Origin of the sequence: Erwinia persicina (assembly GCF_019844095.1) — a bacterium.
GTDB classification, from domain to species: Bacteria; Pseudomonadota; Gammaproteobacteria; order Enterobacterales; family Enterobacteriaceae; genus Erwinia; species Erwinia persicina.
Map to the genome: position 1 here is coordinate 3,334,113 of NZ_CP082141.1, position 57,671 is coordinate 3,391,783.

The 57,671-nt window shown below is 53.9% G+C and carries 57 protein-coding genes and 6 tRNA genes (2 of these 63 cut by a window edge); 41 read left to right on the forward strand and 22 right to left on the reverse strand.

Annotation, left to right across the window (positions count from 1 at the left end; all coding sequences use genetic code 11):
• Positions 1–473, reverse strand: partial view of a glutamine--tRNA ligase gene (gene glnS, locus K6L24_RS15300; protein WP_222681620.1) — the 5' portion only. The gene continues 1,195 nt to the left of window position 1, outside the view; 473 of the gene's 1,668 nt are visible here — the first part of the coding sequence; its start codon is at positions 471–473; its stop codon lies off the left edge, out of view.
• Positions 474–685: 212 nt separating this feature from the next.
• Positions 686–2,635 (reverse strand): PTS N-acetyl glucosamine transporter subunit IIABC, encoded by a 1,950-nt coding sequence (nagE, locus tag K6L24_RS15305; protein WP_187510067.1) that lies wholly within the window; start codon positions 2,633–2,635, stop codon positions 686–688.
• Positions 2,636–2,969: 334 nt separating this feature from the next.
• On the opposite strand from nagE, the gene nagB reads away from it, so the two are divergent.
• The 11 genes from nagB (at position 2,970) to K6L24_RS15360 (ending at position 9,795) form a co-directional block, all read left to right on the forward strand.
• On the forward strand, positions 2,970–3,770 hold the full coding sequence (gene nagB, locus K6L24_RS15310) for a glucosamine-6-phosphate deaminase (protein WP_062748395.1): 801 nt from the start codon (positions 2,970–2,972) through the stop codon (positions 3,768–3,770).
• Positions 3,771–3,867: 97 nt separating this feature from the next.
• Entirely contained in the window at positions 3,868–5,016 is a 1,149-nt protein-coding gene (nagA, locus tag K6L24_RS15315) for an N-acetylglucosamine-6-phosphate deacetylase (protein WP_062748393.1), read from the forward strand.
• 7 nt (positions 5,017–5,023) lie between these two features.
• The gene (gene nagC, locus K6L24_RS15320; RefSeq protein ID WP_062748391.1) at positions 5,024–6,247 is read left to right on the forward strand and encodes a DNA-binding transcriptional regulator NagC; all 1,224 of its coding nucleotides are present in this window, start codon (positions 5,024–5,026) and stop codon (positions 6,245–6,247) included.
• Between the two features lie 18 nt (positions 6,248–6,265).
• Positions 6,266–7,018, forward strand: a complete 753-nt coding sequence (locus tag K6L24_RS15325) for an HAD-IIA family hydrolase (protein ID WP_062748489.1) — start codon at positions 6,266–6,268, stop codon at positions 7,016–7,018.
• 276 nt (positions 7,019–7,294) lie between these two features.
• Positions 7,295–8,959, forward strand: a complete 1,665-nt coding sequence (gene asnB / locus K6L24_RS15330; RefSeq protein ID WP_118664464.1) for an asparagine synthase B — start codon at positions 7,295–7,297, stop codon at positions 8,957–8,959.
• A 220-nt stretch (positions 8,960–9,179) separates the two neighbouring features.
• Positions 9,180–9,256: transfer RNA gene (locus tag K6L24_RS15335), tRNA-Met, on the forward strand.
• A 10-nt stretch (positions 9,257–9,266) separates the two neighbouring features.
• Positions 9,267–9,351: transfer RNA gene (locus K6L24_RS15340), tRNA-Leu, on the forward strand.
• Positions 9,352–9,373: 22 nt separating this feature from the next.
• Positions 9,374–9,448: transfer RNA gene (locus K6L24_RS15345), tRNA-Gln, on the forward strand.
• A gap of 47 nt (positions 9,449–9,495) precedes the next feature.
• A tRNA-Met gene (locus tag K6L24_RS15350) sits at positions 9,496–9,572 on the forward strand.
• 7 nt (positions 9,573–9,579) lie between these two features.
• Positions 9,580–9,654, forward strand: a tRNA-Gln gene (locus tag K6L24_RS15355).
• Between the two features lie 66 nt (positions 9,655–9,720).
• Positions 9,721–9,795 (forward strand) — tRNA-Gln (locus K6L24_RS15360).
• 110 nt (positions 9,796–9,905) lie between these two features.
• On the opposite strand, the gene ubiF is transcribed toward K6L24_RS15360, so the two are convergent.
• Positions 9,906–11,084, reverse strand: coding sequence for a 3-demethoxyubiquinol 3-hydroxylase (gene ubiF / locus K6L24_RS15365; protein ID WP_062745362.1), 1,179 nt, complete (start codon positions 11,082–11,084; stop codon positions 9,906–9,908).
• A gap of 193 nt (positions 11,085–11,277) precedes the next feature.
• On the opposite strand from ubiF, the gene miaB reads away from it, so the two are divergent.
• From miaB to K6L24_RS15410, 9 genes are all read left to right on the forward strand, one after another.
• On the forward strand, positions 11,278–12,702 hold the full coding sequence (gene miaB / locus K6L24_RS15370; protein WP_062745360.1) for a tRNA (N6-isopentenyl adenosine(37)-C2)-methylthiotransferase MiaB: 1,425 nt from the start codon (positions 11,278–11,280) through the stop codon (positions 12,700–12,702).
• A 202-nt stretch (positions 12,703–12,904) separates the two neighbouring features.
• The gene (locus K6L24_RS15375; RefSeq protein WP_062745358.1) at positions 12,905–13,966 is read left to right on the forward strand and encodes a PhoH family protein; all 1,062 of its coding nucleotides are present in this window, start codon (positions 12,905–12,907) and stop codon (positions 13,964–13,966) included.
• Complete coding sequence (gene ybeY / locus K6L24_RS15380) at positions 13,963–14,430, forward strand: rRNA maturation RNase YbeY (RefSeq protein WP_118664465.1); 468 nt, start codon at positions 13,963–13,965, stop codon at positions 14,428–14,430. The genes K6L24_RS15375 and ybeY overlap by 4 nt, the downstream gene beginning before the upstream one ends.
• Positions 14,431–14,520: 90 nt before the next feature.
• The gene (gene corC / locus K6L24_RS15385) at positions 14,521–15,399 is read left to right on the forward strand and encodes a CNNM family magnesium/cobalt transport protein CorC (RefSeq protein ID WP_062745354.1); all 879 of its coding nucleotides are present in this window, start codon (positions 14,521–14,523) and stop codon (positions 15,397–15,399) included.
• Positions 15,400–15,406: 7 nt separating this feature from the next.
• Positions 15,407–16,942: an apolipoprotein N-acyltransferase gene (gene lnt, locus K6L24_RS15390; RefSeq protein WP_222681621.1), complete on the forward strand. Its 1,536-nt coding sequence runs from the start codon at positions 15,407–15,409 to the stop codon at positions 16,940–16,942.
• Between the two features lie 466 nt (positions 16,943–17,408).
• Positions 17,409–18,320: an amino acid ABC transporter substrate-binding protein gene (locus K6L24_RS15395; protein ID WP_062745350.1), complete on the forward strand. Its 912-nt coding sequence runs from the start codon at positions 17,409–17,411 to the stop codon at positions 18,318–18,320.
• A gap of 194 nt (positions 18,321–18,514) precedes the next feature.
• The gene (locus K6L24_RS15400) at positions 18,515–19,246 is read left to right on the forward strand and encodes an amino acid ABC transporter permease (RefSeq protein WP_062745348.1); all 732 of its coding nucleotides are present in this window, start codon (positions 18,515–18,517) and stop codon (positions 19,244–19,246) included.
• Positions 19,246–19,923, forward strand: coding sequence for a glutamate/aspartate ABC transporter permease GltK (gene gltK, locus K6L24_RS15405; protein ID WP_062745345.1), 678 nt, complete (start codon positions 19,246–19,248; stop codon positions 19,921–19,923). The genes K6L24_RS15400 and gltK overlap by 1 nt, the downstream gene beginning before the upstream one ends.
• Complete coding sequence (locus K6L24_RS15410) at positions 19,924–20,649, forward strand: amino acid ABC transporter ATP-binding protein (RefSeq protein ID WP_222681622.1); 726 nt, start codon at positions 19,924–19,926, stop codon at positions 20,647–20,649.
• A gap of 109 nt (positions 20,650–20,758) precedes the next feature.
• On the opposite strand, the gene K6L24_RS15415 is transcribed toward K6L24_RS15410, so the two are convergent.
• On the reverse strand, positions 20,759–21,241 hold the full coding sequence (locus K6L24_RS15415) for a zinc ribbon-containing protein (RefSeq protein ID WP_062745340.1): 483 nt from the start codon (positions 21,239–21,241) through the stop codon (positions 20,759–20,761).
• Between the two features lie 217 nt (positions 21,242–21,458).
• Here K6L24_RS15415 and leuS point away from each other — a divergent pair, with 217 nt between their 5' ends.
• From leuS to lipA, 13 genes are all read left to right on the forward strand, one after another.
• Positions 21,459–24,041, forward strand: a complete 2,583-nt coding sequence (gene leuS / locus K6L24_RS15420) for a leucine--tRNA ligase (RefSeq protein WP_137268655.1) — start codon at positions 21,459–21,461, stop codon at positions 24,039–24,041.
• Between the two features lie 14 nt (positions 24,042–24,055).
• Positions 24,056–24,655, forward strand: coding sequence for an LPS assembly lipoprotein LptE (gene lptE / locus K6L24_RS15425; protein WP_062745336.1), 600 nt, complete (start codon positions 24,056–24,058; stop codon positions 24,653–24,655).
• Positions 24,652–25,683 (forward strand): DNA polymerase III subunit delta, encoded by a 1,032-nt coding sequence (gene holA, locus K6L24_RS15430; RefSeq protein ID WP_191927237.1) that lies wholly within the window; start codon positions 24,652–24,654, stop codon positions 25,681–25,683. Before lptE ends, holA begins: the two co-directional genes overlap by 4 nt.
• On the forward strand, positions 25,676–26,356 hold the full coding sequence (nadD, locus tag K6L24_RS15435) for a nicotinate-nucleotide adenylyltransferase (protein ID WP_062745331.1): 681 nt from the start codon (positions 25,676–25,678) through the stop codon (positions 26,354–26,356). Before holA ends, nadD begins: the two co-directional genes overlap by 8 nt.
• 105 nt (positions 26,357–26,461) lie before the next feature.
• Positions 26,462–26,779: a ribosome silencing factor gene (gene rsfS / locus K6L24_RS15440; RefSeq protein ID WP_062745328.1), complete on the forward strand. Its 318-nt coding sequence runs from the start codon at positions 26,462–26,464 to the stop codon at positions 26,777–26,779.
• 3 nt (positions 26,780–26,782) lie between these two features.
• A complete protein-coding gene (rlmH, locus tag K6L24_RS15445) occupies positions 26,783–27,253 on the forward strand; it encodes a 23S rRNA (pseudouridine(1915)-N(3))-methyltransferase RlmH (protein WP_062745326.1) in 471 nt (156 codons plus the stop codon).
• A gap of 33 nt (positions 27,254–27,286) precedes the next feature.
• Positions 27,287–29,191: a peptidoglycan DD-transpeptidase MrdA gene (mrdA, locus tag K6L24_RS15450; protein WP_062745324.1), complete on the forward strand. Its 1,905-nt coding sequence runs from the start codon at positions 27,287–27,289 to the stop codon at positions 29,189–29,191.
• Between the two features lie 6 nt (positions 29,192–29,197).
• Positions 29,198–30,310 (forward strand): peptidoglycan glycosyltransferase MrdB, encoded by a 1,113-nt coding sequence (mrdB, locus tag K6L24_RS15455; RefSeq protein ID WP_062745322.1) that lies wholly within the window; start codon positions 29,198–29,200, stop codon positions 30,308–30,310.
• 11 nt (positions 30,311–30,321) lie between these two features.
• Positions 30,322–31,488 carry an endolytic peptidoglycan transglycosylase RlpA gene (rlpA, locus tag K6L24_RS15460; protein ID WP_222681623.1) on the forward strand — a complete coding sequence of 389 codons (1,167 nt, stop codon included), beginning with the start codon at positions 30,322–30,324 and terminating at the stop codon, positions 31,486–31,488.
• A 100-nt stretch (positions 31,489–31,588) separates the two neighbouring features.
• Positions 31,589–32,800, forward strand: a complete 1,212-nt coding sequence (gene dacA / locus K6L24_RS15465; protein ID WP_222681624.1) for a D-alanyl-D-alanine carboxypeptidase DacA — start codon at positions 31,589–31,591, stop codon at positions 32,798–32,800.
• Positions 32,801–32,971: 171 nt separating this feature from the next.
• Complete coding sequence (ybeD, locus tag K6L24_RS15470; protein ID WP_062745316.1) at positions 32,972–33,235, forward strand: DUF493 family protein YbeD; 264 nt, start codon at positions 32,972–32,974, stop codon at positions 33,233–33,235.
• A gap of 83 nt (positions 33,236–33,318) precedes the next feature.
• Positions 33,319–33,978 (forward strand): lipoyl(octanoyl) transferase LipB, encoded by a 660-nt coding sequence (gene lipB, locus K6L24_RS15475; protein ID WP_062745313.1) that lies wholly within the window; start codon positions 33,319–33,321, stop codon positions 33,976–33,978.
• A 187-nt stretch (positions 33,979–34,165) separates the two neighbouring features.
• On the forward strand, positions 34,166–35,131 hold the full coding sequence (gene lipA, locus K6L24_RS15480; protein WP_062745311.1) for a lipoyl synthase: 966 nt from the start codon (positions 34,166–34,168) through the stop codon (positions 35,129–35,131).
• Positions 35,132–35,214: 83 nt separating this feature from the next.
• On the opposite strand, the gene tatE is transcribed toward lipA, so the two are convergent.
• The 11 genes from tatE to ltnD all read right to left on the reverse strand — a co-directional run bounded on the left by tatE (position 35,215) and on the right by ltnD (position 44,123).
• Entirely contained in the window at positions 35,215–35,418 is a 204-nt protein-coding gene (tatE, locus tag K6L24_RS15485; protein ID WP_062745309.1) for a twin-arginine translocase subunit TatE, read from the reverse strand.
• Positions 35,419–35,532: 114 nt separating this feature from the next.
• Positions 35,533–36,321: a deaminated glutathione amidase gene (locus K6L24_RS15490; protein WP_187510066.1), complete on the reverse strand. Its 789-nt coding sequence runs from the start codon at positions 36,319–36,321 to the stop codon at positions 35,533–35,535.
• 3 nt (positions 36,322–36,324) lie between these two features.
• Positions 36,325–36,750: a GNAT family N-acetyltransferase gene (locus tag K6L24_RS15495; RefSeq protein WP_118664470.1), complete on the reverse strand. Its 426-nt coding sequence runs from the start codon at positions 36,748–36,750 to the stop codon at positions 36,325–36,327.
• A gap of 407 nt (positions 36,751–37,157) precedes the next feature.
• Positions 37,158–37,367, reverse strand: a complete 210-nt coding sequence (gene cspE / locus K6L24_RS15500; protein ID WP_004156612.1) for a transcription antiterminator/RNA stability regulator CspE — start codon at positions 37,365–37,367, stop codon at positions 37,158–37,160.
• A gap of 152 nt (positions 37,368–37,519) precedes the next feature.
• Positions 37,520–38,089, reverse strand: coding sequence for a lipid IV(A) palmitoyltransferase PagP (gene pagP, locus K6L24_RS15505; RefSeq protein WP_392389202.1), 570 nt, complete (start codon positions 38,087–38,089; stop codon positions 37,520–37,522).
• Between the two features lie 788 nt (positions 38,090–38,877).
• Entirely contained in the window at positions 38,878–38,961 is an 84-nt protein-coding gene (locus K6L24_RS22550; protein WP_017346848.1) for a small membrane protein YohP, read from the reverse strand.
• 87 nt (positions 38,962–39,048) lie between these two features.
• Positions 39,049–40,404 (reverse strand): GntP family transporter, encoded by a 1,356-nt coding sequence (locus K6L24_RS15510; protein WP_222681625.1) that lies wholly within the window; start codon positions 40,402–40,404, stop codon positions 39,049–39,051.
• A 143-nt stretch (positions 40,405–40,547) separates the two neighbouring features.
• Positions 40,548–41,324, reverse strand: a complete 777-nt coding sequence (locus K6L24_RS15515; RefSeq protein WP_222681626.1) for an HPr family phosphocarrier protein — start codon at positions 41,322–41,324, stop codon at positions 40,548–40,550.
• Between the two features lie 2 nt (positions 41,325–41,326).
• Entirely contained in the window at positions 41,327–41,950 is a 624-nt protein-coding gene (gene otnC, locus K6L24_RS15520) for a 3-oxo-tetronate 4-phosphate decarboxylase (RefSeq protein ID WP_062745295.1), read from the reverse strand.
• Positions 41,947–43,209, reverse strand: coding sequence for a 3-oxo-tetronate kinase (gene otnK / locus K6L24_RS15525; RefSeq protein WP_222681627.1), 1,263 nt, complete (start codon positions 43,207–43,209; stop codon positions 41,947–41,949). The genes otnC and otnK overlap by 4 nt, the downstream gene beginning before the upstream one ends.
• On the reverse strand, positions 43,209–44,123 hold the full coding sequence (ltnD, locus tag K6L24_RS15530; RefSeq protein WP_062745291.1) for an L-threonate dehydrogenase: 915 nt from the start codon (positions 44,121–44,123) through the stop codon (positions 43,209–43,211). Before ltnD ends, otnK begins: the two co-directional genes overlap by 1 nt.
• A 313-nt stretch (positions 44,124–44,436) precedes the next feature.
• On the opposite strand from ltnD, the gene ygbI reads away from it, so the two are divergent.
• Together ygbI and K6L24_RS15540 are read left to right on the forward strand one after the other, a co-directional pair.
• On the forward strand, positions 44,437–45,198 hold the full coding sequence (gene ygbI, locus K6L24_RS15535) for a DNA-binding transcriptional repressor YgbI (protein WP_118664474.1): 762 nt from the start codon (positions 44,437–44,439) through the stop codon (positions 45,196–45,198).
• A 174-nt stretch (positions 45,199–45,372) separates the two neighbouring features.
• Positions 45,373–45,618, forward strand: coding sequence for a hypothetical protein (locus tag K6L24_RS15540; RefSeq protein WP_062745286.1), 246 nt, complete (start codon positions 45,373–45,375; stop codon positions 45,616–45,618).
• 222 nt (positions 45,619–45,840) lie between these two features.
• Here the strand turns inward: K6L24_RS15540 and K6L24_RS15545 are convergent, their stop codons facing one another.
• The gene (locus K6L24_RS15545) at positions 45,841–46,938 is read right to left on the reverse strand and encodes a hypothetical protein (RefSeq protein ID WP_062745284.1); all 1,098 of its coding nucleotides are present in this window, start codon (positions 46,936–46,938) and stop codon (positions 45,841–45,843) included.
• A gap of 237 nt (positions 46,939–47,175) precedes the next feature.
• Between K6L24_RS15545 and K6L24_RS15550 the strand changes: the two genes are divergently transcribed.
• Positions 47,176–48,261, forward strand: coding sequence for a malate/lactate/ureidoglycolate dehydrogenase (locus K6L24_RS15550; RefSeq protein WP_222681628.1), 1,086 nt, complete (start codon positions 47,176–47,178; stop codon positions 48,259–48,261).
• A 33-nt stretch (positions 48,262–48,294) separates the two neighbouring features.
• Here the strand turns inward: K6L24_RS15550 and K6L24_RS15555 are convergent, their stop codons facing one another.
• Positions 48,295–48,918: a LysE family translocator gene (locus K6L24_RS15555; protein ID WP_245006689.1), complete on the reverse strand. Its 624-nt coding sequence runs from the start codon at positions 48,916–48,918 to the stop codon at positions 48,295–48,297.
• 754 nt (positions 48,919–49,672) lie between these two features.
• On the opposite strand from K6L24_RS15555, the gene K6L24_RS15560 reads away from it, so the two are divergent.
• From K6L24_RS15560 to K6L24_RS15580, 5 genes are all read left to right on the forward strand, one after another.
• Positions 49,673–51,097 (forward strand): cytochrome ubiquinol oxidase subunit I, encoded by a 1,425-nt coding sequence (locus K6L24_RS15560; protein WP_062745276.1) that lies wholly within the window; start codon positions 49,673–49,675, stop codon positions 51,095–51,097.
• A gap of 1 nt (position 51,098) precedes the next feature.
• A complete protein-coding gene (cydB, locus tag K6L24_RS15565) occupies positions 51,099–52,106 on the forward strand; it encodes a cytochrome d ubiquinol oxidase subunit II (protein ID WP_062745273.1) in 1,008 nt (335 codons plus the stop codon).
• 167 nt (positions 52,107–52,273) lie between these two features.
• Positions 52,274–52,528 carry a CsbD family protein gene (locus K6L24_RS15570; RefSeq protein WP_062745270.1) on the forward strand — a complete coding sequence of 85 codons (255 nt, stop codon included), beginning with the start codon at positions 52,274–52,276 and terminating at the stop codon, positions 52,526–52,528.
• 164 nt (positions 52,529–52,692) lie between these two features.
• Complete coding sequence (locus K6L24_RS15575; protein WP_062745267.1) at positions 52,693–53,046, forward strand: carbohydrate porin; 354 nt, start codon at positions 52,693–52,695, stop codon at positions 53,044–53,046.
• A 386-nt stretch (positions 53,047–53,432) separates the two neighbouring features.
• Positions 53,433–54,680 (forward strand): carbohydrate porin, encoded by a 1,248-nt coding sequence (locus K6L24_RS15580; RefSeq protein WP_222682337.1) that lies wholly within the window; start codon positions 53,433–53,435, stop codon positions 54,678–54,680.
• Positions 54,681–54,735: 55 nt separating this feature from the next.
• Here K6L24_RS15580 and fetB read toward each other — a convergent pair whose 3' ends face one another.
• The 5 genes in view from fetB to arnT are tightly spaced (at most 43 nt apart) and all read right to left on the reverse strand, a layout consistent with a single transcriptional unit that may run on beyond the window.
• Complete coding sequence (fetB, locus tag K6L24_RS15585) at positions 54,736–55,494, reverse strand: iron efflux ABC transporter permease subunit FetB (protein ID WP_137268665.1); 759 nt, start codon at positions 55,492–55,494, stop codon at positions 54,736–54,738.
• Positions 55,481–56,146 (reverse strand): iron efflux ABC transporter ATP-binding subunit FetA, encoded by a 666-nt coding sequence (gene fetA, locus K6L24_RS15590; protein WP_222681629.1) that lies wholly within the window; start codon positions 56,144–56,146, stop codon positions 55,481–55,483. The genes fetB and fetA overlap by 14 nt, the downstream gene beginning before the upstream one ends.
• Positions 56,147–56,189: 43 nt before the next feature.
• Positions 56,190–56,576 (reverse strand): 4-amino-4-deoxy-L-arabinose-phosphoundecaprenol flippase subunit ArnF, encoded by a 387-nt coding sequence (gene arnF / locus K6L24_RS15595; protein ID WP_187510028.1) that lies wholly within the window; start codon positions 56,574–56,576, stop codon positions 56,190–56,192.
• Positions 56,576–56,899 (reverse strand): 4-amino-4-deoxy-L-arabinose-phosphoundecaprenol flippase subunit ArnE, encoded by a 324-nt coding sequence (arnE, locus tag K6L24_RS15600; protein WP_222681630.1) that lies wholly within the window; start codon positions 56,897–56,899, stop codon positions 56,576–56,578. The genes arnF and arnE overlap by 1 nt, the downstream gene beginning before the upstream one ends.
• Positions 56,896–57,671, reverse strand: the end of a protein-coding gene (gene arnT, locus K6L24_RS15605) for a lipid IV(A) 4-amino-4-deoxy-L-arabinosyltransferase (RefSeq protein ID WP_062745252.1). Its footprint extends 886 nt past the window's final position; the window shows 776 of its 1,662 coding nt (coding positions 887–1,662); its start codon lies beyond the right edge, outside the window — the gene reads right to left on this strand; it ends in the stop codon at positions 56,896–56,898. Before arnT ends, arnE begins: the two co-directional genes overlap by 4 nt.

Consider the following 57,671-nt stretch of genomic DNA (forward strand, 5'->3'; position numbering starts at 1 on the left):
AAGAGGGCAAGGTTTTCGTCCACGCTGCGATCGCGGAAGGGGCTGTTTTTACCCGCTGAGGTCAGGCTGCCACGGTATTCACGGATCTGCTCCGGTGACAGTTCATCAACGTACGCCAGCCCTTTACTAATCAGCTCAACGGCATAATTGTGCAGTTGCTCGAAATAGTCAGATGAGTAGCGTACGTCACCACTCCACTTAAAGCCCAGCCACTGCACATCACGCTTGATTGATTCAACAAACTCCAGATCTTCTTTCACCGGGTTAGTGTCATCAAAGCGCAGGTTACACTGCCCCTGATAATCCTGAGCGATACCAAAGTTCAGGCAGATTGATTTCGCATGACCAATATGCAGATAGCCATTCGGCTCAGGCGGGAAGCGGGTGTGCACTGAACTGTGCTTACCGTTCGCCAGATCTTCGTCGATAATCTGACGAATAAAGTTAGTTGGGCGGGCTTCAGCCTCACTCATCTCAATTTCCTCAATTAATGCTGGGCATTGGCTCTCATTTCTTCAGGTTGTCGCCAGGCGGCTACCGGAAGAATGACAAGTATAATTTAGCTATGAAATATCGGAGTATGATCCACAAAGCTGACAGGGGAAACAACCGTTTGTTGCGGGAATCACATAAAAAAGGGCGGGAATCGCTTCCCGCCCTGCCACAGTCGCACTCAATGACGCTGTTAGCCTTTAATTTCGTATATCCGCGTTTCGCCTGCCACCACCGTTTCACCGGCGAGCAGGGTGATCCCGGCGAAATCTTCGATGTTGCTGACCACCACGGGGCTGATCATCGAACGGGCATTGGCGTTAAGGAATGCCAGGTCCATCTCCAGCACCGGTTGACCGGCGACCACCGTCGCGCCCTCTTCGGCAAGACGCGTGAAGCCTTTACCTTCCAGCGCCACCGTATCGAGTCCCATATGCACAACGATTTCGATACCCTTTTCCGTTTCGAGGCAGAAGGCATGGTTGGTGTTAAAGATCTTAACCAGGGTGCCGGAAGCCGGTGCCACCACCGTACTGCCGGTAGGTTTGATCGCCAGACCGTCACCAACGGCTTTACTGGCAAAGGCTTCATCCGGTACCTGCTCAATGGCCACGACCGTGCCGCTAACTGGTGCCACCAGCGAACCTACAATCCCTTTCGCCACATTAGGCACAGCCTGAGGTGCAGCCGTCGGTGTCATCGGTGCAGCACTCACTGCCGCCGCGGCCGCCACCGGCCCTTTCGCGATCTGTTTTTTCATCTCTTCAGCGATGGATTCGGCTTTCGCCCCCACAATGACCTGAATGGTTTGCTTGTTCAGTTTCACCACGCCGGACGCACCGAGGCGTTTACACTGTGCATCATTGACCAGCGAGGCATCTTTTACTGACAGACGCAGACGGGTAATACAGGCATCAATTCCCTTCAGGTTATCTGACCCGCCAATCGCGCCAATGTACTGGCGGGAAAGGTCAGCCAGCCCCTCTTCGGTGTTGCTGTTGGCCTCATCTTTGACCAGCAGGTCGCCTTCATCTTCACGGCCCGGTGTTTTCAGGTTCAACATGCGGATCACCGCACTGAACAGCACGAAGTAAACAACAAACGCCACCAGCCCCATCACCAACAGTAACCAGACGTTATGGCTGGCCGCCGGCAGTTTATACATTAAGGCATAGTCGATGGCGCCCGCAGAGAAGGAGAAGCCCGCATGAATGCCCAGTGAGGTGGCAACAAACAGGCTGATCCCGGTCAGGATGGCGTGGATCAGATACAGCATCGGTGCCAGGAACATGAACAGGAATTCCAGCGGTTCAGTTACGCCGGTGAGGAATGCGGTGACTGCAACGGACAGCAGCATACCGCCTACCATCGGACGACGCGCCTTTGGTGCCGCCAGGTACATTGCCAGCGCAGCACCCGGCAGACCGAACATCATGATCGGGAAGAAGCCCGACATAAACATCCCCGCCGTACCATCACCCGCATAGAAACGGTTGATATCACCGTGGAAGACCGCACCCGCCGCATTGGTGAACTCACCGATCTGGAACCAGGCAATAGTGTTCAGTACCTGATGCAGGCCCGTTGGGATCAGAAGACGGTTAACGAAGCCGAAGATACCCGCACCGAAGGCCCCTTCCGAGACGATCCACTCACCGCCTGCATGGATGCCGGCCTGTACCGGTGGCCAGACATAACCAAATACCGCCGCCAGCACCAGACAGAAGAAACCGGTCGCAATCGGAACGAAACGTTTGCCACCGAAGAAACTCAGGAAGTCCGGCAGCTTAATGTCAGACCAGCGGTTGTAGGCCATACCGGCAACCAGACCGGTGATGATCCCCGCCAGCACGCCCATATTGACTGTCGGATTAATGGTGACCATTGCCTTGGTCAGAATGAAATACCCCACGGCACCGGCAAGGGCTGCCGCGCCGGCGTTGTCTTTGGACCAGGTAGATGCCACACCAATCGCGAAGATAAGGGCGAGGTTGTCAAATATGGCCCCGCCCGCCTGCGCAATAAACGGCATATTGAGTAAATCAGGCTGGCCGAAGCGCAGCATCAGTGCGGCAACAGGCAACACTGCGATAGGCAGCTGTAACGACCGCCCTAATCTTTGAAAGAATCCTAGAATATTCACCATTTCCCCCTGTGAGCCCGGTTAGGGCGGCAAAAACCGTCTGTTTTTTTTCACGGCTTTTTTTTGTCAGTTCGACACTACACACCACGAAGCGAAGTGTAAAAAAAAATTAATTCGCTTCGCAAATTAAACCCGCATTTATGTGACAAAAATCACTTAAAAACGCATTATTGTTAGCATGTGACTGGCTAACTGCACAAACTTATTTTATGATCCGAAAAATCAAAACGGATAAAACCCACTGTCAGCCTGTGCCAATCGGGTTACGCTTAGTCAGCGCTCAGACAGATCACCGTTTTACTCTATTCCCAACTCTGCTACTACGAGGTGCAAGATGAGACTGATTCCTCTGGCAATGCCAGCCCAGGTCGGAAAATGGGCAGCACGCCATATTGTTAACCGCATCAATGCGTTCAAACCAACGGCTGACCGTCCCTTCGTTCTGGGTCTGCCTACCGGCGGCACCCCGCTGGAAGCATACAAGCACCTGATTGAGATGCACAAAGCGGGCCAGGTTAGCTTCAAGCATGTAGTGACGTTCAATATGGACGAATACGTTGGCCTGCCAAAAGAGCATCCGGAAAGCTATCACAGCTTTATGTACCGTAACTTTTTCGATCACGTTGATATTCCAACTGAAAATATCAATCTTCTCAATGGTAATGCCCCAGATATTGACGCAGAATGTCGCCAGTATGAAGAAAAGATCCGTGCTTACGGCAAAATCCATTTATTTATGGGTGGCGTAGGCAACGACGGTCATATTGCCTTTAACGAACCGGCTTCATCACTGGCTTCACGTACCCGCATCAAAACCCTGACTCACGAGACCCGTATTGCTAACTCACGCTTCTTTGGCGGTGACGTTGATCAGGTCCCCAAGTATGCCCTGACCGTAGGCGTGGGTACGTTGCTGGATGCAGAAGAAGTCATGATCCTGGTTACCGGTCATCTCAAAGCACAGGCACTGCAGGCCGCCGTTGAAGGCAACGTGAACCATATGTGGACTATCAGCTGTCTGCAACTCCATTCGAAAGCCGTGGTGGTGTGTGACGAACCGGCCACCATGGAGTTGAAAATGAAAACGGTGAAATATTTCCGCGAGATGGAAGCAGGAAATATCAAAGATCTGTGATCGTCCCTGACGGGCGCTGTCATGACAGATTGGTGCCTGCCGGAAGAAAATTTCTGACGGCAGGACAAGCAATATCAGGAAAGTCAGGAGAATAGCTATGTACGCATTAACCCAGGGCCGCATTTACACTGGCCACAAAATCCTCGATCGCCATGCGGTTGTCATCGCCAATGGTCTGATTGAACGCATCTGCCCACTGGAAGATCTGCCCACAGGCATTGAAACGCGTCAGGTGGATGGCGCGATTATTGCTCCTGGTTTTATTGATCTGCAGTTAAATGGCTGTGGTGGCGTGCAGTTTAATGATGATATTGCCGCTATCAGCGTTGAAACGCTGCAAACGATGCAAAAAGCCAACGAGAAATCGGGTTGCACCAGCTTTTTGCCAACGCTGATCACCAGCACAGATGAACTGATGAAGCGTGCTGTTGAGGTGATGCGTGCCTGGCTGGCCCAGAACAGCAATCAGGCGCTGGGTCTGCATCTTGAAGGGCCGTGGCTCAATCCGTTGAAAAAAGGCACGCACAATCCCGATCTGATCCGGGCGCCCGATCAGGCGCTGGTTGACTTTCTGTGCGCCAATGCCGATGTGATCGGCAAAATCACACTCGCTCCGGAAAAAGTCGATGCCGCTGTAATCCGTCAGTTGCGTGATGCCGGCATTGTGATTTCTGCCGGCCATTCACACGGCACCTATGATGAAGCCCTCGCCGGGATTGACGCCGGGGTTTCCTTTGCGACGCATCTCTATAACGCCATGCCGACCACCAGCGGCCGCGAGCCTGGTCTGATCGGCGCGCTGTTTGACTCTTCTGAGGTCTGGTGCGGCATTATTGCCGATGGGCTCCACGTCCATTACGCAAACATTCGCAATGCTAAACGAATCAAAGGTGACAAGCTGATCCTGGTTACCGACGCGACGGCACCAGCAGGCGCTGCCATTGATCAGTTCATTTTTGCTGGTAAAACAATATACTATCGCAACGGGCTGTGTGTTGATGAGAATGGCACGCTCAGTGGTTCTGCATTGACTATGATCGAAGCGGTAGCTAACAGCGTCGAACATGTCGGCATCGCACTTGATGAAGCGCTTCGTATGGCAACGCTTTACCCAGCCCGCGCAATGGGGGTAGAGGCACGTTTAGGGACGATTGAAGCCGGAAAAGTGGCCAATCTGACCGTGTTCACCCGCGATTACAAAATCACCCGGACCATCGTTAATGGTAACGAGGTCTTAAGCGAGTAGATATTTAATGACCACCGGCGGCCAGGCACAAATCGGAAATGTTGATCTTGTTAAACAACTTAATAGTGCGGCCGTTTACCGGCTGATCGATCAGCAGGGCCCTATCTCTCGAATCCAGATTGCCGAGCACAGTCAGCTCGCCCCCGCCAGTGTTACCAAGATCACGCGTCAGCTTATTGACCGTGGTCTGATCAGAGAAGTCGATCAGCAGGCCTCTACCGGAGGCCGTCGTGCCATCTCCATCATCACGGAAACCCGGGGGTTTAACACGATTGGTGTCAGACTGGGCCGTCATGATGCGACTGTCACGCTGTTCGATCTGAGTGGTAAATCGCTGGCGGAAGAGCACTACTCACTGCCTGAACGCACTCAGGAAACACTGGAAAATGCGCTGTTCAAGGCCATTGCCGACTTTTCAGAACTTCATCAGCGCAAGCTGCGCGAGCTGATCGCTATCTCCGTCATTCTGCCCGGATTGGTCGACCCGAATAACGGCATTATCCGTTATATGCCGCATATTAATGTCAGTCACTGGCCACTGGTTGCCAACCTTGAAAAACGGTTTAACGTCACCAGTTTTGTCGGCCACGATATTCGCAGCCTGGCGCTGGCGGAGCACTATTTTGGCGCATCGCGTGACTGTGCAGACTCCATTTTGGTGCGTGTTCATCGCGGTACGGGGGCCGGTATTATTGCCAACGGGCATATTTTCCTCGGCAGTAACGGTAACGTGGGAGAGCTGGGACATATCCAGGTCGATCCGCTGGGCGAACGTTGTCACTGCGGCAACTTTGGCTGTCTGGAAACCATTGCTGCCAACAGTGCGATTGAAAACCGTGTACGACATCTGTTGAACCAGGGCTATCCAAGCAGTCTCACACTGGACGACTGTCACATTCAGCCCATCTGCCGTGCCGCCAACCGTGGCGACGCTTTGGCGGCGGAAGTCATCGAGCACGTTGGACGCCATCTTGGTAAAGCCATCGCCATCGCCATTAACCTGTTCAATCCGCAAAAAATTGTCATCGCGGGTGAAATAATGGAAGCCGACAAAGTGCTGCTACCTGCCATTGAAGGCTGCATTAATACCCAGGCGCTAAATGCGTTCCGTAAAAATTTGCCGGTGGTGCGCTCGGCGATCGATCATCGTTCGGCGATTGGTGCTTTTGCTCTGGCAAAACGGGCGATGCTCAATGGCATTTTGCTGCAACGACTGCTGGAAGTTAATTAAATGATGGAATCTGAACGCATGACGATAAAGAACGTTATCTGCGATATCGACGGCGTGCTGATGCACGATAATACAGCCGTACCTGGCGCTCGCGAGTTTTTACAGCGTATCGTCGGCAATAATATGCCTCTGGTGGTACTGACGAACTATCCTTCGCAAACCGCCATGGATCTGTCAAACCGCTTTGCCTCCGCCGGCATTGAGCTGCCGGACAGCGTCTTCTATACCTCAGCGATGGCCACGGCAGATTTTCTGAAGCGCCAGGAAGGGAAGAAAGCCTATGTCGTCGGCGAAGGGGCCCTGATCCATGAGCTGTACAAGGCCGGTTTTACCATCACGGATATCAACCCCGACTTTGTGATCGTGGGTGAGACCCGCTCCTTTAACTGGGACATGATGCATAAAGCCGCCTGGTTCGTGGCGAACGGTGCGCGTTTTATCGCTACCAATCCGGACAGCCACGGCCACGGTTTCTCGCCGGCCTGCGGTGCGTTGTGTGCCGGTATCGAAAAGATCTCCGGCCGCCAGCCATTTTACGTCGGTAAACCCAGCCCGTGGATTATGCGTGCCGCGCTGAACAAGATGCAGGCGCATTCAGAAGAGACGGTGATCGTGGGTGACAACCTGCGCACGGATATTCTTGCCGGTTTTCAGGCCGGACTGGAAACCATTCTGGTGCTGTCGGGGGTTTCCACGCTCAGTGACGTCGACGCCATGCCGTTCCGCCCCACCTGGATCTACCCTTCGGTTGCCGATATCGACATTATCTAGTCTTTACACCTTCCCTGCCCGGCCTGCCGGGCAATGCCTTTTTCCTCGCTGGACATTTTTCATCCACTTTTTATCATCTATTGCACATTCCTCAATAAAAAGACCAAAAAAATGAATATCCGCTAAGGATCAAGCCGGGGCAACGGGCTATTTTTCACCTAATGACTAAAATACTTGCATCACCTGACGGCTTAGCGCATTTTCATAGTCATGACGCGATAACTGTCGCTTTAAACCAATATCATCACCGCAAGGTAAGTCGTTAGGGAGCTGTATATGTGTTCTATCTTTGGTGTACTCGATCTGAAAAGCGATCCTGCTGAACTGCGCAAGAAGGCCCTGGAGCTTTCACGTCTGATGCGTCACCGTGGCCCGGACTGGTCAGGTGTTTATGCGAATGACAATGCGATCCTTGTTCATGAGCGTCTGTCGATTGTCGACGTCAACAATGGCGCACAGCCGCTGTACAATGCAGACCATACACACGTCCTTGCGGTAAACGGTGAAATCTATAACCATCAGGCCCTGCGCGCTGAACTGAGCGATCGCTATGCGTTCCAGACCGAGTCTGACTGCGAAGTGATCCTCGCGCTGTATCAGGAAAAAGGCATCGACTTCCTTGATGACCTGCAGGGCATGTTCGCCTTTATCCTTTATGACAGCGTGAAGAACACCTATTTAATCGGCCGTGACCATATCGGGATCATCCCACTGTATATGGGTAACGACGAGCACGGTAACCTGTATGTGGCTTCAGAAATGAAAGCGCTGGTACCGGTTTGCCGCAGCATGAAAGAGTTTCCGCCAGGCAGCTACCTGTCCAGCACCGATGGTGAGATCCGCCGCTACTGGCAGCGTGACTGGTTCGAGTATGATGCCGTTGAACACAACGCCACCGACGCGGCAGCGCTGAAAAACGCGCTGGAAGAGTCGGTGAAAAGTCACCTGATGTCAGATGTCCCTTATGGTGTGCTGCTGTCAGGCGGACTGGATTCATCCATTATCTCTGCGGTGACCAAACGTTTTGCGGCCAAGCGCGTAGAAGATCAAGATAAGAGCGAGGCCTGGTGGCCGCAGCTGCACTCCTTCGCCGTCGGCCTGGAAGGCTCTCCTGACCTGACCGCAGCAAAAGCCGTGGCAGAACACCTGGGCACCGTCCACCATGAGATCCATTTCACCGTGCAGGAAGGCCTGGATGCCATCCGTGATGTGATTTACCACATTGAAACCTATGATGTGACCACTATTCGCGCCTCGACGCCAATGTACCTGATGTCGCGTAAAATCAAGGCAATGGGTATCAAAATGGTATTGTCCGGTGAAGGTGCTGATGAAGTCTTTGGCGGTTATCTCTACTTCCATAAGGCACCGAACGCCCGCGAATTCCATGAAGAGAACGTACGCAAACTTCATGCTCTGCATATGTTTGACTGCGCACGTGCTAACAAAGCGATGTCGGCCTGGGGTGTGGAAGCGCGCGTGCCGTTCCTGGATAAGAAATTCCTGGACGTGGCCATGCGCATCAACCCGCAGGACAAAATGTGTGGCAGCAACGGGAAAATGGAAAAACACATCCTGCGCGAGTGTTTTGAGTCTTACCTGCCGGCAAGCGTCGCCTGGCGTCAGAAAGAGCAGTTCTCTGATGGCGTAGGCTATAGCTGGATCGACACCCTGAAAGAAGTGGCTGCCGCACAGATCAGCGATCAGCAGCTGCAAACCGCGCACTTCCGCTTCGCTTACAACACGCCGACGTCAAAAGAAGGCTACCTGTATCGCGAAATATTTGAAGAGCTGTTCCCGCTGCCAAGCGCGGCAGAATGCGTCCCTGGCGGTCCGTCAGTGGCCTGTTCCTCTGCTAAGGCAATCGAATGGGACGAAGCCTTCAAAAACATGGACGATCCTTCAGGCCGCGCCGTCGGCGTCCACCAGTCCGCTTACTAATTGTTGGTTGTTATGCAACACAAACGGGCCCCTGCGACCCGTTTTTAATTAGCGGTTGCGTCTGTTAACTTCAGAATTCGTTGATTTTATCGACATCCTGGTCACAAGGCAGTCAAACAACACGATTGTGACAAAAAACGGGAAAAAACTTGTTGACGCTTTTAGGCCAACTCCGCATAATGCGCCCCGCAACGCCGCAGAAGGTTACGCGAAAAAAGATGGCTACTTAGCTCAGCTGGTTAGAGCACAGCACTCATAATGCTGGGGTCACAGGTTCGATTCCCGTAGTAGCCACCATCTTTTTTGCGCGGGAGTGGCGAAATTGGTAGACGCACCAGATTTAGGTTCTGGCGCCGCAAGGTGTGCGAGTTCAAGTCTCGCCTCCCGCACCATTTCCAACGCGGTTTGCACGGATGGGGTATCGCCAAGCGGTAAGGCACCGGTTTTTGATACCGGCATTCCCTGGTTCGAATCCAGGTACCCCAGCCATTTTTAAGCAGTAAGAAATGTGTTAGGATAGTAAAGCAGTAAAATTAGGCTACTTAGCTCAGCTGGTTAGAGCACAGCACTCATAATGCTGGGGTCACAGGTTCGATTCCCGTAGTAGCCACCAATTTTATTGGGGTGTCGCCAAGTGGTAAGGCTCTGGTTTCTGATACCAGCATTCCGGGGTTCGAATCCCTGCACCCCAGCCATATAAAGACGGCTGGTAGTACGAGTCGCAAAGAAAAAGACGCCTGGTTCGCCAGTCGCAAAAAAATTGGGGTGTCGCCAAGTGGTAAGGCTCTGGTTTCTGATACCAGCATTCCGGGGTTCGAATCCCTGCACCCCAGCCACAAAGTAAAGAAGCCCGCTTTTGCGGGCTTTTTTACGTCTGAAATAACCTCTGAAATACGCTTGGGCAGGGGTCGACCTCTGTTTTGTCCACCCCGTTATCTCACCCTGACTACAATCCTAATGCATACCTTAACGCCTGACGTTTTAACACGCCGGAATGCTGCGCCACGATCAGCCCCAGATTACGGACGATCTTCAACGGTGCCGACTGATTACTGAACGCAAAATAAAACAGATCCATCCCGCTCTGCATCAGCAGATTATCTTTCAGCCGTTTACGCTGATAGCGCTGCAACACTGGCGTGGATGCCCAGTCCTCCGCGCGCAGACGCGACTCACTTAACACGCTGATTAACGCATCAACATCACGATAGCCCAGATTGACGCCCTGCCCGGCCAGCGGGTTAATGGTATGAGCGGCATCGCCCACCAGTGCCAGCCCCGGCAGTACATAGCGCGTGGCGTGACGACGAACCAGCGGGAATGAACCGGCAGTCACCGGGGTAACCCTGCCAAGACGCGCCGGAAAGTTCGCCTGAATCTCTTTTTGCAACTGAGGCATGGACATCGCCTGCAGCTGGCGAATTCGCGCCGGGCTGTCATACCACACCAGCGAAGCCCAACGGTCAAACAAAGGCAGGAAGGCACGGGGACCTTTCGGCGTAAACTGTTGCCATGTTGCATCCCCGGCGTCCCGGTCACAGCGTACGCTGATCAACATACATGACTGAGCATAGTTCCAGCCGTGGATGCCAATACCTGCCAGCTGCCGGACCTGGGAATTCGCGCCGTCAGCCCCCACCACCAGCCGTGCGGTCAGCGTATCCTCATTATCCAGCCGCAGCTGCCATCCCCCGTTTACCGGCTGGAGATCGCGCAGGCGCGCCGGACACAGCAGGCGGATGTCCTGCTGTTGCAGACGCTGCCACAGCGCGCGCTGCAGTACGCTGTTTTCAACCATATAGCCAAGCTCGGGTAAGCCCAGCGATTCGGCGTCAAAAGCCACCTGGGCACTCTGCCACTCCCAGGTTTCGAGCCGGCGGTAAGGAACGGCCCGCATCCCCAGTACGGTGGGCCAGACGTCCAGCTGCTTCAGTAACGCCACCGAGGCCGCCCCGATGGCTGAAATGCGCACGTCAGGATGACTGGCTGCATCGAATTCCGGCGGAGCTTCCTTTTCCAGCACTGCCACCCTGAAGCCATGTTGCGCCAGCCCGCTGGCCAGCGCGGCACCGACCATGCCACCACCGACAATGGCCACATCTACTTTTTGCTTTAATTCCGTCATTTTTTTTCCTTCACCGGCCGTATCATACGTGCTCTGCAACTACACCTCACCGGCAGAATTCTGTTATCCTGATCGTTGTTAAGTGTACCGGATTTTTCTGCGACAAACAGATCGCCGCGACACCGCTGCCACGGGCAGCGAACCACTACAATACGCGCCCCGCACTCCTTTCTGCATGACAAATGGCAAGTCGATGACAAAAAAACTGCATATTAAAACCTGGGGCTGTCAGATGAATGAGTATGATTCATCCAAAATGGCAGACCTGTTAAACAGCACCCACGGGTATACCCTGACCGACGCGGCAGAAGATGCCGATGTCCTGCTGCTCAACACCTGTTCGATTCGAGAAAAGGCCCAGGAGAAGGTTTTCGCTTTGCTCGGTCGCTGGAGAAAACTAAAAGAGTCTAACCCCAATGTCATCATTGGGGTCGGTGGCTGTGTCGCGTCTCAGGAGGGCGATCAGCTGCGCCAGCGTGCGAACTGCGTGGATATTGTCTTTGGTCCGCAAACACTGCACCGTCTGCCGGAGATGATCAACACCGTACGTGGCACCAAAAGCCCGGTGGTGGACGTCAGTTTCCCGGAAATCGAAAAGTTTGACCGGATGCCTGAACCCCGTGCCGAGGGCCCTACTGCGTTTGTCTCCATCATGGAAGGCTGTAATAAATACTGTACCTTCTGCGTCGTCCCTTACACGCGCGGAGAGGAAGTCAGTCGCCCCTCAGATGATATTCTGTTTGAAATAGCCCAACTGGCTGCCCAGGGGGTACGCGAAGTGAACCTGCTGGGTCAGAACGTTAACGCCTATCGCGGCGCTACCTTCGATGGGGGTATCTGCTCTTTTGCAGAACTGCTACGTCTGGTTGCTGCGATAGACGGCATCGATCGCATCCGCTTTACCACCAGCCATCCGATCGAATTTACTGACGATATCATTGAGGTCTATCGCGATACGCCAGAGCTGGTGAGTTTCCTTCACCTGCCGGTGCAAAGCGGCGCGGACCGTATTCTGACACTGATGAAACGTGCCCACACGGCGCTGGAATATAAAGCGATCATCCGTAAACTGGTGGCTGCGCGCCCTGATATTCATATCAGCTCTGACTTTATCATCGGTTTTCCCGGCGAAACCCAGGCGGATTTCGAGCAGACCATGAAACTGGTCGGCGAGATCAATTTTGATACCAGCTACAGTTTTATCTACTCTGCCCGCCCCGGGACGCCCGCAGCCGACCTGCCGGATGATGTCTCTGAAGACGAGAAAAAACAGCGCCTGTACATCCTGCAGGATCGTATCAACCAGCAGGCGATGGCCTGGAGCCGCCGGATGCTCGGCAGCGTACAGCGCATCCTGGTGGAAGGGACATCGCGTAAGAACGTGATGGAACTCTCCGGGCGCACCGGCTGTAACCGCGTCGTCAACTTTGAAGGCACGCCGGAGCACATTGGTAAGTTTGTTGACGTCGAAATCGTCGACGTGTATGCCAACTCGCTGCGCGGTATTTTCATCCGTGGCGAAGATCAGATGGGCCTGCGCACTATCGAAACCCCGGAATCCGTTATTGCACGCACGCGCAAAGAGAACGAGCTGGGCGTCGGTACTTTCCAGCCCTGACCGCTTATCCTGCGGCGAGCCTTCCCGGTTCGCCGTATCATTTCATTGCGTTACACTTGGTTTCTGAAAGCCGCGCCCAAATATCCACCCCAACGCTTGCAGCTTTGCGTGCTGCCATAAATACTTCCTTTATGGCGCTGGCACTTATGCCAGGTCTGCCATCCATTTCTCAACCTGGCCCTGTGTGACCCAAAGGATTAGTTTGAACATTGAAACACGTGAAGTAACCCTGGAACCGATTGATAATGCCCGACTGCTGAGCCTGTGTGGCCCGTTTGATGACAACATCAAACAGTTAGAGCGCCGACTGGGCATTGAAATTAATCGCCGCGAGAATGCGTTTAAACTGGTGGGCCGTGCATTAAGCGTTCATGCCGCTGTTGATATACTGCGTCATCTGTATGTTGATACCGCCCCGGTGCGGGGACACATTCCGGATATTGACCCTGAGCAGATACACCTGGCAATTAAAGAGAGCGGTGTGCTGGAACAGACGGCCGACAGCGTGCCGGAGTTTGGCAAAGCCATTCACATCAAAACCAAGCGTGGAGTCATCAAACCGCGCACACCAAACCAGGCACAGTATGTCGCTAATATCCTCGACCACGATGTAACCTTTGGTATTGGGCCGGCGGGTACGGGTAAAACCTATCTCGCCGTTGCCGCAGCGGTCGATGCCCTGGAGCGCCAGGAGATCCGTCGCATTATGCTGACCCGGCCGGCCGTTGAAGCCGGTGAAAAACTGGGTTTCCTGCCGGGCGATCTCAGTCAGAAAGTCGACCCGTACCTGCGCCCTCTGTATGATGCACTGTTCGAAATGCTGGGCTTTGAACGTGTCGAGAAGCTGATCGAACGTAACGTTATTGAAGTGGCACCGCTGGCCTACATGCGTGGCCGCACGCTCAACGATGCGTTTATCATTCTTGATGAAAGCCAGAACACGACCATCGAGCAGATGAAAATGTTCCTGACGCGCATTGGCTTTAACTCAAAAGCCGTGATTACCGGTGACGTGACGCAGATTGACCTGCCCCGCAACCTGAAATCCGGCCTGCGCCATGCGATTGAAGTATTATCTGAGGTGGACGAACTGAGTTTCAATTTCTTCCACAGTGAAGACGTGGTACGCCACCCTGTCGTGGCGCGCATCGTTGTGGCCTATGAAGCCTGGGAAGCCGCCGATCAAAAGCGGCGCGATACCCAGACCGAAGAACGTAAACGTGAAGCCCTTGCCGCCCAGCAGGCTTCACAGGAGAAGCAATGAGTAATGTGATTCTGGATCTGCAGCTCGCCTGTGAAAGCGAACAGGGCCTGCCCACCGAAGCAGACTTTCAGCGCTGGCTGGAAGCCGTCCTGCCGCAGTTCCAGCCCGAAAGTGAAGTCACCATTCGTGTGGTCGATAAGGCAGAAAGCCATGAGCTGAATCATACCTATCGCGGTAAAGACAAACCGACTAACGTGCTGTCCTTTCCCTTTGAGGCTCCCCCGGGCATTGAACTGCCCCTGCTCGGGGATTTAATCATCTGCCGCCAGGTGGTTGAACAGGAAGCCAGAGAGCAGGAAAAGGCGCTTGAGGCGCACTGGGCGCACATGGTGATCCACGGTAGCCTGCACCTGTTAGGGTATGATCACATTGAAGATGACGAAGCCGAAGAGATGGAATCGCTGGAGACCGAGATAATGCTTGCTCTTGGCTACCCCGATCCGTACATTTCGGAGAAAGAATAACGACCCGGCTGGTTCGCCAGCCACTCCGCCTGCCCTTGACCCTACCGGGGCAGCCGATCCTGTTAATAGAGAGACAAACTCAAAAACGCCATGAGCGATGACCATTCACAAAACAATGACAGTCCCAGTAGCAAAAAGGGATTTTTCACGCTGATGCTCAACCAGTTGTTCCACGGTGAGCCTAAGAACCGCGATGACCTGCTGGAGTTGATTCGGGACTCTGAACAAAATGACCTGATCGACCCGGATACCAGAGATATGCTGGAGGGGGTGATGGATATCGCCGAACAGCGTGTCAGAGACATTATGATCCCCCGCTCCCAGATGGTCACGCTCAAGCGTAACCAGACTCTGGAAGAGTGCCTGGCGGTTATTATTGAATCTGCTCACTCACGCTTCCCGGTTATCAGCGAGGACAAGGACCATGTTGAAGGCATCCTGATGGCCAAAGATCTGCTGCCATTTATGAGCAGTGGATCTGAGCCGTTCAGTATGGAAAAGGTACTGCGCCCTGCGGTAGTGGTACCGGAGAGTAAGCGCGTAGACCGCATGCTGAAGGAGTTCCGCTCACAGCGCTATCATATGGCGCTTGTGATTGACGAATTCGGCGGTGTCTCAGGCCTGGTGACGATTGAGGATATTCTTGAACTGATCGTCGGAGAAATCGAAGACGAATACGACGATGAAGAAGATCGTGACATCCGTCAACTGAGCCGCCACACCTACACCATTCGGGCACTGACACCGATCGAAGACTTTAACGAGGTCTTCAATACCCATTTCAGCGACGAAGAGGTGGATACCATCGGCGGTCTGGTGATGCAGGGCTTCGGCCATCTGCCAGCGCGTGGTGAAAGTATTGAGATCGATGGCTACCAGTTTAAAGTGGCGATGGCAGACAGCCGCCGCATTATTCAGGTCCATGTCAAAATCCCGGAAAATTCGCCGCAACCGACTCTGGAAGAGTAATCCATCTATGGCAATTGCGTCATTGTTCCAGCGCCAGCGGGTTCGCCTGCTATTAGCGCTAATAACGGGTGCCATTGGCACCCTTTCTTTCTCGCCTTATGATGTCTGGCCCGCAGCCCTGGTGTCCCTGTTTGGTTTGCAGGCGCTTACCCTGAATCGCACCACCCGCCAGGCAAGTGCCATTGGCTTTGCCTGGGGCTTTGGCCTGTTTGGCAGCGGGGTCAACTGGGTATATGTCAGTATCGCCACCTTTGGCGGTATGCCTGGCCCGGTCAATGTGTTCCTGGTGATACTGCTGGCAGCCTATCTGTCATTGTATACCCTGCTGTTCGCTGCGCTGCTGAACCGCCTGACGCCAAAAACTTCTCTGCTGCGTCTGGCGCTGGCGGCTCCGGTCCTGTGGCAGCTCACTGAGTTCCTGCGTGGCTGGGTGCTGACCGGCTTCCCGTGGTTGCAGTTTGGTTACAGCCAGATCAACGGCCCGCTGAAAGGCCTGGGCCCGATAGTGGGCGTGGAAGCCATTACCTTCCTGCTGATGATTATTGCCGGACTGGCCGTTTATGCCGTGCTGCAGCGCCGCCTGGTCGCCGGCCTGGCGGCGCTTGCGCTGCTACTGCTGCCCTGGCCCCTGCGTTATATCAGCTGGTTCCAGCCTTTACCCGACAGGACGGTTGAGGTAGCGCTGGTCCAGGGGAATATCGAGCAGGCGATGAAGTGGGATCCGGACCAGCTGGTTAATACCCTGAAAACCTATACGGCCCTGAGCCGCCCGTTTGTCGGCAAAGCCCCCATTATCATCTGGCCAGAGTCTGCCATTCCTGACCTTGAAACCCGCCAGCAACCGTTTCTTAAGGCGGTGGATGAGCAACTGCGTGCGGCGGGCAGCAGCCTGGTAACCGGCATCGTTGACTCCCGTCTGGAAGACAATCGCTACCACGATTACAACTCGATTATCGTGCTCGGCGGTCCGCAACCTTACAGCTACTTAAGCAACAATCGTTACCAGAAGCATCATCTGGTACCCTTTGGCGAATTCGTTCCGTTGGAAACGCTACTGCGTCCACTGGCCCCGTTGTTTGACCTGCCGATGTCCTCTTTCAGCCGGGGCGGTTATGTGCAGCCGCAGCTTCAGGTAGCAGGCTATAACCTGACTGCCGCCATCTGTTACGAGATTATCCTCGGGCAACAGGTGCGGGATAACTTCAGACCGGACACCAACTTCCTGCTGACTATCTCGAACGATGCGTGGTTTGGTCACTCCATCGGCCCATGGCAGCACCTGCAAATGGCGCAGATGCGTGCGCTGGAACTGGGCCGTCCCCTGTTGCGCAGTACCAACAACGGCGTGACTGCCGTGGTGGACGCCCATGGTGATATCGCTCACATCATTCCGCAGTTCAAAGCGGAAGTGTTATCAGCAAAAGTGACACCGACCAGTGGATTAACCCCGTATGCCCGCATGGGTAACTGGGGGATCTGGAGTATCGCCTTTATGTTCGCTATTGTCGGCGTGTTCTGCCGCTGGCGTTCACGCCGCAGGTAACCTGAAGAGGTCGGCGCGCTTTTCTGCCCGACCGCTGCTGCCCCGCTGAACGAAAATGGTCAGCGGGGCATTCGTACCGGCAATCATTCTCCCCCGCTCCCGTTCTCTTTCCGCCACAGCTTATGCTGCACTTCTTCTTAAAAACCGCCGTTGGCACGATGATTGCAAAATATTTCCGTGTAAACGTGTGGCACTCCCGTATCAAGTCGTTACGAAAAGATTCACGCCCCGTCATGGCGCATTTATTGCCCCTTTGCGGAGCATTGCTAAAAAACCGCACCTGATTGGTGCGGGGTACATCGCAAAAAAGAAACTTTTTCGTTTCACGCCATTAACATTCAGCTATGTTATTGGGGAATGGCACCCGCTTTAATTTTGAATAAAACAGATAAATAGCAGGATATACACACATCACATCACGTCGGCGTCGCTTTATTTCGCGCCACTACTGCAAAGGAGTTGGAACATGAAATTACGGAAACTGGGGCTTTGCCTTGCACTGGCAGGATTCGCCTCTGGTATCGCCCAGGCCGAGGACGCGGCACCACAGCAGCAGGCGTCTACCCTGGAAAAAATTGCCAAAAACGGCGTGATTGTCGTTGGCCACCGTGAATCCTCCGTCCCGTTCTCCTATTACGACAATCAGCAGAAAGTTGTGGGCTACTCCCAGGATTACTCCAACGCGATTGTTGACGCGATCAAGAAAAAACTGAATAAACCGGATCTGCAGGTAAAAATGCTGCCAATCACCTCTCAGAATCGTATCCCGCTGTTGCAGAACGGCACCTACGACTTTGAGTGTGGCTCTACCACCAACAATCTGGAGCGCCAGAAACAGGCCAGCTTCTCCAACAGCATCTTCGTGGTCGGTACGCGCCTGCTGGTGAAGAAAGGCGGTGCCATTAAAGACTTCGGCGACCTGAAAGGTAAAAGCGTGGTAGTGACCTCAGGCACAACCTCTGAAATTCTGCTGAACAAGCTGAACGATGAGAAAAAAATGGGCATGCGCATCATCAGTGCGAAAGACCATGGAGATTCATTCCGTACGCTGGAAAGCGGCCGCGCTGTGGCCTTTATGATGGATGATGCTCTGCTGGCCGGTGAACGTGCTAAAGCCAAGAAACCTGCAAACTGGGAAATTCTCGGCACGCCACAATCCCATGAAGCCTACGGCTGTATGTTGCGTAAAGGCGATGGTGAATTCAAAAAACTGATGGATGACACCATTGCGCAAGCGCAGACGACCGGCGAAGCGGCTAAATGGTTCGACAAATGGTTTAAACAGCCCATTCCACCAAAAAATATGACCATGGACTTCGATCTCTCTGACGATATGAAAGCCCTGTTCAAATCGCCGAACGACAAGGCAATGAATTAATAACGAGAAACAGGGGCGGCCTGTGCTGCCCCATGATTGCTGAACACAGGCTCGGACAGACACAGTCAGGTGGACAGCGCTTAAGCGCTGACGCCTGACGAAGGTGTAAACCGGTCGTTCCCCGGGGAGCACAACAGAGCCTTTCATCAATCTTCAGGGTAGCAATCGCTACCCTTTTTTTACCGGAGTGTTTTATGTCTATTGATTGGAACTGGGGAATATTCCTGCAGGAGGCCCCGTTCGGTAATACAACCTATCTCGGTTGGCTGTGGTCCGGCTTTCAGGTCACCATTGCCGTCTCCGTTTGTGCCTGGATTATCGCCCTCTTTGTCGGTTCCCTGTTTGGTATTTTGCGTACCGTTCCCAACCGTCTGCTTGCCGGTCTGGGGACCTGTTACGTTGAACTGTTCCGTAACGTACCGCTGATCGTGCAATTCTTTATCTGGTATCTGGTGGTGCCAGAATTGTTGCCGGAAGGACTTGGCATGTGGTTCAAATCGGAAATCGACCCCAATATCCAGTTCTTCACCTGCTCGGTTCTGTGCCTGGGTCTGTTTACCGCTGCCCGCGTATGCGAACAGGTTCGTGCCGCCATTCAGTCCCTGCCAAGTGGTCAGAAAAATGCCGGCCTGGCGATGGGGCTGACACTGCCACAAACCTATCGTTATGTGTTACTGCCGAATGCCTACCGGGTCATTGTGCCACCGATGACTTCGGAAATGCTTAACCTGGTGAAAAACTCCGCCATCGCTTCCACAATAGGTCTGGTGGATATGGCAGCTCAGGCAGGCAAACTGCTCGACTATTCTGCACACGCTTATGAATCGTTTACGGCCATTACTCTGGCCTATATCGCCATCAATGCGGTGATTATGCTGCTGATGGGGCTGGTAGAACGTAAAGTCCGACTGCCGGGGGGCAAATAATGTACGAATTTGACTGGAGTACTATCGTCCCCAACCTCCCCTACCTGTGGGCGGGTATGGTCGTTACGCTAAAAATTACCGTTACCGCAGTAATCTTCGGCATTATCTGGGGCACGTTGCTGGCGGTCATGCGCCTCTCCTCCTTCAAACCCATCAGCTGGTTTGCCAAAATTTATGTCAACCTGTTCCGCTCGGTACCTCTGGTTATGGTGCTGCTGTGGTTCTATCTGGTGGTGCCGAGTTTCCTGCAGCAGGTGCTGGGCCTGTCGCCCAAAACGGACATTCGCCTGATTTCTGCGATGGTCGCTTTTTCCCTGTTTGAGGCCGCCTATTATTCAGAAATCATCCGCGCGGGAATATTAAGTATCGCCCGTGGCCAGGGCAGCGCCGCACTGGCACTGGGGATGACCCAGTGGCAGTCGATGCGCCTGATCATCCTGCCGCAGGCATTTCGTGCCATGGTCCCGCTGCTGCTGACCCAGGGCATCGTCCTGTTCCAGGATACTTCTCTGGTGTATGTCCTGAGCCTGGCGGACTTTTTCCGTACGGCAGATACCATTGGCGTCAATAACGGTACTGAGATTGAAATGGTGCTGTTCGCCGGTGCAATTTACTTCGTTATCAGCCTTAGCGCTTCGCTGTTGGTCAGCTATTTAAAGAAAAAAAGGACTGCTTAAATGATTACCCTGAAAAATGTTTCTAAGTGGTATGGTCACTTTCAGGTGCTGACCGACTGCTCAACCGAAGTCAAAAAAGGGGAAGTGGTGGTGGTGTGCGGCCCTTCAGGTTCCGGGAAGTCGACGCTGATAAAAACGGTAAATGGCCTTGAGCCTATCCAGAAAGGGCAGATTGAGGTGAACGGCACGCCGGTTAATGACAGGAAGACCAACCTCGCCCAGCTTCGTTCTAAAGTCGGCATGGTGTTCCAGCATTTCGAGTTGTTCCCACATCTGTCCATTGTTGAAAACCTCACGCTGGCACAGGTTAAAGTGCTGAAGCGTGACAAAGAGGAAGCGCGGCAAAAAGGCCTGAAGCTGCTGGAACGCGTTGGACTGAGTGCTCATGCCAATAAGTTCCCGGGCCAGCTCTCCGGAGGCCAGCAGCAGCGTGTGGCCATTGCCCGTGCGCTGTGTATGGATCCTATTGCCATGCTGTTCGATGAGCCAACATCCGCGCTGGATCCGGAGATGATCAACGAGGTACTGGACGTGATGGTTGAGCTGGCGAATGAAGGGATGACCATGATGGTGGTAACACACGAAATGGGCTTTGCGCGTAAGGTCGCCAACCGGGTGATCTTTATGGATGAAGGGAAGATTGTTGAGGACTCACCGAAAGACGAGTTCTTTAATAATCCACAGTCCGAACGTGCCAAAGACTTCCTCGCCAAAATCCTGCATTAACACTGACTGCGCGGGCGGGCCAATACAGTAGGCCCGCCCCAGCAGAAACAGAATGTGTTGTTATCACCGGGGCGGAAACAGAAAATCTGCTTTTATATCGACGCACACATCAAGGCTCAAATGGCTGGCGAACAAACTGATCGTGGTTGCATTCCGGACAGCGAGTCAGGACTTCTGGCGTGTAGATCGCCCGGGTAAACTGACAGCTCTCACACACCAGATTCCCCAGCCCCACCACTTCGCCACTTTGATAAACACCGTGATGATTCAGATCCTGGAAAACTTCACGCCACTCCAGCTGACTTTTGTCGGTGATATCGGCCAGCTCTTTCCAGATACTCTGGCGGATCACCCGCATAAACACGCTATCGCTGAGTTCTTCCTGATTTTCCGCATAGCTGCGCGCAAATTCCTCTAGGTCACGTCGTACGGCACGGCTGACATCATCAATTTCGCTTCGGGTTAATTCACCGCGATTATTCATCCTCTGACGGGCACTCTCCACCAGGGCATCAATATCCCGCTCCCCGCGTTCAATGCGTTGGGTCAGGGAAGACACCAGCTCACGATAATACTGAGCAACCTTGTTCATAGACTCTCCTTATTGATAACGAACGCGTTTCTTCTCATTCTAGTTGTAACTGAAAAACTTCCGTGTTTTCACACTAAAAATTGCCGCCTCGATTACAGCTTACAGAGAAATGCCCTCCGGCAGGACGCTTACTGTTGTTGCGCCGGGTGCGGATCAGCTATGCTATGCGGATCTGAACGAACACGAAAAAAATTTATAGAAAGGACCACTGGCTACTATGCAAGAGCAATATCGCCCGGAAGAGATAGAATCCCACGTCCAGCAGCAATGGGATGATAAGCAAACGTTCAAAGTGACCGAAGAAGAAGGTAAAGAGAAGTATTACTGCCTCTCCATGCTGCCCTACCCTTCCGGACGCCTGCACATGGGCCACGTGCGCAACTATACTATTGGCGATGTCATCTCCCGCTACCAGCGTATGCTGGGTAAAAACGTATTACAGCCAATCGGCTGGGATGCCTTCGGCCTGCCGGCGGAAGGGGCGGCGGTGAAAAACAACACGGCTCCGGCTCCCTGGACTTATTCCAACATCGACTACATGAAGAACCAGCTCAAACTGCTGGGCTTTGGTTATGACTGGAACCGTGAACTGGCGACCTGCCAGCCAGAATACTATCGCTGGGAGCAGTGGTTCTTCACCAAACTCTATGAAAAAGGTCTGGTCTACAAAAAGACCTCTGCGGTGAACTGGTGTCCGCACGATTTGACGGTGCTGGCGAACGAGCAGGTGATCGATGGCTGCTGCTGGCGCTGTGACACGAAAGTTGAACGCAAAGAAATCCCACAGTGGTTCGTCAAAATTACCGACTATGCCGATGAACTGCTGAATGACCTCGACACGCTGGAAAGCTGGCCTGAGCAGGTGAAAACCATGCAGCGCAACTGGATTGGCCGCTCTGAAGGGGTGGAGATCGAGTTTGACGTGAACAACAGTCAGGAAAAGCTGCGTGTTTATACCACGCGTCCTGACACTTTTATGGGCGTGACCTACCTGGCGGTAGCGGCGGGACACCCGCTGGCAGCCCAGGCCGCCGCCACTCATCCAGCCCTGGCCGACTTTATCGCCGAATGCCGTAATACCAAAGTGGCTGAAGCCGAAATGGCCACGATGGAGAAAAAAGGCATGGCCACCGGCCTGTTTGCGAAACACCCGCTGACCGGTGAAGACGTCCCGGTTTGGGTCGCCAACTTTGTGCTGATGGAATACGGCACCGGTGCCGTTATGGCTGTTCCTGGACATGACCAGCGTGACTGGGAATTTGCGACCAAATACGGTCTGCAGATCAAACCCGTGATCCTTGCCGCTGACGGCAGCGCACCGGATCTGAGCGAAGCGGCAATGACCGAAAAAGGCACACTGTTTAATTCCGGCGAGTTTGACGGTCTGTCCTATGAAGACGGTTTCAATGCGATTGCCACTAAGCTGGCTGATATCGGCGTGGGTGAGCGCAAAGTTAACTATCGTCTGCGCGACTGGGGTGTTTCACGCCAGCGCTACTGGGGCGCACCGATACCGATGGTAACGCTGGAAGATGGTACTGTGATGCCGACGCCAGAAGATCAGTTGCCGGTGATCCTGCCGGAGGACGTGGTCATGGATGGCATTACCAGCCCAATTAAAGCCGACCCTGAATGGGCCAAAACCATCGTTAACGGTCAGCCTGCCCTGCGTGAAACCGACACCTTTGATACCTTTATGGAATCCTCATGGTATTACGCACGTTATACCTGCCCGGACTATGATAAAGGGATGCTCGACCCGGCAGCGGCGAACTACTGGCTGCCTGTGGATCAGTATGTTGGTGGCATCGAACACGCCATTATGCACCTGCTCTACTTCCGCTTCTTCCACAAATTACTGCGCGACGCAGGCCTGGTGAATTCAGATGAGCCTGCGAAGCGTCTGCTGTGCCAGGGGATGGTGCTGGCTGACGCCTTCTATTATCTGGGTGCCAGCGGCGAGCGTAACTGGGTCTCTCCGGTTGATGTTACCGTGGAGCGTGATGAAAAAGGCCGTATTGTTAAAGCCAGTGACGCTGCCGGACACGACCTGGTGTATGCCGGGATGAGCAAAATGTCGAAGTCGAAAAACAACGGCATCGACCCGCAGATTATGGTTGAACGTTACGGTGCCGATACCGTGCGTCTGTTTATGATGTTTGCATCGCCGGCTGAAATGACGCTTGAGTGGCAAGAGTCCGGCGTTGAAGGGGCAAACCGCTTCCTGAAACGCGTCTGGAAACTGGCCTTCGAACACACGCAGAAAGGCCCGACTGTCGCCCTCGACCTTGATACGCTGACAGAAGATCAGAAAAACCTGCGTCGCGATCTGCACAAAACGATTAGCAAAGTGTCCGATGATATCGGCCGCCGTCAGACCTTCAACACCGCGATCGCGGCGATTATGGAACTGATGAACAAGCTGGCTCGTGCTCCGCAGGAGAGCGAACAGGATCGTGCGTTGATGCAGGAAGCGCTGCTGGCTGTGGTGCGTATGCTGAACCCGTTCACCCCTCATGCCTGCTTCGTGCTGTGGCAGTCTCTGGGTGGAACAGGCGATGTCGATAACGCCCCCTGGCCACAGGCGGATGACGCCGCGATGGTGGAAGATTCATTGCTGGTCGTGGTACAGGTTAACGGTAAAGTGCGCGGTAAAATCACCGTGGCGGCTGACGCTAACCAGGAACAGGTGCAGGCTCGTGCTGCGCAGGAGCATCTGGTGGCCAAATATCTTGATGGGGTCACCATTCGTAAAGTGATTTACGTACCGGGCAAGCTGCTTAACCTGGTCGTCGGTTGATGTCAGGAGGAATTGTGCGACATCCGATAGTCTCTGTATTTCTTACCCTCGCGGTGTTAATCACCGCAGGTTGTGGTTATCACCTGCGCGGCACCACCTCGGTGCCGCCGGAAATGAAAACGCTGATCCTGGACACCTCTGATCCGTATGGCCCGCTCACGCGTACCGTTCGTGAACAGCTGCGTCTGAACAACGTGACCATTGTCGATCAGCCAGGAGATCGTAAGGATATCCCCTCCCTGCGTCTGATGGGCGTGACTCAGGGCCGTGACACTGCGTCGATATTCCAGGACGGTAAAACGGCGGAATATTCAATGATGATGACCGTAAATGCGCAGGTACTGGTGCCTAATAAAGGGATCTACCCAATCAGCGCGACAGTCTACCGTTCATTCTTCGATAATCCGCTGGCAGCCCTGGCGAAAGATTCTGAGCAGCAGATCATCATTAATGAGATGCGTACTCAGGCCGTGCAGCAGCTGGTGCGTAAATTACTCACCGTACACGCCGCAGAGGATGATCCATCCATCAATACGCTCGACAGCACGCCGTCCGCGGTTGACCGTATGCCCGCTGACACGAGCAGCATGTCGGACAGCTCTTACACGCGATGATCAGGATTTACCCTGAGCAACTCAGCGCGCAACTCCGTGAGGGGCTGCGCGCCTGTTATTTGTTGAGCGGTAATGAACCGCTGTTGCTGCAGGAAGCACAGGATGCCATCCGTGCCGCCGCACAGCATCAGGGTTTTACCGAGCACTTTAGCGTGACACTGGAAGCGGGCACTGACTGGCAGGATATCTTTGCCATCTGTCAGGCCCTGAGCCTGTTTGCCAGCCGACAGACGCTACAGCTGACCCTGCCGGACAACGGGCCCAGTGCCGTAATGAGCGAACAGCTACTGACGCTCTCGACGCTGCTCCACAGCGATATTTTGCTGATCCTTCGTGTTGTGAAACTGACCAAAGCGCAGGAAAACAGTGCCTGGTACAAAGCGTTAAGCGCCCAGGGTGCGACAGTGCCCTGTCAGACCCCGGAGCAGGCGCAGTTGCCCCGCTGGGTTTCTGCACGGGCGAAAAAATACCAGTTAACGCTGGATGATGCCGCGAACCAGCTGCTTTGCTACTGCTATGAAGGTAACCTGCTGGCTCTGTCCCAGGCGCTGGAAAGGCTGTCGCTGCTGTGGCCTGATGGTAAACTGACACTGCCACGTGTTGAACAGGCAGTGAACGATGCAGCACACTTTACGCCTTACCACTGGGTTGATGCCCTGCTGGCCGGGAAGAGTAAACGTGCGCTGCATATTCTGCGCCAGATGCATTCAGAAGATAGCGAACCGGTGATCCTGATGCGTACATTGCAGCGTGACCTTCTGCTGCTGGTGACGCTACAGCGTCAAATGGCACAAACGCCCCTGCGTACGCTGTTTGATCAGCACCGTGTATGGCAAAACCGCCGCACGTTGTTCAGTGACGCCTTACAGCGTCTGAGCGCAGCACAGATCACGCAGGCGGTGCGGCTACTGATGCAGATTGAGCTGACGCTGAAGCAGGATTACGGACAGTCCGTCTGGTCTGAACTGGAAACCCTTGCGCTGGTTTTGTGTCATCCGTCATTTCCGGCGAGCTTTTGTGATGTCTGACCTTCCTGCGCTCCATGCGCTGTTTGGCGGCACCTTTGATCCGATTCATTATGGCCATCTTCGGCCGGTTGAAGCCCTGGCGCAGGTGGCCGGTCTGGCGAAGGTCACACTGTTGCCTAATAATGTGCCTCCCCACCGTCCACAGCCAGAAGCCACCCCGGCACAGCGTGTCGCGATGGTGAAACTGGCCATCGCCGGTAACCCGTTGTTTGACCTTGACCTGCGGGAAATGCAGCGTGACACCCCGTCGTACACGATTGAGACGCTGGCTGCCCTGCGTGCTGAACGCGGAAGCACCCAGCCGCTGGCGTTTATCATCGGTCAGGATTCCCTGCTAACGTTACATAAGTGGCACCGCTGGCAGGATCTGCTGTCACTGTGCCACCTGCTGGTCTGTCAGCGCCCCGGTTATCGCAGTGAGATGGAAACACCGGCGCTGCAGAAATGGCTGGACAGCCACCGTACTCCGCACGCGCAAGCACTGCAGCAGTCTCCGGCCGGGAACATCTTCCTGGCAGAAACACCGCTGATGAATATTTCTGCGACCGAAATCCGCGCTCGTCGTCATCAGGGCCTCTCTGACGCGGACTTACTGCCTCCGGCCGTTAGCGATTTTATCGATCGCGAGGGTTTATATCGAAAGCGACAACAGCGTGATATACTGCGCCGCTAATTTTTACGGGTTTCAGGCCCGAAAATACACACTGTTACGGTTGTCGACACCGCTTTACGGGTAAACATGCGATAACTTCAGACTTAAATCCCAAGGGGGAACCTTTTGCAAGGTCAAGCACTCCAAGACTTCGTCATTGATAAATGTGACGATTTAAAAGCTCAGGACATCATCGCTATCGACGTCCAGGGCAAATCCAGCATCACCAGTTGCATGGTTATCTGCACCGGTACCTCAACGCGTCATCTGGTTTCCATCGCAGAACACGTGGTGCAGGAAGCCAAGCTGATCGGCCTGGATGCATTCCGCGTTAACAGCCGTGCCCCAAGCGATTGGGTGGTCGTTGACCTCGGTGAAGTGATCGTCCATGTCATGGAAGCAGAGAGTCGTAAGCTGTACGAACTGGAAAAGCTCTGGAGTTAAGCCGTGAAGCTTCAACTGGTCGCCGTCGGCACGAAAATGCCTGACTGGGTACAAACAGGATTTATGGAGTATCTGCGTCGGTTTCCGAAAGATATGCCATTTGAACTGGTTGAAGTCCCCGCCGGAAAACGCGGTAAGAATGCGGATATCAAACGCATTCTGGAAAAAGAAGGCGAAATGATGCTGGCAGCCGCAGGTAAAGGTAATCGCATCGTTACGCTGGATATTCCGGGCCAGCCGTGGGAAACCCCGCAGCTAGCCAGTCAACTGGAACGCTGGAAGCAGGATGGCCGGGATGTCAGCCTGTTTATTGGCGGTCCGGAAGGCCTGTCACCCGCCTGCAAGGCCGCGGCGGAACAAAGCTGGTCACTCTCAGCGCTGACCCTGCCCCATCCGCTGGTACGCGTTTTGGTTGCAGAGAGTTTGTATCGTGCATGGAGCATTACTGCGAATCATCCTTATCATCGCGAATAACAGATAAGGTTAACCGGACAGACAAAGCAGCGGATGAAATTACAACGTAACTCCTTTCGTGACTACACCGCCGAGCAGACGCTATTTGTTCGCCGGGCTCTGATTGCATTTTTTGGCATTATTGTGCTCTCCGGCGTACTGGTAGCAAATCTTTACCACCTGCAAATTATTCGCTTTGACGACTACAGAACCCGTTCCAACGAAAACCGTATCAAACTGGTTCCCGTCGCGCCCAGCCGCGGCATTATCTACGATCGTAACGGCATTCCGCTGGCGCTTAACCGCACCATTTATCAGCTTGAACTGATGCCAGAGAAAGTCGATAACCTGCAGCAAACCCTGCAGGAGCTGAAGCCGATTGTCGATCTGACCGACGAAGATATTGACGCATTTCAAAAAGAGCGTAAACGCTCGCGCCGCTTTACCTCGATTGCCGTGAAAACCAGCCTGAACGACGTTCAGGTGGCGCGTTTCGCCGTCAATCAATACCGTTTTCCCGGCGTTGAAGTCAAAGGCTATCAGCGCCGTTACTACCCTTATGGATCTGCGCTCACCCATGTGCTGGGCTATGTTTCCAAGATTAACGACCGCGATGTCGAACGCCTGGACAAAGAAGGCAAATGGCCAAATTACGCCGCAACCCATGACATCGGCAAGCTGGGCATCGAGCGCTATTACGAAGATGTACTGCACGGCAAAACCGGCTATGAAGAGGTGGAAGTCAACAACCGCGGCCGCGTGATCCGCCAACTGCATGAGCAGTCGCCCCAGGCCGGTCGGGATATTTATCTGACTATCGACCTGAAGCTGCAACAATACATTGAAACCCTGCTGGCTGGCAGCCGTGCAGCGGTCGTGGTAACCGACCCGCGAAATGGCGAAATCCTGTCGATGGTTTCGATGCCCAGCTATGACCCCAATCTGTTTGTCGATGGTATCTCAAGCAAGGACTACAACGGCCTGCTACACGATGAAAACCGTCCGCTGATTAACCGCGCCACTCAGGGGGCCTACCCTCCGGCCTCAACGGTTAAGCCTTACATTGCGGTATCGGCGCTGACCGCAGGGGTCATCACCCGCAACACCTCGCTGTTCGACCCAGGCTGGTGGCAGCTTCCCGGTTCAGAAAAACGGTTCCGCGACTGGAAACGCTGGGGACATGGCCGGCTGAATGTCACCAAGTCTCTTGAAGAGTCTGCGGATACCTTTTTCTATCAGGTCGCCTATGATATGGGCATCGACCGCCTGAGCGAATGGATGACCAAATTTGGTTACGGTCATCTGACGGGAATCGATCTGATCGAAGAGACGCCGGGTAATATGCCGACCCGCGAGTGGAAAATGAAGCGTTTTAAAAAGCCCTGGTATCAGGGTGACACCATTCCAGTTGGGATCGGCCAGGGTTACTGGACAGCGACTCCGGTTCAGATGAACAAAGCCCTGATGATCCTGATTAATGACGGCGTGATAAAGACCCCGCACCTGATGATGGATACCATGCAGGGAGGGGTGAAAGTGCCGTGGCGTCAGCCACAAAGTGCCCCTATCGCTGATATTCATACCGGTTACTGGGAAATTGCCAAAGATGGGATGTATGGCGTGGCTAACCGTCCGAACGGTACAGCACGTAAAAGTTTTCAAGATGCACCTTATAAAATTGCCGCCAAGTCCGGTACGGCACAGGTGTTCGGCTTGAAAGCGAACGAAACTTATAACGCCCATAAACTGACTGAACGTCTGCGTGACCATAAGCTGATGACGGCCTTTGCCCCTTATGATCATCCGCGCGTGGCCGTCAGTATCATTCTTGAAAATGGCGGCGCAGGGCCGGCAGTCGGCACCATCATGCGCCAGATCCTCGACCATATTATTCTTGGCGATAACAATACTAACCTGCCTGACGCTGCCCCCACGCCGCCAGGCTACGAAGGTGAATAACCGGTTATGAATGACAGCCATCAGAAAAAGACAATCTGGACCCGTATCCATATTGATCCCCTGTTTTGTCTGATCATCACCGCGCTGTTAGTTTACAGCGCGCTGGTGATGTGGAGCGCCAGCGGCCAGGATCCGGGCATGATGGAGCGCAAGCTGGGACAGATTGCCATGGGGGTGATCGTCATGCTGGTGATGGCGCAGATCCCACCGCGCGTCTATGAAGGCTGGGCACCCTATCTGTACATTATTTGTGTGATCTTACTGATTGCCGTCGATGCCTTTGGCCACATCAGTAAAGGGGCACAGCGCTGGCTGGATCTGGGCGTCGTCCGTTTTCAGCCGTCCGAGATTGCCAAAATTGCCGTACCGCTGATGGTCGCGCGGTTTATCAACCGCGATGTCTGTCCGCCAACATTGAAAAATACCGGTATCGCTCTGGTACTGATTTTTATGCCGACCCTGCTGGTGGCCGCGCAGCCCGATCTCGGAACCTCTATTCTGATTGCCGCCTCAGGGCTGTTTGTCCTGTTCCTGTCCGGCATGAGCTGGAAGCTGATCGCCGTCGCCGTGCTGCTGGTGGCTGCTTTTATTCCGATCCTGTGGTTCTTCCTGATGCATGACTATCAGCGTGACCGCGTGATGATGCTGCTCGATCCGGAAAGCGACCCACTTGGCGCTGGCTATCACATTATCCAGTCGAAGATTGCCATCGGCTCCGGAGGGTTGCGCGGTAAGGGCTGGCTGCACGGAACGCAGTCACAACTCGAGTTCCTGCCCGAGCGTCACACTGACTTTATTTTTGCCGTCCTGGCGGAAGAATTAGGATTAGTCGGCGTGCTGGTTCTGCTGATACTCTACGTGCTTCTGATTATGCGCGGCCTGACGATGGCCGCCCGCGCGCAGACAACCTTTGGTCGCGTGATGGCCGGTGGCATGATGCTGATCTTCTTTGTTTATGTCTTCGTAAACATCGGTATGGTCAGCGGCATTTTGCCGGTGGTTGGGGTACCGTTACCGCTGGTCAGTTACGGGGGTTCCGCGCTGATCGTTCTGATGGCCGGGTTCGGGATCATTATGTCGATTCACACCCATCGAAAACTGTTGTCGAAGAGCGTTTAAGAGGCACACACATGCGTAAGGATTGGCTTTGGATTGCCCTGGCGTCAGCAATGCTGGCTGCCTGTACTACTGACAGCGACCAGCAGGCGCCTGTCACCCAGCAGCAGGCGGTGTATAACGGCCCGGTTGTCGAAATCGGCGGTGCCGAGCCGCGCTATGAACCCATTAATCCGGGCACAAGCCAGGATTATTCGGTTAACGGCAAAAATTATAAAATCGTTAAAGATCCGTCAAACTTCAGCCAGGTTGGCCTCGCTGCCTGGTACGGTGAAGAAGCGAACGGCAACCGCACTGCTACCGGTGAAACCTTCGATCCGAACGCCATGACTGCTGCGCATCCGACGCTGCCGCTGCCAAGCTATGTCCGCGTCACCAATATCGCCAATGGCCGAATGATCGTCGTGCGTGTTAACGATCGCGGCCCCTATACCCCGGGACGGATTATCGATCTGTCACGCGCTGCAGGCGATCGTCTGAATATCTCTAACAACAGTAAAGTGCGCGTGGATTACATTAATGTGGCGCCGGACGGCACACTGTCGGGCCCGGGTACCATTGGCACCACGGTCGCGAAGCAGAGCTACGCCCTGCCTGCACGCCCGGAAATCGGCGGCGGCATGACGGTGATGGGCGGCGGCGCAGCGGCGGCGCCATCGCCAGCGCCGTCCATGTCATCACAACCGGTACAGTATTCCAGCCCCCAGCCACAGGAAACCGACCAGCAAGCGTCGCGTCCGGTGGATAACAGCACGCTAACCGGTGGGGACAGTGCAACCGGTGCCCCGGTGCGCAGCAGTGGTTTCCTGGGCGCAGCACAGCCCTTACCGGGGGGTGTACTGGAGAGCAGTGAGCCGGTTTCAGCCGCGCCCGCCGCCGCCAGTGCCGCAGCGGTTTCCACCCCTGCCGCTGCCGCTGCATCACAACCTGCAGCCAGCAGTACCGGCGGCAACTATGTCGTGCAGGTTGGTGCCCTGAAAGATGGCCCACGTGCGCAAGCGCTGGCCACCAGCCTGGGTAAACAGTTTGGCGTACCTGGCTCTGTTGAAAGCAGCGGTAACGTCTACCGCGTTCAGCTTGGCCGCTTCACCTCCCGCCAGCAGGCCGCCGCATTACAGCAGCGCCTGGCTAGCGAGGCGCAGCAACAATCGTTTATTACCGTCGCACCTGGCTCAATGTAATCCTCTGCAGGCCCGCCTGATTTAGGCGGGTCGTCGCAGGATGATTTTGCTATAGTGAGTCACTTTTTATAACCTAGCCCATGGATGTTGTCGTCCTTACATGAACACTCTGAAGCCATCCCGACTGCTCAAACGCCTGACCACAGGCACACTTATCGCCCTCAGCCTCAACGTTGTTGTCTATGCTGACGACCTGAACATCAAAACCATGATCCCCGGCGTACCGGAGATTGATGCTGAAGCCTACGTTCTTATCGACTACAACTCAGGGAAGGTACTGGCCGAGAAAAATGCCGATGCGCGCCGTGACCCGGCGAGTCTGACAAAAATGATGACCAGCTATGTCATTGGCCAGGCGGTAAAAGCCGGTAAAATCCATCAGGATGATATCGTCACCGTTGGAAAAGACGCCTGGGCAACCGGCAATCCGGTATTTAAGGGTTCATCGCTGATGTTCCTGAAACCCGGCGATCGTGTGCCGGTTTCGCAGCTGACACGCGGCATCGTCCTGCAGTCAGGCAACGACGCCTGCGTGGCTATGGCTGATTATGTCGCCGGCAGCCAGGATGCGTTCGTGGGTCTGATGAATAACTACGTGAAAGCGCTTGGCCTGCAAAACACCCATTTCCAGACGGTGCATGGTCTTGATGCTGAAGGCCAGTACAGCTCCCCGCGTGATATGGCGTTGATTGGACGTGCGCTGATCCGTGACGTTCCGGACGAATATGCCGTTTACCACGAAAAAGAATTTACCTTTAACAATATCCGCCAGATGAACCGTAATGGTCTGCTGTGGGATACCAGTCTGAATGTGGATGGTATCAAAACCGGCCACACGGAGGCCGCCGGTTATAACCTGGTAGCCTCAGCTACCGAAGGTCAGATGCGTTTGATCTCTGCCGTCATGGGCGGTCGAACCTACAAAGGTCGTGAAACCGAGAGTAAGAAACTGCTGACCTGGGGCTTCCGCTTCTTTGAAACCGTTGCGCCACTGAAAGCGGGCAAAGAATTTGCCTCGGAGCCGGTCTGGTTCGGTAACAGCGACCGCGTACAGTTGGGCGTCGAGAAAGATGTCTTCCTGACCATTCCTCGTGGCCGGATGAAAGACCTGAAAGCCAGCTACACCCTGACCAACACCGAACTGCATGCTCCGCTGCAGAAAAACCAGGTTGTGGGCAGCATTAACTTCCAGCTTGATGGAAAAACCATTGAACAGCACCCGCTGGTCGTCCTGAACGAAATGCCGGAAGGCGGTTTCTTTGGTCGCATCGTCGATTATATCAAACTGATGTTCCACCACTGGTTCGGTTAATCTCCGCATTTTAGCGCAGTTTGCCGTCTGTATGACGTGCCAGACGCTGCCTGCATGGGGGTCGGTCGCTGATCGCCCCCCACTTGAAATATCGCTGAAATATCCCCATATTGTTAGTATCTGTGAACTCCTGCTGCGGCAGGAGTACTTGTTTGTGTCACCGGAGTCCCTATGAAAACCAATCTTAAAGAACTGCTCGAATTCCCTACCTCTTTCACCTATAAAGTGATGGGTCTGGCACAACCGGAGCTGGTTGATCAAGTGGTTGAAGTCGTACAGCGTCATGCACCTGGCGATTACTCTCCGGACGTCAAACCCAGCAGTAAAGGTAACTATCACTCAGTATCGATTACCATTACGGCAACCCATATCGAGCAGGTAGAAACCCTGTACGATGAACTGGGTAAGATTGAAATTGTTCGCATGGTGCTGTAACCCTGACGTCGGTCGGGCAAGCTGGCTCTTGTCCTGCGCCGACGTTATACTGCCCCCCTCTTCAGTCAACCGGACCCTCCGTTTTGTCTCAAAATACCCTGATTGTACGCCAGCTCGGCATCCAGCCGTGGGCCCCCATCTCTCTCGCCATGCACCAGTTTACCGACCAGCGTAACGATGAGACACCGGACGAAATCTGGCTGGTCGAACACCTGCCGGTATTTACTCAGGGTCAGGCGGGAAAAAGTGAACATCTTCTTATGCCCGGCGATATTCCGGTGATGCAAAGCGACCGCGGCGGTCAGGTGACCTATCACGGCCCCGGGCAGCAAGTGATGTATGTGATGGTGAATCTGAAGCGTCGTAAAGTCGGTGTGCGTCAGCTGGTCACCGCCCTGGAGCAGACCGTGGTAGAGACGCTGGCACATTTTTCCGTCAGCGCCAGCGCTCGCCCCGATGCGCCGGGCGTTTACGTGGCAGGTAAAAAAATCTGCTCACTCGGGTTACGTATCCGGCACGGCTGTTCGTTTCACGGACTGGCCCTGAATGTCGATATGGATTTAACCCCCTTTCTGCGTATTAACCCCTGCGGCTATGCCGGGATGGAGATGACGCAGCTGTCGGCGCTGACCGCCGGTGTCAACCCCGATGATTTGCGCTCGCGGCTGATTGAGAATTTTGCCAGACAGCTGGCAATTCCTGACGTTTCCTGGAGCGAAAGTCCCCAACTCCCGTTAAGATAGGGAGATGCGAAAATTGATTTACAATTCTGTAACGCTTTCTCGCTCAGGCAGGCTGAATCTGTCCCGTGGAGATGATATAATTTTTTGCGCTTTTTCAAAAAAAGTTGAAAATCACCAACTCATTGAGTGTTCGCGGCTGTTTTAGCACCTACAGATTGCCGCAATCCAACCTGGAACCTGCAAGAATATGAGTAAACCGATCGTGATGGAACGCGGTGTTAAATACCGCGACGCAGACAAAATGGCACTGATCCCGGTGAAAACCGTGGTCACCGAGCGTACGGAGATCTTACGCAAGCCGGAGTGGATGCGTATTAAGCTTCCCGCTGATTCCAGCCGCATCCAGGGCATCAAAGCCGCGATGCGTAAAAATGGTCTGCACTCCGTCTGCGAAGAGGCCTCCTGCCCTAATCTTGCGGAATGCTTTAACCACGGTACGGCAACCTTTATGATCCTGGGCGCTATCTGCACGCGTCGCTGTCCGTTCTGTGATGTGGCCCATGGACGTCCGATGACCCCGGATGCAAACGAACCCGGTAAGCTGGCACAAACTATCGCCGATATGGCGCTGCGCTACGTGGTGATCACCTCCGTTGACCGTGACGATCTGCGCGACGGTGGAGCACAGCATTTTGCCGACTGCATCCGCGCCATACGCGAAAAAAGCCCGGCGATTAAAATCGAAACGCTGGTTCCTGACTTCCGTGGTCGTATGGATCGCGCTCTTGAAATCCTGGTTGATACGCCACCGGATGTGTTTAACCACAACCTGGAAAACGTGCCGCGCGTTTATCGTCAGGTTCGTCCGGGCGCGAACTATGACTGGTCACTGAAGCTGCTGGAGCGTTTTAAAGAAGCGCATCCGGACATCCCGACCAAATCGGGCCTGATGGTCGGCCTGGGCGAAACCAACGCGGAAATCGTTGAAGTGATGCGCGATCTGCGTCGTCATGGTGTCACCATGCTGACCCTGGGGCAGTATCTCTCCCCAAGCCGTCACCATCTTCCGGTACAGCGTTATGTCAGCCCCGCAGAGTTCGATGAAATGAAAGAGGCCGCGTTGGATATGGGCTTCACTCATGCCGCCTGTGGCCCGTTTGTGCGTTCGTCTTATCATGCAGATATGCAGGCGAAGGGTTTAGAGGTCAAATAAACGACGGTGGGCCTTCCGGCAGGCCCCGCCTCGGGCAAAAAAAAACGGATGACTGTGTCATCCGTTTTTTTTGCCCGTCAGTCTCATTCTTTATGAGTAACCTGTCCGGCGGGTTTATCTTCTGTCGCCATTTTTTGCGCGGCGGAAGTGTCATCATTCATCGCCTTTTTGAACCCTTTGATGGCTGAACCTAAGTCCCCACCCAAAGTTCGCAACTTTTTGGTTCCAAATAACAGGACGATTAATGCGCCAACGATCAGCAATTTGGCGAGACTGATACCTTCCATACTTACCTTCTTTAATTAACCTGACCACCGATACTCGTGATAACGCGAGTAAACCGGAGGCTATTAACGCGCGCTTCGCGCGGCAATTCAACCGCAAGCTGTAACAAAAGGTGTTCAGGAGAGCTCAGGGCGCCCAAAGCGGCGATTAGCCAGCACCGGGAGTGCACGGCGAACGTCAGCAATGCGTTCAGGGTCAATATCTGCCAGCACCAGCGCCGGCCCCTCTGCCGCTCTGGCAATGGCCACACCAAGCGGGTCCACCACCAGGCTGTTACCGATATTGCGTGGCCCGCACTCCCCGGTGGCCAGGACATAGCAGGTATTTTCCAGCGCCCGCGCGGTGACCAGCACTTCCCAGTGCTTCTCTTTCAGCGGTCCGCGCACCCATGCAGCGGGTAGCACCAGCAGATCGGCACCATCCAGCACCAGACGGCGAGCCAGCTCAGGAAAACGGATGTCATAGCAGGTCATCAGACCGACCTTCAGGCCATCCACCTCAACCAGTGGCGGTATCCTGTCACCAGGGCTCACATGACGTGACTCCTGTACGGCAAAAGCATCATACAGGTGGAGTTTGTCATAACGCGCAAGGATGATGCCCCCACGGATGGCGACCAGTACGTTGAGTACACGCCCGTCCTCGCCCGGCACATGCAACGTCAGCACCGTGGTCAGGGTATTATCGCTGCTGGCAGCCAGCAACTGGCTCATAAAGGGGCCATTCAGCGCCTGAGCAGATTTAACGGCCAGGTCAGGATCGGTAATATCCCTTGCCAGCACGGCCTCAGGTAACACCAGTAAGCGGACGCCCTGCTGTTCTGATTGTTGCATTAACGCGATGCAGGTATGCGCATTTTCCTGCCATTCACGACTGACGGCAAACTGACCTAAAGCCACTTTCATCATTCAGTTCAGCTCTTTGATATGATAGCGCGGTGATTCACCGTAGCCTTCACGCGCATAGAACGCATTCGCTTTTTCACGGCGTTGATGGCAGTGCACTTCCATGCGGTCGCAGGCGCGCTCACGCGCGAGCCGTTCAGCATGCTGCAGCAGTTGCTGCCCGGCCCCTTTACTGCGCTCCCCCTCCGCTATACAGAAATAGCTGATCCGGGCAAAATCACCGGCCAGAGCCAGTTGAGGAATAAAATGCAGTGACAGGAAACCCAGTACCGTGTTGCCGTGTTCAGCGATAAGCAGACGTTCTGTCTCATCAACCATCAATTGTGCCAGACGACGCTCAATAAAGGGTTCCGTATCAGCGTACCCCAGTTCGGCTAACAGTGCGCTGAGGGCAAAGGCATCTTTCGATTCAGCCAGACGAACATTCATGGATCATTCTCCGCAGTGTGCCAGCAGCAGGGGTTAACAGGTAAAATTTCCTGTCTGAAGTTATAGCGTTAGCAAGGCACTCCCTGCAAGGAGCCAGATCACAGGGTAATGTTACAAAAGCTGATGAGTGTAAAAAATGCGCTTTTTATTCTTCACGACGGTCAATGTTAATGTTTCCTTAATACAGGCCGGGCAGACTGATTATCATTGAAATCGCTGAGATGATCGCCATGCACCTTCTTCCCCGTTGCCGAAATGAATATCTCGCCGTCCTGCTGACGGGCTCAGCCATCTTCGTCTGGCTGATACAGTATTTTATGCTTTAGTGGCCGTGCTTCACCTGAACGTGAACACCAGGCAAAAAAAAACCCGCCTTCAGGCGGGTTTTTAAAATTCTGTCTGATAACTTAAATAGCGGCAACGTTAGCAGCAGATGGGCCTTTGGCACCGTTGGTGATTTCGAACTCTACGCGCTGACCTTCAGCCAGAGTTTTGAAACCATTGCTCTGGATGGCAGAGAAGTGTACGAACACATCTTTGCTACCATCTTCAGGAGTAATGAAACCGAATCCCTTGGACTCATTAAACCACTTAACGCTACCTTTGATCTTAGACATCTATATTACCTTTACATGAAAAATGGACACTAAACTGTGTCGGGGGTTAGTACAGCAATTGCCACGGCTTTTGTCCAGTAGCCGACGACGAAAAAGTGATAAATATCGCTTTTTTTTACCATACGACATTGTTATGTGCCCCCTTCTGGCGGTTAAAACTGCCAGCGTAACCAGGCAAAATAAACGTTACCGTTATTGTAAGTTCCTGGAATGTAAGTCATCTGGAAAGTAGCAGGGCCATAGCCGACAGACGCCAGGGGCAGGACCAACGGAATGGGAATATAGTTCCAGTTATCACGCATGGTCACCCCTGCAGTGAAACCTAAACCGAGATGAAAATCCGGATCGTTGATCGGCCGCCAGGTCTTTTCCCAGCCGTATCCGCCAATCGGTTCCCATTTGTTATAGGAATCTTTAAACGCCATCAGGTAGATACCGTTCCAGTTGCCCTTCTCGTCATAGCGAGAGATCCCACCGCCCGCGCCCCATGGGCGTTCATTGTATCGGTCGGTCTTTTCTTTGTCATACGTCCAGCGGTTATGCCAGGTAATGGTGGGAATATAGAGATCCACCGTTTGGGGCTCATTCCACGTCTGGCTGACGTTACCACTGAAGGTGCGCCACGTGCTGGCCACCCCGTTCATCAGCGTTGCCGCATGGGCATACCCCAGAGTCGTTCCACCGAGCAATGTCGACAGAATTATGGCTGTTTTTTTATTCACGATGTTTTCACTGCTCCCTGGATGGTGGCGACTTGCAACATCCGCATTGTTTTGTCAGAAATTCTGACCAAATGTATTACTACTTCGATTAATCATTATATATAAGACAGTTAAACGTCCCATTAATCAGTGATGCCTGTCTGACAGGTGAACAGCGCTATCTATTTTTTTATATTATATAACATATGGATATAAAAAAATATAATTGCACAACGGAAATATAACCTCAGGAGAACTGGCTAATATCAGGAATCCTGTTTCCAGAAAATAAGACTAATCTTGCCATCTTAACTTTCCTGTTATCAATACCGAATACGGTAACTTGATGAAAATCATCGCAATACTTAAAAAATGATGTTTCCAATACGGAAAAACTTCAACATGAAGCATCGAAAATAAATAAAAACAATAAAAATCAATAGATTAATCGACATCACATAATGCCATCATTAATTAATATTATTTATAGATCTCTGCGGGATTTTTGATAAGATAATTCTTATCCAATGCAGCTCAGGAAGAGTAGAGGTTATGAAAATGCTAAGGTGTGGCAGATGCGGAAGTACCAAATTCAAATTTACGACATCTGTGGATAATAATGACGAGCGGCACGGTGCCGTCTGCGCCGTTTGCCACAAGCGCCTGAATGCGCATGATACCTGTGACCAATCGGCCGAGAAAGCATCCTTAAGGTCGGCGGGTGAGGATCGACTGCCAAAAAGAACGGGGCCAGCCTGTCGCTGACCCCGTGTTTTGAAACAATGCAGTCACACCCTGTCTGCCTTCGATCAGAAAATGAGCTTAAACACGCCCGTAATCGTCAGCAGGCCGACGATGAAAATGATCGCAATAATCCAGAGAATAATTTTCATTCCTTGCCCTCTTCTCAATAAAAAAGTCACTACCACGTAGTGACTTAAGTATAGAAGAAGATTTCATTTTCGCGTCTGGTGTCGTGACTAGATCATCAGAGACAGCAGCCAGACCAGCACAAACCCCGTCAGCCCCATCGCCGTCGTCAGTACTGTCCAGGTTTTCAGGCCATCCGCCACCGACAGGCCAAGGTAGCGCGTCACGACCCAGAAACCGGCGTCATTGACGTGGGACAGCCCCAGCCCACCGAAGCAGGCCGAAAGCGTCACCAGTACCAGTTGCATATCACTCAGTCCGGTGACCGCCTGGGTCAGCAGTCCGCTGGTCGTCAAAATCGCCACCGTAGCCGACCCCTGAGAAGCGCGCAGCGCCAGGGAAAGAATAAACGCTGCGGGGATCAGCGGCAGGTGGATGGTCTCCAGCGACAGCGCCAGCGCATTGCCTACACCGGATTCGACCAGCACCTTACCAAAGGCTCCCCCTGCCCCGGCTACCAGAATCACCCCGGCTGAACCGGGAATCGCCCGATCGAGAAGCTCACTCAGTTTGTCTTTACTCCAGCCACGGCGCAGGCCTAACAGCCAGGCAGAGAGCGCAAGGGCAATGAGTAATGCAATGGCGGGTGTACCCACCAGGGTGAGAAGCTGCCGCAACATACTCCCTTCTGCTAACATGCTGTGTGCCAGCGTGCCCACGACGATCAGCACGATCGGCACGACAATCAGCGAGGAGATCAGCCATGCACCCGGTGGCGATACCGGGTTCTGGCGCGGGCTGCTCTCCGGTTTTGCCAGTTGGAGCTGCTCCAGCACATCAAGTGAGAGATGATACTGACGCCGGTTCATGCCCTTCGCAACAAAGTATCCCACCACGCCTACCGGCATCGACACGGCGATCCCCAGTAGCATCAACCAGCCCATATCAGAGCCTAACAGTCCGGCCGCCGCCGCCGCCCCTGGATGCGTCGGCAGTGCCACATGTACCGTTAACATTACCCCGGCCATGGGCAGACCGTATTTAAGCGGAGACACACGCGCGACTTTGGTAAAGCCATAAATCAGGGGAATAACGATGATAAACCCCACTTCAAAAAAGACAGGAATACCCAGAATAAACGCGGCCATTGTCAGTGCAGCAACCGTCCGTTTAATGCCCAGGGTGTGGGTGAAACGCTGCGCCAGCGACTCGGCACCGCCAGACGATTCAATAATCGCCCCCAGCATTGCTCCCAGCACAATGATAATGGTAATGGAGCCCAGCAGACCTCCCATTCCCGAGACAATGACTTTCATGATGTTATCGGCCGGAATACCGGTCGATATAGCCACCAGCAGGCTGACGACAATCAGCGCGACAAACGGATGAACTCTGGCTTTGATGACCAGTAAAAGCAGTATCAGCACGCTGGCGACGGCAATAGTGAGTAACAGGGCAGTAGACATCTTTTCAGCCTCGCAGGATTTTAGTTATATACCGTGCTCTGTAGCACCGTTCTTTTCTTTCTTTCCCCGGCCTGCCGCCGGATTCAGGCAGCAAAAAGCCAGCGCTGCGTGCAGAACACGCAGCGTTAATGAAAACAACGCCATTATTTGTAAGCGTTAAACCAGCCCAGTCCTTCCAGAGTGGTGGTACGGGGGGAATATTCGCAACCGATCCAGCCGGTGTAACCACTGCGATCCAGCAGGTCGAACAACCAGGGATAGTTGATCTCGCCTTCATCCGGCTCATGGCGATCCGGCGCAGAAGCGATCTGAATATGATGGTACTGCCCGATATAGTCAGTGATCAGATGGCTTAAGTTGCCATCCACCCGCTGAGCATGGAAAAGATCGAGCTGGCTGAACACCCCCGGCCGATCGATTCGTTTTATTATCTCCAGCACCTGATACTGACTGGCGTAAAGGTAGTGAGGTTTGGTCACCGGGTTCAGGGCTTCGAGCAAAATACGCACTCCGTGTGGAGCAAACTTCCCGGCAGCATAGCGTATGTTATCAATAAAGGTGCAGCAGTAAGCCTCACGGTCGGCGCCTTCCGGGACGACGGCGGCCATGATATGTACCTGGCGGCAGTTGAGTGCTAACGCATACTCCAGAGCACGGTCAATATCCTGGCGGGCATCGGCTTCACGGCCAGGGATCGCTGCAACGCCCCACTCTCCTGCCGCCGTATTGCCCGGGGCCGTGTTAAATAACACCAGCTCAAGATGATGACGCGCTAAGGCCTGCCTGAGCACCCCGGCCTCGTGATCGTAGGGAAACAGAAATTCCACCCCCTGAAAACCCGCTTCTGCCGCCGCGTCAAAACGCGATAAAAAGGGCAGCTCAGTAAACATCATGGAAAGATTGGCAGCAAACTTAGGCATATTCAGCTCCGTAATTCAGCCACTTCGTCATCGTTAAGATAACGAATCGGGCGGTCACCCAGGGTAAAGATCAGTCGGGCAGTCTCTTCCAGCTCTTCGGTGTTGTCGGCGGCTTCACGCAGGGTTTTCCCCACCACCACCGGGCCATGATTCGCCAACAGAAAGGCCTTATAATGGGGTGCCAGCCGTGCCAGGTCCTCCGCCAGCCGCGGGTCGCCAGGCCGGTAATACGGCACCACCGGCACATCCCCCACGCGCATGACCACATACGGTGTAAAAGGGCGAATACAGTTTTGGGTGTTCAGATTCTCCAGGCAGGAGAGCGCCGTCAGATAGAGGCTGTGCAGATGCACAATAGCGCCGCACATTGGATTATTAAGATAAATAGCACGATGGAAGCTGATCTCTTTCGAGGGTTTATCCCCGCCGATCCACTCGCCTTCCGGGGTCACTTTCGACAGCCTGTCAGCCTTAAGTTCACCAAGACAGGAGCCGGTCGGCGTTGCCAGAAGAGTTCCATCCTCCAGACGCACGGACAGATTTCCCGCCGATCCGGTGGCATAGCCGCGCTGAAAGAAAGAAGCACCGAGACGCACCATTTCTTCACGTGCCAGTTGTTCTGTCATACTGCAAACTCCCTTTGTGCGCGGGCAAAAAAGTTTTCATCACCGAAATTACCGGACTTCAGCGCCAGCGATACCGGCTGGCTGACGGCCCGGACCCAGGGGACGCCGGGAGAGATAGTCGGGCCGATGTGAAAAGCATCAATGCCCAGCGTTTGTGCGATCACACCGGAAGTTTCTCCCCCCGCCACAATAAAGCGCTGCCAGCCGCGCTGCTGCAGATCGCGCACCAGCGCGGAGAACAACTGCTCTATTGCGTCGCTGCTGCGTGCTGCACCGTACTGCCGCTGGATACGCTGTAAGACCTCCGGTTCGGCGGTGGCATACACCAGCGGAGCCAGCGGGTCATGCTCATGCTGCGCCACCCAGTCACTGAGCTCACTGGCGTAGCCGTCGCGGTCATGCAGCGCCCTTTCAACATCAACAGCGCAGGCCGCCGCCTGCTGACGATAGCGTGCAACCTGACGGTTAGTCATGCTGGAACAGGAGCCCGACAGCACCACGGCACGCGCGCCCTGCGGATAACCTGCAGCCTGGGCCCGCGTTGCATCGTAGCTGTCCGTGGCCCACTGGCGTGCCAGTCCAATAGCCAGCCCAGAACCGCCGGTCACCAGGCGCATATCCCGCAGCGCTTCACCCTGGATCAGCAGGTGCTGTTCACTTAGTGCATCCAGTACCCCATACCGCACGCCTTTACTGGCCAGGGCCTCCAGTGCCTGCCTTACCGCCTCTGCGCCCCGATCGAGCGTCTGGCTGTCAATTAATCCAGCCTTGCCGCTGCCCTGGGCTTCGATCAGACGTAGCAGATTACTGTCGGTCATCGGCGTGACCGGATGGTGACGCATCCCGGAATCCGACAGCAGCTGATCGGTAACAAACAGATGCCCCTTGTAGACCGTGCGCCCATTAACTGGCAGTGATGGAGAAATAATGGTCTGCGTTTCACCCAGCGCCGCCAGCAGGGCATCGGTGACAGGACCTATATTGCCGCGCGGTGTACTGTCGAAGGTGGAACAGTATTTAAAGTAAAACCGCTCACAGCCCTGCTCCTGCAGCCAGTGCAGCGCCTGCAGCGAGTCCGCCACGGCCTTTTCAGGCGCACAGGAACGCGATTTCAAACTGACCACAAGGGCATCAGCCGTGTGGGCCAGCGGCTGCTCAGGAACACCGTTGACCTGCACTGTGGACATTCCGTTCTGTACCAGGAAGCTGGCAATATCCGTGGCCCCGGTAAAATCATCGGCAATCACACCCAGACGCATTATTTCTGCTCCTGTTTTTCCGGCAGCGTAATGCCGCTGAAAATTTTAATCACCGCGCTGTCATCTTCGCGACCAAAACCCGCGTTGCTGGCAGAGGTAAACATATTGAAGGCGGTGGAGGCGAGCGGCAGCGGAAAATGCAGCGCTTTAGCCGTATCCGCGACCAGCCCCAGATCTTTCACAAAGATATCCACGGCAGACTGAGGGGAGTAATCCCCGTCGACCACGTGACGCATGCGGTTTTCAAACATCCACGAGTTGCCCGCCGCATGGGTCACCACGTCATACATGGTATCCAGCGGTATACCGGCACGGGCTGCCAGCGCCATGGCTTCTGCCCCCGCCGCAATATGCACGCCCGCCAGCAGCTGATGGATAATTTTCACGGTAGAGCCAAGGCCGATGTCACTGCCAATGCGATACACTTTCCCGGCTACCGCATCCAGCACCGGCTGTAATCGCGTAAACGCCCGATCGCTGCCGGAAGCCATCACCGTCATCTCGCCGGTGGCGGCCTTTGCTGCCCCGCCGGACACCGGGGCATCCAGCATGATCAGCTGATGTGCGGCCAGCTGCTGCTCAATGTCCTGCGCATCCTGAGAAGAGATGGTGGAAGAAACCATGACGACCGTACCCGGTTTCAGCAGTTCGGCCAGACCCTTTTCGCCAAACAGGATCTGCTTCACCTGCACAGCGTTGACCACCAGCAGCAGCACGGCATCGAGCTGGTCAGCAAAATCACGGGCGGAGGTGTCTGCTGCCTGAGCGCCGCTGTCGCGCAGCGTCTGAAGCGCCAGCGGATTAAGATCCACCCCCCAGGTTTTCAGACCCGCTTTAATACAGGACTGCGCGGCCCCCATGCCCATCGAACCGAGGCCAACAACACAAACCGACATTGATGCTGTGTCAGACATACGCTCTCCGTGTTAATTTTGGTGATTATTTGTTTTGATGTGTGAATTATAGGCGTGTTTTCCGGCAATTTTGGTGATGAGCATCACAATAATTAACAGTGATAATTTCATTTTAACAATAATTAACATACTTAAGTTATTCAGCTATAATGATAAAATCTTCTTATTTTCATTGCGTTAGATTATTTAACTGGGAAGTTAAGGACAGGTTATTTCACTGTAACGTGATAAATTGATAAAAATTGTGGTGCAGAACGGCAAAGCCCTCCTTTACACTCAGCGCAGCATCCCTGCAGATCCATCAGGAGTAAATATGATCCCGGTAGAAAGACATCAACAAATTTTAGCGCTGGTACAGGAGCGTGGCGTGGTCAGTATTGCTGAACTGACAGAGCGCCTGGCGGTCTCCCATATGACCATTCGCCGCGATCTGCAAAAACTGGAGGAACAGGGAGCCGTACTGATGGTCTCGGGCGGTGTCCGTTCGACAGAGCGTCTGTCCAGCGAGCCCACACATCTGGATAAAACCAGTATGTATAGCCTGGAAAAACAAGCGATTGGTGCCATGGCGGCCCGCCATATTGCCCGTAACAGCTGTATCTATCTGGACGCGGGAACGACTACCCTGGCGCTGGCGCGGGAACTGGGGACGCGTGACGACCTGCTGATTATCACCAACGATTTCGTCATTGCTCATTTTCTGATAGAAAACAGCCAGTGCAGAATGATTCATACTGGCGGCACCCTGTGCCGGGATAACCGATCGTGCGTAGGAGAGGCGGCAGCACAGGCGCTACGTAATCTGTCTGTCGATATTGCGTTTATCTCCGCCTCCTGCTGGGGAACGCGCGGGATCTTTACGCCGGATGAGGAGAAAATAGCGGTAAAACGGGCTGTAAGTGAAGTCAGCCGGAAGCGTGTGCTGCTGGCGGATAGCTCAAAATACAACAAAATCGCCACCTTCCTTGCCCTGCCGTTGACTCAGTTTGATGCCATTATCACCGACCCGCATCTCTCGGCGGCATCACGTCAGGATCTCAACGGGCTGGAACTTGAGGTGATGCTGGCGGAATAAACCCGGATATTTTAAGCCGCAAGCCGAGCCTGATATTTTGCGAGTCAGTTCACGCTCTTCAACTTCTTTACCTTTCAGACTTAGAGGAAAGTGACCGGCGTTACTAAACTTAGCGGGTTACTTTAGAGACTCACTTGCCCCACTTTCCCACTGAAAAGGTTACAAGGAGATCTTATGAGCACAATCAATACCAGTCTTGGCCGATACAGTCTGTCTGCCAGGAACGCAGGCGATCATATTAAAGGGTCAATAGCGATTAATGATGAAGGCGGAACCCAACTGACCTCGCAGGAATTTAATGAACATGATGTAGATGATGTCATTAATAACGTAATTTTTCCCATTACCGGCGGCAACCGGGCTATCGCCAACGTCCTGCGTGAAGAGATGGTTAAAGCGGGATTTTCCCGGCAACATTAAATTTGTTATGGGTAACTTTCTGTAAAATATATCAATTTAATCTGAATTGTATCGTCAGCTTCACAGTTTACATTATCAATCGATTTAGCCGATCGATCCCCACAGATCGATCTATATAAACGCTTATTATTTCTACGGAAAAAGTGCGAACATTAATTGCTATATAATAAATTGCAAAGTCAGATGAATAGTTTTAGCCCACCCTCGCGTGGGCGTTTTTTATTACGCAGCGGGAGGAAGCTGAACGTTTTCAGACGGTTCGGCTAAAATTTCATCCTGCGGTCGTTGTCTGTCGCTACGTGCATTTTTCCGCACCAGAAACACAGGAGCAGCAACAAATAGCAGCAGACTGCCAGACATGCCACAGATGACCAGACCGGTTAACCCCAGCCACCCCTGCCCTGCCGTAAGACCCGCCACCACCAGAGAGAGCAGGAAAAAAAACATCAGCGTCATACTGACCGGCCAGATATTGACAATATCCATATCGCTCAGAGACATTTTGACCGGTTTCGCCGCCAGCTGTGCCTCACGTCTTTCCTCCTCTAACGTCTCACTAAGCGCCTGTAAATCTACGCAGGGCGCCACAAAATCTTCAGCCTGCTGAGGATGATGCAGTTCATCAAATACACGCGCAACCGGTGGGAATGTCTGCGGCCAGCTGGCGCTGTGCACACCATAGGTGGTCAGCGCGGGAAGCGAAATGCGTGGCCAGTGTAACGCCTGAAGATAACGGTCATTAAGCACTACCCAGCTCTGCCGGGTTGAACCATGGGTGACATGGTAGAGCTTAAAACGATCCGCAGGCGGGTAGGACAGATACGTCACCCGGGCGGTAATGGTGGGGATATGCCGCTGGCGACAATAGTTGACCCTGCTTTGTCCCTGTACCGCCAGCAGAACAGCCAGTGCAGAAATAAAATAATAAGAGGTACTTGCAGCAGCCTGAGGGCCGTTCAGATGTTCGCGCAGCTTCTCTTCACTGGTGCCGCTGAGATGATCGGGCCACCAGCGCCAGCTTCGACCGATCACGCGTTCTGTGGGAACCTGATAGATCCCCATCGGCTCGGTTTCGGAGGGGAGAATAGCAAACGGAAACACTTTGCTGAAAAACGTCAGCGCATCGTCCGGCCCATTCCATTCGCCGCTGGCTTCCAGACCGTGAAGGTTCGCCGTCAGCTCCCCCCATCCCACTTTTCCCAGCATATCAATCTGATATTTGGTATCAGCCAGCCGTTTCCCCAGCAGCAGAGTCTCCCGCGGAATGGCAGACAGATCCAGTAAGGGAATAATGCTGGGATCGTTGTGTTCACTTTCCATACGGCTGTTTTACCCCAAAGGCATTTTGTTTCAACGAAAAAATTTGGCTTTAGTCAAAAAGTCAATATATATCAATGCAATAGTATAGATATCAATCACCAAAATTAGCAATATCTCATACGGTATTGTCTCTGTTTTCCCGTTAACCTCACGCCACGCTGCATGAAAATTAAACGGACAAGTGACGATTATTCGTTTAAAAATAAACAGTAACCTTCATTATTTTAAGGAAAAAAAATGAGCCAAACCCAGGATGAGATAAGAATAAAACATGACAGTTTACAGACGCTGGTACAGCGCCTGTGGCAATACGCAGGTAGCAATGAACAGGAAGCACAGCGCGTAGCGGAACATCTGGTGGCTGCGAATCTTGCCGGTCATGACTCGCACGGCGTCGGAATGATCCCAGGCTATATGATCTCCCGAGCGCAGGGACACCTGAAACTGAATCAGCAGTTACATATCGCGAAAGATGCTGGCGCGGTGATCACCGTTGATGGCGGTCAGGGGTTTGGCCAGGTGATGGCAGCAGAAGCAATGGCACTGGCTATCGACCGCACCCGCGAACTGGGGATGTGCGCCGTTGCGCTGCGTAACTCGCACCATATCGGCCGTATCGGCCACTGGGCTGAACAGTGCGCACGTGCCGGTTTTATCTCGTTCCACTTTGTTAATGTGGTGGGAGACCCGATGGTGGCCCCGTTTAACGGCAGCGATCGCCGTTTTGGTACCAATCCGTTTTGCTCTGCCTTCCCGCGCCCGGGAAAATCCCCTCTGCTGCTCGACTTTGCCACCAGCGGCATCGCCTTTGGCAAAACGCGGGTCGCCTGGAATAAAGGGATCGATGTAGCACCGGGTTATCTGATCGACCATCAGGGTAAACCGGCCGTCGATCCCGCCGTTATGCATGAAACGCCTTATGGTTCGCTACTGGCCTTTGGTCTGCATAAAGGTTATGCGCTGGCGGTGATGTGTGAAGTCCTCGGCGGAGCGCTCTCCGGGGGGCAAACCACTCACCCGGGATCCTTGCAAAAATCGGCGGAGGCCATTTTTAACTGTATGACTACCGTGGTGCTCGACCCGGCCGCTTTTGATGCTCCGGCAATACAGCGGGAGGCAGAAGCCTTTATTGAGTGGGTAAAGGCCTCACCGCAGTCAGGCGACAGCCCGATTATGATCCCCGGTGAATGGGAGGAGTCGCAGCGCGCCCTGCGCCGCCAGCATGGCATCCCTGTCGATACGAACACCTGGCGGCAGATCTGCCAGGCCGCGCGTGAAGCCGGCATGCCGGAAGCAGAGCTGAGCTCCTGTTCTCTCGCCTGATGTGCGGGCGGCCTGCCGTGCCGCCCCTTAACACTAACGGGACATCAGCAGCTTCAGTCCAGCCATCGTAAAGAATACGGCAAAAACGCCTTCTATTGCCCGGCGGCAGCGGCGATAGCCGCGACTCATGGCGGCAGTGGAGAACAGCAGCGCGTAACCACTGAATACCACGATCCCCAGCAGCGCGCAGCCGCCAACAATCAGCGGTAGCACACCGGGGGCTGCATCAGGACGGATGCCGAGCGACATGATCGCGGTCCAGACCAGAATAGCCTTCGGATTACCCAGATGCAGCAGCAACCCCCGACGATAGAGAGAAAACGCTGAACCCGGTGATGCGCGTTCTGCCGCAGCCATCTCACCCCGTCGTACCGCGCTGCGCGCTGCTTTCCACGCCATCCACAGCAGATAAATTCCCCCGACAATTTTGATCGCGACAATGGCCTGTGCCCAGGCCTGTAACAGCGCAGAAAGCCCGGTAGCCACCAGCAGTGCCCAACACAGCGAACCGGTGATCACCCCAAAAGCCAGCATCAGTGCCGGGCGACGCCCCTGGCTCATTGCCACCCCCATAATGGCCATATTACTGGGACCGGGGCTTGCCGTCCCCAGCAGGTAGGCCACATACACCGGTAACAACATCATAAAAGTTTCCATCTGACTTCCGCTCCTGAGCCTTTTTTACGGTTATATCATGTGCGCTGACATCCCACCACAACGCATCATTCAAGATGAATTTTCTTGATTTCCAGCAAGAACTGGGCAGATAACCGCCATGAATTTGTAACTAAATAATTCAAATTACATGTTTATGTGTATTACATCCTTAACAAATGACGGCGCAGAATGCTGTGTTGATTCAGCGGGAAAGGGATTTAACATCACCGGACGTCGCCAAAAAAGACCACGGATAAAGCAGCACTCAAAAGATAACAGTAAATACACATATTATTCACAAAAGGGGATAAACTGTAGGGTTATTATAATAATGGGGTGTTAAGGCTCTTTTTTATAGCCTTAAAAGCTATATTAACCGCCATGACACTGCAGTGTTTTATACATTTTTCCGCAAAACTTTTACGCACTGACAGGCTGCACATACTTTAAAAAAAAGCTTTTACTACATAAAGATACAGCATTTTCACATTCAGGCAGCATTCCGCCATCCTACGTTAACAATATTTTTCGCTGTTTTAACCTGCTGACGAAACAATTACTCGTAATAATCGTTACTGTTATAGGCCGGTTCACTATTACTGTTGCTACTTCTCCACCTGCTTTGGTTTTAAGATCACATTTCCGATGAGAAGTCCCCAGCTGACAAATTTTCTTTTTTGCCTGATTTCACCTATTTGTTAACTGTGGGTAGAAAAAATAAAAGGCCGTTGTTCATGTTAGATCGAGGTAAGCAATGTTCGGATTAGATGCGTTCCATCTGGCGAGGATACAGTTTGGTTTCACCGTAGCCTTCCACATTCTCTTCCCCGCCATCACCATTGGCCTGGCCAGTTTTCTGGCCGTGCTTGAAGGTCTGTGGCTGAAAAGCAAAAATGAGGTTTATCGCGACCTCTACCATTTCTGGTCAAAAATCTTTGCCGTTAACTTCGGCATGGGGGTCGTGTCTGGCCTGGTCATGGCCTATCAGTTCGGCACCAACTGGGCAGGCTTTTCCCAGTTTGCGGGAAGCATCACTGGCCCACTCCTGACCTATGAAGTGCTTACCGCGTTCTTCCTTGAGGCGGGGTTCCTTGGCGTCATGCTGTTCGGCTGGAACCGCGTCAGCCGTGGCCTGCACTTTTTCTCCACCTGTATGGTGGCACTTGGCACAATCATCTCCACTTTCTGGATCCTCGCCTCCAACAGCTGGATGCAGACACCGCAGGGTTATGCGCTGCAAAACGGCATTGTGGTACCGGTGGACTGGTTCAAGATCATCTTCAACCCCTCCTTCCCTTACCGTCTGCTGCATATGTCCGTGGCGGCCTTCCTGGTGACGGCTTTCTTCGTGGGGGCTTCTGCGGCTTATCACCTGTTACGCAAAAACGATACGCCTGCGGTGCGCAAAATGCTGTCGATGTCCCTGTGGATGGCGCTGATCGTGTCGCCCATTCAGGCCATGATTGGTGACGCTCACGGTCTGAACACGCTGGAACATCAGCCGGCCAAAATCGCTGCTATCGAGGGTCACTGGGAAAACCGTCCGGGAGAAGCCACCCCGCTGATCCTGTTTGGTATGCCGGATATGCAAGAGGAACGCACCAAGTATGCGGTGGAAATCCCCTACCTTGGCAGCCTGATCCTGACCCACAGTCTGGACAAGCAGGTTCCGGCCCTGAAATCCTTCCCGAAAGAGGATCGTCCTGATTCCAGGGTGGTATTCTGGTCCTTCCGCGTGATGGTCGGGCTGGGTATGCTGATGATCCTGCTGGGTGCCGTCAGCCTGTGGATGCGTCGCGGCCAGCGCCTCTACACCTCGCGTCCTTTCCTGTGGTTTGTCCTGCTCATGGGGCCTTCCGGTCTGATTGCACTGGTGGCAGGCTGGATCACCACGGAAATGGGCCGTCAGCCCTGGGTGATTTACGGCCTGCTGCGCACCCGTGATGCCGTATCACTGCACAGTACGCTGCAGATGAGCATCAGTCTGATCGTTTTCCTGCTGGTCTACTGCGCCGTCTTTGGCGTGGGTTACAGCTACCTGGCTAACCTGATTAAGAAAGGACCACAGACCGGCGAAGGTCACCCTCCGGCAGACGGTGGCCCGGGCACATCACATACGCCGGCTCGTCCGCTGTCTGCGGTGAAAGAGAAATTACAGTCGTCACAGGAGGAGAAGTAAGGTGGGTATCGATCTCTCAATTATCTGGTTTACCATCATCATCTTCGCCACCCTGATGTATATCATCATGGATGGTTTCGATCTCGGTATCGGTATCCTGTTCCCGTTTAATAAAGATCCTGTTGAACGCGACATGATGGTCAACACCGTCGCCCCGGTATGGGATGGTAACGAAACCTGGCTGGTGCTCGGCGGGGCGGGGCTGTTTGGCGCATTCCCTCTCGCCTACGCCGTGATCACTTCTGCGCTCGCCGTCCCGCTGACCATCATGCTGATCGGCCTGATTTTCCGCGGCGTGGCCTTTGAGTTCCGCTTTAAAGCGACTGAAGAGCACCGTCCTTTCTGGGATAAGGCCTTTATCGGTGGCTCTTATGTTGCCACCTTCAGCCAGGGCGTGGTGCTGGGTGCCGTGATTAATGGCTTCGAAGTGACGAACCGCACTTACAGCGGCCCGGCACTGGCCTGGCTGACGCCGTTCACGCTGTTCTGCGGTGTGGGTCTGATTCTGGCCTATGCCCTGCTGGGCAGCACCTGGCTTATCATGAAGACCGAAAACGAACTGCACCGTAAAATGACGGCGCTGACCAGACCGTTGCTGATTGCCCTACTGGTGGTGATGGCCATCGTCAGTATCTGGACGCCGCTGGCTCACACCAACATTATGCATCGCTGGTTCACGCTGCCTAACCTGTTCTGGTTCCTGCCGGTACCCTTACTGGTGCTGGCCGCCGCCTGGGGCCTGTGGCGCTCATTGCTGCGTCACGCGCACTACACGCCGTTCCTGCTGACGCTGGCGCTGGTGTTCCTGGGCTTCACCGGACTGGGTATCAGTATCTGGCCCTATATCATCCCGCCGTCCATTACTATCTGGGATGCCGCCTCACCGCCGCAGAGTCAGGGTTTTATGCTGGTCGGTGCCCTGCTAATTATTCCGGTCATTCTGGTGTACACCTTCTGGAGCTATTACGTGTTCCGCGGCAAAATCAAGCCGGATGAAGGCTATCACTGAGGATCTGAACGCGAGTTTCAGATCAGGAGGGGGGAGTTATCCCCCTCTTTTTTGTCCGTTACTGACGTTTTCATTCATACTTTTACACATAAGAGCCACGGTAAAGCCCACCGGATAGTCTACGCTTAAAGTCGTTACAGGAAATCATGCCAACAAAAGGAGGCACAATGAGTCTGTTTGATAAAGCGAACGATAAAGCACAAGAAGCTGTCGGCAAAGGTCAGGAAGAGTTTGGTAAAGCCGTAGACTCGCCAGAGCATGAATTCAGAGGCAAAGTGCGTCAGCAGGCCGCCAAAGCCTCCTACGCCGTTGATGACGCCCTGGACTGTGTGAAAACGAAAACCCAGGAATCACCGCTGGTTTCTCTGGTGATTGCTGCCGGCGTTGGCTTCCTCGCGGCCAAAATATTCGGCCGCCGTTAAGCTTTCAAAAGCCGTATCGGAACGCCCCCAGTGGGCGTTTTTTTATATCTGTCATACAGGATTTTCACCGTCGCATTAAACATTGAAACGGAAGACATGAGTTGTGATGTACTGATTAGGCAACGTCATTATCCTGATGGTTAATCGCAGAACGAGGTGAAATCATGGAAAGAATATCACATCTGAAAAAGTGCCTGTATGCGGCGGGTATTACTGCCCTGCTTATCTCCAGCCATGCCCAGGCAAGAAAAGGGCCTCTGCTTCCTCACTACCATGCTGCGCCCGCAGATAGCCCTGCCACGGATGCGAACGCTTATAACATTCCCGAAGAATACAGTAATAATAAGCCACAGCCGCTGATGCGGGGCGATGGTTTTAATTATAACCTCTATTACAACTACCGCCTGACACCCCATCTCATTCTACGGCCCAACCTGCAACAAACCACCAAACCCGGTTCGGTGAGTGACGACGCCCATCTTTTCGTCGGTGGACTGAGCGCCGGTATTAACTTCTGATATTGTTAATACCCGTTTGCACGCCGGCAAAACGGGTATTTTTCCGCCCCATTCTCTCGCAGACATATTTGCTAATCTTCACTGTCACTTTTATACAAATAAATAATCACGCTAAATATTTTCAGCACAAAAATACACTCCCCGCTATTCGCACACATGGTGTCATAGCTTCCCGGCCATGAATTACGTGCGCCCGGGGACGAAAAAGCATTGTACCTCAAACAATCTGTACGGCTTTCTTATCATGAGAGAGCCACCAGGACTCGTACAGATAAATAATAAAAAGGCGAAAAACAGTGACAAATAAACACGTATTTAAACGTAAAATTTCCCCTCTTCTCTACAGCAGTGCCCTGTTACTAGTCTCTACGGTGGCTAATGCCGATATGGCACCTCTTAGTATGGATTCGGATTATTTATTTGGTGACTGGGGTGGCTACCGTAGCGAACTGAAAAAGGAAGGCGTCGACTTTCAGGTAAACTACACCATGGAATCCGCCAGTAACCTTGCCGGGGGCTATAACACCTCTACCACTGCCCGCTATACCGATCAGTGGGCCTTTGGCACCAGCCTCGACCTGGAAAAGCTGCTCAACTGGGATGATACGCAGTTCCAGTTCACCATCACCAGCCGAAACGGGCGCGACCTGACCCAGCATATTAACGACCCGCGTACCGGAGGCCTGTCCTCGGTACAGGAAGTGTGGGGCCGGGGCCAGACCTGGCGTCTGACACAATTCTGGGTTAATAAGGGCTTCTTTGACCATCTGGTCGAGATCAAAGCCGGTCGCGTCACCACAGGTGAAGACTTCGACTCATTCGACAGCAAGTTCGAAAACCTGGCCTTTGGTAGCGGTCAGCCAGGCAACTGGCGCGGCGACCGCTGGTATAACTGGCCGGTATCGCAGTGGGGAGGACGGATAAAACTGAACCTGCCGGATGATATGTTCTTCCAGGCCGGTTTCTATAATCAGAACCGGAATAACTATGATCGCGGCAACGGCTTCTACCTTGACGGCAGTCCGTCGCTGGGGAATATGGTGCCATTTGAATTTGGCTGGAAACCCCTGCTCGGCGCGAACAAACTGCCGGGCAACTACCGTATCGGTGGCTACTACTCTTCGGTGAATGGGGATAAATACGCCAGCTATCGCAATGGTGGTTACGGCAGACAGGCGAAGGCGTACGGGGGTTATCTGCTGTTACAACAGCAGATGACCGCCACTGATGGCGATGTCAACCGGGGGCTTGGCCTGACAGTACAGGCTGTGATGAACGATCATAAAACGTCGAAAACGGATAATTACCAGGCCGTAGAGCTGACCTGGAAAGGCCCTTTTGCCACCCGTGCGCAGGATGAGATGGGTTTTGGCGTAGCGCGTATTCACGTCAACAGCGACTACAGTAAAATGCAGCGGGGCACCAATGAGTACAACGGTGAGTACGACGACCGCAGCCCGACCTACCTGCCCATTCAGCACGGTTCAGAATGGAACTACGAAGTTTACTACAACGTTCACGCCACTCACTGGCTTGACCTCCGTCCCAGCCTGCAGTACGTCGCGTCACCCGGCGCCGTCTCAGGCGTTAAAGATGCCTTCATTGGTGGTCTGAGCGCCAATGTGAATTTCTGATGTTGTCGGGGCGGGCACGGTGTGTGGCCCGCCCTTAATGCTTAAGCTTATACGGCTATTTCAACTGAACGCGCGCCGTATAGAATCGCCGGGCGGCCAGATAGCCCGCAATCATCGTCGACAGGCTGGCCGTTCCCAGTAGCATAAAAGTGACCATAATTTGATACTTAATCGCTTTTACCGGATCGATACCGGCAAAGATCAGGCCGGACATCATACCAGGTAAACTCACCAGACCGACTGTTTTTGCGGCATCCACGGTAGGGATCATTGCAGCGCGGATACTGTCGCGCAGGATAGCCGCCGAAGCCAGCTTCGCACTGGCCCCGAGACTGAGCATCTCCTCGACCTTCTGACGATTATCACTGAAGCGCTGATTAAGATTGCTGAAACACAACCCCACCGCCACCATCGCATTACCGGCGATCATTCCCGATATCGGGATGACCTGCATGGGGACAAAGGCGATCGCGCCACTGAGTAGCAGAATGGTCAGCGTCAGCGTCGTTCCACCGCTCACCGCCACAAACGAAATCAGGAAGCCTCTGTCGATCGACCCGCTGCGTTTTTTCGCATTCAGCGCCGCATTAATACAGATAAACAGCACCATCAGTCCGGTCAGCCACTGATTATTGACGTCAAAAATATACTTGAGCACAAAGCCGACGATAACCAGCTGGATGACAGCCCGCGTCACGCTCCAGAGAATATCTTTTTCCAGCCCGAGTCGCTCTTTACGGCTGACCAGCATCGCAATCACCACCAGCATCAGGGCCATCGCCAGGGAGGCATTGGTAATATTATGCTGATCCATGCCGGCCCTCCTGCCCGTCGGGACGCAGCGTGATACGACGCCTGCCATCATCGGCTTCATGGCTGTCGTGGCTGATCCAGATTGCCGCCACGCCGTTGCTCACCTGCTGGTTAATTATCGTCTGCACCGTCAGCTTATTCGCCTCGTCCAGCGCACTGCTGATCTCATCAAGCAGGAGGATCTCCGGAGGAAACTGCAGATGACGCAGCAGCGCCACTCGCTGTTTCTCCCCGCCGGAGAGCTGCTCAACCGGCTTATCCAGCATCTCTTCTGAGAGATTGACGCGCCGCAATTCACGGCCCAGATGCTGCAGGTCAACCGCCTGCTGGCGGATCTGATACGGCAGGGAAAGATTGTCGCAGACTGTGCGGCCAAACAGCTGGGGCGTCTGAAACACACAGGAAACCCGCTGCCGATAGGGTTCAGGTTTCAGCGCAACGATCGGCTGGCCGTGAAATAACACCTCGCCCCCGGTCGGCTCAAGCAGTGAGGCAATAATTTTTAACAACGTGGTTTTACCGGCTCCGGATGGCCCGGTCAGCCAGAGGAATTCACCGCGCTGAAGTTCAAAGGACACCGGCGCTAACAGGGTTTTTCCCTGGCGTACAAAACTGACCTCCCTGACCTGCAGGAGAGGGGGTAACGCATTCATGTGATCAACCAGACTCTGAGTCAATAATCGGATGATAATAACATTATCTGCGGCTGTTTTTCCCCGGAGAGAAAATCAGTAACAGCCCGCCGAGGATCAGCAAGGCCCCCGCCAGCTTGCCCCACAGAAAGGGTTCATTCAGCCCGGGCAGCCAGAGCGCGCCCAGCCAGACCAGCAGATAACTCAGACTTAACAATGGATAGGCCTGGCTTAGGGGAAGCCGCTGCAGGGCGAGCACCCAGCACAGCATTGACAGTCCGTAGGCCACCAGTCCACCTGACAGCGCCAGCACCGGCCATGAGAGCGTAAAAAGTGTGTCAACAAACAGTCCGGTCTGCCCCAGCGGGGGCAGTTGCACCATGGCCCACTTCAGCAACAGCTGTGCAGCGCTGACCAGCAGTACGCTGCAAAAGGCAAAGAGCCATCCCATCAGGTATAGCTCCCCATTACCGCCACGCCGCCCACAATCAGTGCAATGCCCAGCGCATGCCGCCACGGGATTGTCTCCTTCCACAGCCAGCGGGCGGCAAGAGAAACAAAAATAAAGTTAAGGCTGAGCATCGGGTACGCCACGCCCACCGGAACCGTTTGCAGCACACGCAACCAGACCAACAGCGCGATACCAAGCAGTATGATGCTTACCGCCAGCCAGCCATACAGCCCGCGACGGCAGTTCTGCAGAGTGGCCTGCTTCTGACACAGCTGGCCACCACAACTCAGCAGACTGGCCAGCACAATCAGTAGCAGGTTCATGGCTGCTGACGGTAGAAGTAGAGCAGCATTCTGCCACGCTGGACGATACGATCGGGCGCAGGGATCCCGGCATCAATCTGCCGATCCTCACCGGACAGTTTCATCACCAGCGAGACGTTACCTTGACGACGGTGCTGACGTAGCCACGATGCAAAATCAGAGGTGGTCACCAGCCGATCGGCTCCGTTGGCGTAACCTAAACCGTATTCAAGTTCCCCTGGCTGATCTAACATCCGGATATCACTTCGTTTCAACGACCAGCCCAGCGCCGACGCCATGCCGGTGTTATTGGCCAGCACGAAGCGGCTCTGCTGCAGCTCATGGCTGATATCGGTAATAAAAGGCTGTGGCTGCTTAGAATTCATCACTTTGTCCGGGATGGCCGCCCCGACCACCAGTGCCAGACCAAGAGGGCACAGTGCCGCCAGACGCCAGTGTTTAGCATCCCCGACCAGGCTGGCCGCCCCCACCAGCGCCCAGAACAGAAATGCCGTGCTGCCCAGCAGGACTTTAATCAACTCATGGTGGGCATACACCGGGTGCTTCGCCAGCCCCCAGGGGGCCATTACCAGTAGCATCGCCAGTAACAGTACCGTTCCCACCAGCAGGTTGATTGCACCATTAAGTTTAAACACGCGCCGGCCGGACGATGCCAGCGCCATCGCATAATGGGCCAGCAACATCGCCAGTGGCGCAAAACAGGGCAGAATATAGGTCGGAAGTTTGCCTTTGGCCATGCTGAAGAACACCAGCGGCATCACCACCCAGCCCA

Bases quoted from the DNA above. Each gene is read 5' to 3' on its own strand.
- cspE (WP_004156612.1), bottom strand. From the start codon at position 37,367: ATGTCTAAGATCAAAGGTAGCGTTAAGTGGTTTAATGAGTCCAAGGGA.
- K6L24_RS15415 (WP_062745340.1), bottom strand. From the start codon at position 21,241: ATGAACAAGGTTGCTCAGTATTATCGTGAGCTGGTGTCTTCCCTGACC.
- rlpA (WP_222681623.1), top strand. From the start codon at position 30,322: ATGCGTAAGGATTGGCTTTGGATTGCCCTGGCGTCAGCAATGCTGGCT.
- nagB (WP_062748395.1), top strand. From the start codon at position 2,970: ATGAGACTGATTCCTCTGGCAATGCCAGCCCAGGTCGGAAAATGGGCA.
- K6L24_RS15550 (WP_222681628.1), top strand. From the start codon at position 47,176: ATGAGCCAAACCCAGGATGAGATAAGAATAAAACATGACAGTTTACAG.
- K6L24_RS15410 (WP_222681622.1), top strand. From the start codon at position 19,924: ATGATTACCCTGAAAAATGTTTCTAAGTGGTATGGTCACTTTCAGGTG.
- lipA (WP_062745311.1), top strand. From the start codon at position 34,166: ATGAGTAAACCGATCGTGATGGAACGCGGTGTTAAATACCGCGACGCA.
- ubiF (WP_062745362.1), bottom strand. From the start codon at position 11,084: ATGACGGAATTAAAGCAAAAAGTAGATGTGGCCATTGTCGGTGGTGGC.
- ygbI (WP_118664474.1), top strand. From the start codon at position 44,437: ATGATCCCGGTAGAAAGACATCAACAAATTTTAGCGCTGGTACAGGAG.
- nadD (WP_062745331.1), top strand. From the start codon at position 25,676: ATGTCTGACCTTCCTGCGCTCCATGCGCTGTTTGGCGGCACCTTTGAT.
- leuS (WP_137268655.1), top strand. From the start codon at position 21,459: ATGCAAGAGCAATATCGCCCGGAAGAGATAGAATCCCACGTCCAGCAG.
- K6L24_RS15540 (WP_062745286.1), top strand. From the start codon at position 45,373: ATGAGCACAATCAATACCAGTCTTGGCCGATACAGTCTGTCTGCCAGG.
- K6L24_RS15575 (WP_062745267.1), top strand. From the start codon at position 52,693: ATGGAAAGAATATCACATCTGAAAAAGTGCCTGTATGCGGCGGGTATT.
- nagA (WP_062748393.1), top strand. From the start codon at position 3,868: ATGTACGCATTAACCCAGGGCCGCATTTACACTGGCCACAAAATCCTC.
- K6L24_RS15555 (WP_245006689.1), bottom strand. From the start codon at position 48,918: ATGGAAACTTTTATGATGTTGTTACCGGTGTATGTGGCCTACCTGCTG.
- K6L24_RS15545 (WP_062745284.1), bottom strand. From the start codon at position 46,938: ATGGAAAGTGAACACAACGATCCCAGCATTATTCCCTTACTGGATCTG.
- miaB (WP_062745360.1), top strand. From the start codon at position 11,278: ATGACAAAAAAACTGCATATTAAAACCTGGGGCTGTCAGATGAATGAG.
- mrdA (WP_062745324.1), top strand. From the start codon at position 27,287: ATGAAATTACAACGTAACTCCTTTCGTGACTACACCGCCGAGCAGACG.
- gltK (WP_062745345.1), top strand. From the start codon at position 19,246: ATGTACGAATTTGACTGGAGTACTATCGTCCCCAACCTCCCCTACCTG.
- K6L24_RS15495 (WP_118664470.1), bottom strand. From the start codon at position 36,750: ATGAATGTTCGTCTGGCTGAATCGAAAGATGCCTTTGCCCTCAGCGCA.
- K6L24_RS15325 (WP_062748489.1), top strand. From the start codon at position 6,266: ATGACGATAAAGAACGTTATCTGCGATATCGACGGCGTGCTGATGCAC.
- arnF (WP_187510028.1), bottom strand. From the start codon at position 56,576: ATGGGATGGCTCTTTGCCTTTTGCAGCGTACTGCTGGTCAGCGCTGCA.
- lnt (WP_222681621.1), top strand. From the start codon at position 15,407: ATGGCAATTGCGTCATTGTTCCAGCGCCAGCGGGTTCGCCTGCTATTA.
- ltnD (WP_062745291.1), bottom strand. From the start codon at position 44,123: ATGTCTGACACAGCATCAATGTCGGTTTGTGTTGTTGGCCTCGGTTCG.
- K6L24_RS15580 (WP_222682337.1), top strand. From the start codon at position 53,433: ATGGCACCTCTTAGTATGGATTCGGATTATTTATTTGGTGACTGGGGT.
- arnE (WP_222681630.1), bottom strand. From the start codon at position 56,899: ATGAACCTGCTACTGATTGTGCTGGCCAGTCTGCTGAGTTGTGGTGGC.
- K6L24_RS15515 (WP_222681626.1), bottom strand. From the start codon at position 41,324: ATGCCTAAGTTTGCTGCCAATCTTTCCATGATGTTTACTGAGCTGCCC.
- K6L24_RS15560 (WP_062745276.1), top strand. From the start codon at position 49,673: ATGTTCGGATTAGATGCGTTCCATCTGGCGAGGATACAGTTTGGTTTC.
- K6L24_RS15400 (WP_062745348.1), top strand. From the start codon at position 18,515: ATGTCTATTGATTGGAACTGGGGAATATTCCTGCAGGAGGCCCCGTTC.
- K6L24_RS15510 (WP_222681625.1), bottom strand. From the start codon at position 40,404: ATGTCTACTGCCCTGTTACTCACTATTGCCGTCGCCAGCGTGCTGATA.
- holA (WP_191927237.1), top strand. From the start codon at position 24,652: ATGATCAGGATTTACCCTGAGCAACTCAGCGCGCAACTCCGTGAGGGG.
- ybeD (WP_062745316.1), top strand. From the start codon at position 32,972: ATGAAAACCAATCTTAAAGAACTGCTCGAATTCCCTACCTCTTTCACC.
- otnK (WP_222681627.1), bottom strand. From the start codon at position 43,209: ATGCGTCTGGGTGTGATTGCCGATGATTTTACCGGGGCCACGGATATT.
- mrdB (WP_062745322.1), top strand. From the start codon at position 29,198: ATGAATGACAGCCATCAGAAAAAGACAATCTGGACCCGTATCCATATT.
- K6L24_RS15570 (WP_062745270.1), top strand. From the start codon at position 52,274: ATGAGTCTGTTTGATAAAGCGAACGATAAAGCACAAGAAGCTGTCGGC.
- ybeY (WP_118664465.1), top strand. From the start codon at position 13,963: ATGAGTAATGTGATTCTGGATCTGCAGCTCGCCTGTGAAAGCGAACAG.
- corC (WP_062745354.1), top strand. From the start codon at position 14,521: ATGAGCGATGACCATTCACAAAACAATGACAGTCCCAGTAGCAAAAAG.
- K6L24_RS15395 (WP_062745350.1), top strand. From the start codon at position 17,409: ATGAAATTACGGAAACTGGGGCTTTGCCTTGCACTGGCAGGATTCGCC.
- K6L24_RS22550 (WP_017346848.1), bottom strand. From the start codon at position 38,961: ATGAAAATTATTCTCTGGATTATTGCGATCATTTTCATCGTCGGCCTG.
- fetA (WP_222681629.1), bottom strand. From the start codon at position 56,146: ATGAATGCGTTACCCCCTCTCCTGCAGGTCAGGGAGGTCAGTTTTGTA.
- dacA (WP_222681624.1), top strand. From the start codon at position 31,589: ATGAACACTCTGAAGCCATCCCGACTGCTCAAACGCCTGACCACAGGC.
- fetB (WP_137268665.1), bottom strand. From the start codon at position 55,494: ATGGATCAGCATAATATTACCAATGCCTCCCTGGCGATGGCCCTGATG.
- K6L24_RS15490 (WP_187510066.1), bottom strand. From the start codon at position 36,321: ATGAAAGTGGCTTTAGGTCAGTTTGCCGTCAGTCGTGAATGGCAGGAA.
- asnB (WP_118664464.1), top strand. From the start codon at position 7,295: ATGTGTTCTATCTTTGGTGTACTCGATCTGAAAAGCGATCCTGCTGAA.
- otnC (WP_062745295.1), bottom strand. From the start codon at position 41,950: ATGACAGAACAACTGGCACGTGAAGAAATGGTGCGTCTCGGTGCTTCT.
- tatE (WP_062745309.1), bottom strand. From the start codon at position 35,418: ATGGAAGGTATCAGTCTCGCCAAATTGCTGATCGTTGGCGCATTAATC.
- nagC (WP_062748391.1), top strand. From the start codon at position 5,024: ATGACCACCGGCGGCCAGGCACAAATCGGAAATGTTGATCTTGTTAAA.